Source organism: Paraburkholderia sp. EG286B, from assembly GCF_040965655.1.
In the GTDB taxonomy this organism is placed as follows: Bacteria; Pseudomonadota; Gammaproteobacteria; order Burkholderiales; family Burkholderiaceae; genus Paraburkholderia.
In genome coordinates this window covers 1-56,434 of record NZ_JBFRCF010000032.1, presented here as the reverse complement: position 1 = coordinate 56,434, position 56,434 = coordinate 1, and the positions used below count along the sequence as shown (strand labels likewise).

Genomic DNA, 56,434 nt, shown 5'->3' with positions numbered 1-56,434 from the left:
GCTCCTGATCCTGCTCGCGCGCCTCGTGCAGGGCTTCGCGGTGGGCGGCGAATTCGGCAGCGCGACGGCGTTCATGGTGGAGCACAGCCCCGCGAAGCGCGGCTACTACGCGAGCTGGCAGTTCGCGAGCCAGGGCGCGGCCGCGATTCTCGCGGCGTCGTTCGGCGGCGTGCTCGCATGGTGGCTGCCGCCCGAGCAGCTGCAGGCGTGGGGCTGGCGCGTGCCGTTCTTCTTCGGGCTCGTGCTCGGGCCCGTGGGCTGGTACATCCGCTCGCATCTGGACGAGACGCCCGAATTCGTCGCGAACCAGCAAGCGCGCAGCGAAGCGGATGCGCGCGCAACGAATGAGCCGGGGCTCGGGCGCCAATGGGTGAACCTGGTGCTCGCGGTGGGCATCGTTGCGCAGTCCACCGTCGGCGTGTACATCCTCCAGCTCTACATGCCGATGTACGCGGTGAAGCAGCTCCACATGGCGGCGGCAACCTCGTTCGGCGTGGTCGTGCTCAACGGCGGCCTGCAGTTCGCGCTTTCGCCGGTGATGGGCGCGCTCTCGGACCGCATCGGTCGCATCCGCATCATGCTGACCACCTCGATCCTGCTCGCGGCGCTCACGTATCCCATGTTCGCGCTGTTGCAGCGGCACCCCACGCTCGGCTGGCTGCTCGTGCTCCAGGGCGCGGCGGGCATCTTCAAGGCCGCCTATTCGGGCCCGATGCCCGCGTTGATGTCGGAGATCTTTCCCGTGCGCGTGCGCTCGGCGGGGCTTTCCATCGCGTATAGCCTTGGTGTGACGCTCTTCGGCGGCTTCGCACCGACGATTGCCGAAGTGCTGATTCACGCGACGGGCGATACGCTCGCGCCCGCGTATTACGTCTCGCTTGCCGCCGTGATCTCGGGCGTTTCGCTCGCGATCGTCGGCTGGCGGACGATGCGGCAGGCTTCGATGCGCACCACGCTCGCGAGCTGAAATTCGGAAGTCCGAACTGACCCGATTGTTCTTGCGCCCGCAGAATCGCTCCTTAAAACAGGGCGTGAATGCGGGCGCGGTGTTTTTGCACGACGTGTTCGCGACTTCGTGTGGACCTCGCTGAAGCGTCACGAAAGTGGTGATATAGTCGCCCCCTCACCGCCGTCCGGCGGGGCGAGCATTACGTTTTGTCAGGTTTCGGGAGAGTATATGGCAGTCGAATATCGTGGCTTTCGAGTCACTGTCGATGCGAAAGCAGACGCGACGGACACGCAATGGCTGTGCCGCGCGGTTATGGAAGGTGTCGACGCACAAGTGGAAACGGCCAGGCTGCCTTCCGTGGAGCTTGCCATTCCCAAGCTGAAGATCGATGTGCTGATGGCGCTCAGCGTGGTTGAGCAAACGGCGAAGCAGGCCGTCGACGAATGGTGGCACGCCAAGCAGCCGGAAATGGCCTGATGTTTCAGGCGCGGGCAACCCCGCTGCGGTTGCCGCGCCTCGCGCTCAACGCGCACTAACCCGATTGCGCGGCTTGCCTTCGCAAAACGCCGCAATGTTTTCGACGAGTTGATCCGCAAGCGCCTGCATGGCTTGATCGCTCGCCCACGCAACGTGGGGTGTGAGGATGAAAGCCGGATGCGAGACGACGGCCTGAAACGGATGATCGGCAGGCAACGGTTCCTGCGTCACGACATCGAAACCCGCGCCTGAAATCGCGCCGTTTTGCAGGGCGTCCACCAACGCCGCTTCGTTCACGAGTCCCCCACGTGCCGTGTTGATCAGCAAGGGCCGCCGCTTCATGCGCGCGAATGCCGTGGCGTCGATCAGATCCCGTGTTTCCACGGTGAGCGGACAGTGCAGCGTGATGATGTCGCTGTCTTCGAGCAGCGTTTCGAGCGGCACGTAGCCCGCTTTCGCGTCGTTGCGCGTTTTGCGCGCGGCGAACAGCACGCGCAGGCCCAGCGCGCGTCCCATTTGCGCAACGGCTTGTCCCAGTGCGCCGTCCCCGATGACGCCAAGCGTCGAACCCGCGAGATTGCGGATCGGAAAATCAAAGAAGCAGAACTGTCCCGCTTCGAGCCAGCGGCCCGCGCGCACGGCGTCGCGATACGCGGCCAGGCTGCGGCGCAGCGCGAATATCAATGCGAACGTATGCTCCGGCACGCTGTTGCCGGCGTAGTCGCGCACGTTGCTCACGACGATGCCGCGCGCCGCGCAGGCGTGCAGATCGACGTTGTCCGTGCCCGTGGCGGCGACGGCGACCATGCGCAGGCGGGGCGCGGCAGCCAGCGCTTCGGCGCCGATGCGCGCCTTGTTCGTGATGACGATGTCGGCGTTGCGAATGCGCGCGGCGACCTCCTCGGGCGCGGTGCGCTCGAAGGTTTCCAGGGTGTGGTCGAACGGCAGCGGACGAAGCCGCGTCTGGGGCGCGAGCGTCGCGCGATCGAGAAAAACGACGTGCATGATGTCTGGCCTGAGCGAAAGAGGGGCAGTACTTCCATTGTCGCGCACTGGGCGCCGGGCTGGCTTGCTCGATCCGCCAGCTGGGTTTCCGGTGAGGAAATTCGCAGCGACGCGGCGCCATAGGGGCTCGCGCAGCCTTTCCATTTGCTCAAGCCAGATTGAGCAAGCATCGATTATCAAAGGGTGCGGTCCGGTTCATCATGTCTCCCATAGTTAGTCGCAGACAGTCCGAAATAACCCCTTTCATGGGACGAGAGTAAGGAGCTTTGCATGGGATCAGAGTCAAGAGCTTTGCATGGGATCAGAATAAGCGCTAAAGCGCTACTCTGATCGACAGCTAAAGCGCTAACTCTGATCGACAGCTTTGCCCCACCTCTGGTCGACAGGAGACAGCCATGCCACGACCACTCGAAGGTATCCGCGTTCTGGAGCTCGGACAGCTCATCGCGGGTCCGTTTGCTGGGCGCATGCTCGCCGAATTCGGCGCGAGCGTCATCAAGGTAGAGCCGCCCGGCGTGGGCGATCCGTTGCGCAAGTGGCGCCTGCTGCACGACGGCACGTCGGTCTGGTGGGCTGCCCAGTCGCGCAACAAGGACTCCATCACGCTCGATCTGCGCACGCCCGAAGGGCAGGACGTGATTCGCCGTCTCGTCTCGGAAACCGATGTGCTGATCGAAAATTTCCGCCCTGGCACGCTCGAAGGCTGGGGCCTCGGCTGGGACGAACTCAGCGCGATCAATCCCGGGCTCATCATGCTGCGCGTCTCGGGCTACGGGCAGACCGGCCCGTATCGCGACCGGCCTGGTTTCGGCGTGGTCGCCGAAGCGATGGGCGGCCTGCGCCACCTGAGCGGGGAGCCCGAGCGCACGCCGGTGCGCGTGGGCATCTCGATCGGCGATTCGCTCTCCGCGCTGCATGGCGTGATCGGCATCCTGCTGGCGCTGCGGCACCGCGAGCAGCAGGGCGGACGGGGCCAGGTCGTGGACGTCGCGCTCTACGAGTCGGTCTTCAACATGATGGAAAGCCTGTTGCCCGAGTATTCGGTGTTCGGCGCCGTGCGCCAGCCGGCGGGCAGCAGCCTGCCCGGCATCGCACCGAGCAACGCCTACCGCTGCAGCGACGGCAAGTACGCGCTGATCGCAGGCAACGGCGACAGCATCTATCGCCGCCTGATGGAGCTGATCGGCCGCACGGACCTGGGCAACGATCCGGCGCTCGCGCAGAACGACGGACGCGTCGCGCAGGTCGAGCGCATCGACGCTGCGATCGGCGCATGGACCGCGCGACACACGCTCGACCAGGTGCTCGCGGCGCTCAACGAAGCGCGCATTCCGGCGGGCCGCATCTACGACGTCGCGGACATCGCGGCCGATCCGCATTACCACGCCCGCGGGATGATCGTGGACGACACCTTGCCCGACGGCACGGCGGTGCAGGTGCCGGGCGTGGTGCCCAAACTGTGCGGCACACCGGGCACGATCGAGCGCAGCGCGCCGACGCTCGGCGAGCATACCGACACGGTGCTGGAATCGATAGGCGTGGACGCCGCAACGCGCGAAGCATGGCGTGCGCGCGGCGTGATCTGAACGGAGAACGGCAAGATGACGACTGGAAATAAGGACAACTTCAAGGGCAAGGTGCTGTATCTGAACGAAGTCGCGACGCGCGACGGCTTTCAGAACGAAGCCGCCTTCATCGACACCGACGACAAGATCGCGCTGATCGACCGCCTGAGCGCCTGCGGCTACGCGAAGATCGAAGTGACCTCGTTCACGTCGCCCAAGGCGATTCCCGCATTGCGCGACGCCGAGGCGGTGATGCATGGCATCAAGCGCGTGCCGGGCGTCGTCTATACGGTGCTCGTGCCGAACGTGCGCGGCGCCGAACGCGCGCTGTCGTGCAACGTCAATGAAGTGAATCTCGTGATGTCGGTGAGCGAGACCCACAATCGCACCAATCTGCGCATGACGCGCGAGCAGTCGTTCACGCAGTTGCGCGACGTGATCGACGCGGTGCGCGGCACGGGCGTGGCGATCAATGTTTCGCTCTCCACAGCAATGGGCTGCCCGATGGAGGGCGACGTACCCGTGCAGGACGTGCTCGGCTGGATGCAGCGTTTCGCCGAACTGGGCGTGCAGGGCGTCACGCTTTGCGATACGACCGGCATGGCGCATCCCGCGCAGGTGCGGGCGTTGTGCGAAAGCGCTTCGCAGGCGTTCGGCTCGCTCGAACTCACGCTGCACTTCCACAATACGCGCGGCATGGCGCTTGCCAACACGCTTGCGGCGCTCGATGCGGGCATCGTGCGCTTCGACGCCTCGCTCGGCGGTCTGGGCGGTTGTCCGTACGCGCCGGGTGCGAGCGGCAACGTGTGCACGGAAGAACTCGTGCACATGCTCGAACTCGACGGCTACGACACCGGTGTCAATCTCGCCGCCGTGCTCGATGCCGCCGCGCTGTTGCCCGGCCTGATCGGCCACGACGTGCCCAGCCAGATTCTCAAGGCCGGCCGCCGTCTCGACCTGCATCCGGTGCCGGAACAGGCGCAAGGCATGCCCGTACAACGGGCGCTCGCATGACAAGGAGTGAGGCATGGCGTTGATCGACCACCTCGACCATCTGGTGCTGACCTGCGTGGACCCCGAGGCCACGAAGCACTTCTATACGGAAGTGTTGCAGATGCAACTGGAGACCTTCGGCGCGGGGCGGCTCGCGTTTCGCTTCGGCAACCAGAAGATCAATCTGCATGTGCGTGGCGCGGAATTCGAGCCCAAGGCGCATGTGCCGGTGCCGGGCGCGCTCGATCTGTGCTTCATCGCCGCGGTACCGCTCGATGCGGTGATCGCGCATCTCGCGCTGAAGCACTGGCCGATCGTCGAAGGTCCGGTCGAGCGCACCGGCGCGACGCAGAAGATCCGTTCTGTCTATGTGCGCGACCCGGATCTGAATCTCATCGAAATTTCCGAGCTGATCCAGGCCGGTTGATACCTCTCGCCAGTTTTCGCCGTTGAGCGGGGGGGGCGCCGGTTCGGCGGCGAGCGCCGGCCCGCGTGGCCGGCACGCGGACGTGCATCGCAGCACGTCCGCCTCTCCATCCCCCGATCCGCACTTCCTCCCAGGGCCGCGATGCAGGACAATCGTCTCTCGCGCCGGCTTTGCCCCATTCATCATGGTCAATCCACTTCACTTCGATCTGCAGTCGCTGCGGGTCTTTCTGCTCGTCGCGGAACATGGCAGCCTCACCAAGGCCGCCGAGCACGGGCAGCTCACGCTTTCGGCGGTCAGCAAGCGCATTGCCGAACTCGAAAGCGTGACCGACTGCGCCTTGTTCATCCGCCGCGCGCGCGGCGTGGATCTCACGCCCGCGGGGCATGCGCTGCTGGAGCACGCCACGCGCGTGGTCGATCAGGTCAATCGCATGGCCACGGAGATGAGCGATTACGCCGCCGGTGTGCGCGGGCACGTGCGCATGTGGGCGAATACGTCGGCGATCGTGCAGTTTTTGCCTGTCGATCTCGCCTCTTTCCTGAACGAGCATCCGGGCATCAAGGTCAGTCTCGAAGAGCGGCTGAGCCACGAAATCGTCGAAGCGCTGGGCGCAGGCAAGGCCGACCTCGGCGTGTTCGCCGACAATGTGCCCGCGCCCGGCATCGAGCGGCGGCTCTATCGCCGCGACGAACTCGTGCTGCTCGTGCCGCGCAGTCATCACTTTGCGCAACTCGAGGTGATCCGCTTCGCCGATACGCTCGATGAGGACTACGTGGGCCTGAGCGATGGCAGCTCGCTGCTCGCGCGCATGACGGACGCGGCATTTGCCATCGAGCGATCGCTGAAGCTGCGCATCCAGGCCTCGAACTTCGACGGCGTGTTCCGCATGATCGAAGCGGGACTGGGTATCGGCGTGCTGCCGCGCGACGCGGTGAGCGACGAGCGCGGCAAGGCCGGCGTCGTGAAGGTCAAGCTGGCGGACACGTGGGCGACGCGCACGCTCTGGATCGGCATGAAGGCGGATAGCGCGCCGAGCTCGGACATCGTGAGCCTGTTCGACTACATGTCGGCGCGCGCGGCGCAATGAAAATCGGGGCGGCCCCGCATGATGCGGCAGCCGCCCCGATGATCGAGGGACGCTCGAGGGATCGGGCGGTCAGACCGGATTGATCTCGTCCTGGCTGCGCCGCGTGGTGAGGGGCCCGAGCGCACGCAGGGTCACGGCGACGATGGCCAGCGCGGCGGAGATCACGCCGAACATCGCGATCGGGCCGTGCTGCGTGAGCACCGGCAACAGGATGAAGGGCAGGGCGCTGCTCATGATGCGCGAGAGCGAATAGGTGCTGCCGATCGCCGTCGAGCGCACGCTGGCGGGGAAAATTTCGGCCTGGTACACGTGGTAGGCGTTGCTGAACACATTCGACGCACAGGTCGTCAGCACGCCGAAGCAAACGATCAGCGCGGCCTGTCCCGAGTACGCGAAACCAAGACCAAAAATGCCGATGGAGATCAGCGAGGCGATCACGAGTGTGCGCCGCTCGATCCAGTTGAGCAGCGGCACGGAAAGCAGCGAGCCGATCGGGTAGCCGAGGAACGAGAGGGCGACGAACAGCGTGCTGCCCGTCACGTCGATGCCGCGGCTCTTCACGACGACGCCCGCGAGCGTGCCGAAGCCGTAGTAGCCGAAGGCCTGGAACAGGTGAAACACGACGAGCATGACATAGCGCTTGTCGTAGGGCGCGCGCCGCAGCACGGCAATGCGCTCCGAGAGGCGCAGCGGATGCTGGCGCGTTTGCGGCTCGGCGAAGCGTTTCGGCATCGGCGCGCCGGCGCTTTGCGCGAAGCGGCCCAGGGTGGCATAGGCTTCGTCGGTGCGGCCTTGCGCCAGCAGCCAGCGCGGGCTTTCCGGCAGGCGATGCTGCACGGCCAGCACGAACAGGGCGCCGAGGCTGCCGATGGCGAGAATGATGCGCCATCCCGCAATGCCGGCAGGATGGATCGGATTGAGCCAAACCGCGAGGAAGCCGACCAGCGGCACCGCGACGTACGAGGTGGTATAGGCCCACGCGGCCATCCGGCCGCGTTTCTCCTTCGGCAGGATCTCCGAAAGGAAACTATCGGCCACCGGATAGATCGCGCCGACGCCCACGCCGGTCAGAAAGCGGCACACCACCAGCATGGTGGCGTTCACGGAAAACGCGGCGAGCAGCGAGAACGCGCTGTACCACACGAGCGTGAACAGGAAGGCGCGCCGGCGGCCGATGCGGTCGGCGAGACTGCCGAGGAACAGCGAGCCGAAAAACATGCCGACGAAGGCCGAGGCCAGCAAGAGCTTGAACGCGAGGCTGTGCGCATCGAGCCCGTATTCGTTCTGCAGCGCGGAGCCGATCGAGCTGACGAGAAAGATCTCGTACATGTCGAAGAAGAGGCCGATGCCGATCACCCACACCACGAAGCGGTGCAGCGCGCCCACGGGCATGTCGTCCATGAAGCTGCTGAGCGTGACGCCCTGAGGGCTTGGCAACGGGGCTTCCGCGGTGAGCGGGCAGCGTGGCGCTTCGCCCGGCGCGCTGCCGCCCAGGTCGAGGGGATGGCTGTTCATGCTGTCTCCAGTATTGTCGATGCCGCGTCACGAGCCGCGGTCGGGGCGCAACTCCGTACGAACGGTACGGAACCGGCGTGATGGCAAGTGTGGGAGATTTTCGCGAGCGCGAAAATTGAGGAAGGGTGAAGCGTGCTTTCCCGTGGGGAAAGGCTAAGGCGGGGCGGCGCGTTCGAGCCGCGCTTTTGCGCCCGAAATGCGTCCAGCTTTGCGTTTGCGAGCGCGAGGCAGGCGCCGGGTCAGATCTGCAGCCGCTCGAGCACTTCAAGGAAGAGCAGCACGGCAATGAGGATGCCGATCCACCTGACCGTCAGTCTGAGGTTGAGGAGCGTCGGTCCCAGCGAGCTCACGGCTTCCGCGACGACCTTCGCCGCTCCCTGCGGGTCGCCGCTCGCCGCCGAGCCACGCAATGACGCCGTTGCAAAGTCGATCCGCAGGTGGGTGACATAGCCGGTCGCTATGTTCGGCCATTCGATCGTGTCGTCGCTTTCACTGGGACGGAGAAAGAGCCGGGGCTGGCGTGCCGGCTCGGCCGCGGGATCTTCGGACGTATAGAGGTGCCGCATTGCCAGACCCAGCTCTACCGCGCCAAGCTGGCCGTCGGAGATCGCCTTCGCGAGCACCTGCAGGCAGGCGGGGGGAATGTGGCACGCGAGCCACCATTGATCGGGCTCTCCGGTCTCGTCGTCGGCGGGATTGAAGCCCAGCCGGGCGGTGCCGAGCGCCACATCGGACATCGAGTTGCCCAGTTCGTCTTCGAGTGCGCGCAGGCCAAGCCGGTCGGCCGTGCTGACGTCGCGGGCTTCGAAGCTCACCTGAAGCATGCGCGTCGCCAGCTGGGGAAGGCCAATGATCGCAAGCTCCTGGCCGTCGAGATGCGCCACGCCGTGGAGCGACGTGGACAGGACCGGCTGCCGGTCCTGATCCAGCGGCTCGACGAGTTGCTGCGCCACCTGAAGCTGTTCCAGCTTCAACCACATCGACATGGTGGGGTAGTAGGTCCGCTTCGCGCTTTCCAGTTCGACGACTTCAAGAGCGTGATCTGTGCGTTCGACGAGATTCACCACCGCTCTCTTTTCCAGAAAATCCATGTCCCACTCCCGCCGCTAAGTCCGCCAAGTCCCTCGCCGGCATGAGACCAGGAGGTGAGTGCCGTCCGTCTGACTGCGTGATCGAGAAGCGTCCGCGGTATTCGCATTTTCGCGTGACGTGAATACGGGGGATTGTACCCATCGGAAAGTTCGCCGCTATATGCCACAGGGCACATAAGAACGACATTTCAATCCTCTGATGGATTCGAAGAACCACGTCGATCTGAAATGCTAATGAAAGCAATGGCGCTGCGCGAGCGGTCCGCTTCCATGCCGGAATCTCGGCATGACGGGTCGCTTGTGTGGGCCAGGACACACTCCATCGCCCGTCAGCAACGCGACCGCGCAACGCGATGGGTTTGCCCTACTGCAAGTGTAGGGAGGTGACCCATCGCAGGCTCCGCTGCCCATATCCAGAATCCACATACGGGTCAGTGTGACGATCGCATCAGCCCGCAACTGCAGTTGAGCGTGACGTTCAGCGCCTGACGCGCTGCTTGACCCCAAGGACGGAGGTCATATGTTCAGCATCCGCATGTGTCGCAATAGCGTGGCAGCCCTGCTGTGCATGATGTTTGCGATCCCCTCATTTTCCCAGTCGTTCATGGTTCAATGCCCGCCGACCACGCCCTCCCATCCGACGGCGCTGGCGGCGGGCGCCGGCGAACCGCCGTACACGGGACCGTCCTTCACGGGCCAGACCTCGGCATCGACGGGTGTCGTCAACGGCGCCATCAAGTGCCAGCAGATTTCGGGTGGCGACGGTTACGCGACGATGGCCAATGGCGTGCAGACCTATCTGTTCGCGTTCGGGCCGCTGTCCGGTCTCGCCGACATCAAGGCGGGCCTGCCCGGCACGCAGTTCGCCTCGGTGTTCAACACCGTCGGCGATCCGAGAACCGACCCGACCTACAACGGCGCGGTCGGTCTCACGCCCGATCCGGAATCGACGCCGCCCGGCCAGCTCACGGGCCATGTCGACCCGCGGCCGATCATGGACATCGGCGTGATGAACGGCAACGAGCCCGCGCCGATGATGGCGATCGACGAGGACGACGAGTTCTTCCTCACGCTCACGAACGTCGGCATGATCATGCGCCCCGACCTGTTCGAGAAGCACACGGTGCACTTCCACGGCTATCCGAATGCCTCGTCGTTCTATGACGGCGTGCCGGACGCTTCGGTCGCGATCAACATCGGCGCGAGCTTTACGTATTACTACCTCGCGCCGGATGCGGGTACCTACTTCTGGCACTGCCACATCACGCCGCCGGAGCACCTGCAGATGGGCATGGTCGGGCAGATCTTCGTGCGTCCGCGTCAGAACCGGGTCCCCGCAGGCCAGTCGCTCTACCAGTCGCTGGTGCTGCAGCAGCAGGATCTGCGCACGCGGTGCGGCACCGACATTCTGTGCACGACGCCGCTGCCGCCGCAAAACGGCGTGCTGCACGTGAACAATCTGAGCGGGACGCCCACGCTCTACGCGTACAACGACGGCGACGGCTCGACCGCCTACGACGTCGAGTACCCGGTGCAGATTCACGGCTTCGATCCGAACTTCCACTTCGTCGGCATGACGTTCAATCCGGAGCCCTTCACCGACATGAAAGACAAGTTCTTCATGCTCAATGGCCGCAGCTATCCGGACACCGTCAATCCGCATCCGCTTTCGACGCCGGCGTCGGACGGCGTGCCGCGCTTCTCGCAACCGCTGCCGTCGCTGATCAATATCCCCGTCGGCGGCAAGGTGCTGCTGCGCATCTCCGATCTCGACGTCACCGAATATCAGACGCTCGCCTCGCTCGGCATTCCGATGCACGTGGTCGCGGTCAATGCGCGGCTGCTGCGCGACATGGCCGGCAACGACATGACCTACTACACGAACTCGATCACGCTCGGCGGCGGGGAGTCGCTCGACCTGATCCTCGACGCCAGCGACACGACGAAGTATCAGTCCGGGCAGGTCTTCTACCTGTACACGCCGAATCTGGATCATCTGGCGAACGACCAGGAAAACTTCGGAGGCCTGATGACCGAGGTGCACATCTGCAGGTCGGTGGATCCGAAGACGAAGGTCTGCACGCTATGAAACGCTTCATGCACGCGATAAAGACGGTTCATGGCTGCCCAGCCATGGACCCGGCCAGGAAGTCCTGCACCTAGGAGAAGAGCCGTGGGACACATCACTTACCGCATAGGGATCGCGACCCTCGCGCGCCTCGGACGGCTTGCACGGTTCGGCGTGGCGGCGCTCGCGGCGCTCTTCTGCATGCAGGTGCATGCGGCTGCGCCTGGCATCACGGGCACGCATTTCGACCTGCGCGCCGAGGCGAGCCGCATCACCCAGCCGGACGGCAATAGCGTCTATTCGTGGGGCTACGGCTGCAACTCCGCGCCGGCCGGATTCTCGCCGCCCAACATTGCCGGTGCGAATTGCCCGACCATGCAGATTCCCGGCCCCACGCTGATCGTCAACCAGGGCGACATCGTCACGGTGACGCTCACCAACAATCTGCCGGCGGCGGCGGGCAATACGTCTATTCTCTTTCCCGGGTTCGACGTCTGCATGGGGACGATCGACCCGACGACGCGGCTCTGCTCCGGCACGCCGACGGGCGTGCAGGGCCTGCTCACGCGTGAGGCGTCCCACACCGTCACGGTCACCTACAGCTTCATCGCCGCCACACCGGGCACGCACGCTTACTACAGCGGCACGCAGGGCGATCTGCAGATCGAAATGGGCCTGTATGGCGCGGTCATCGTGCTGCCGACGTCGACGCCCGGCACGCTCGCCGTGCCGACCGGCTGCAACCCGATCCAGGGCACGCGCAAGCTGCTCGACGGCCAGCCAGACTTCCGCAATGCCGCGGCGGCCTACAACCACAGCGCGGCGTGCTACGACCGCGAGTATCTGTTTCAGTTCTCCGAAATGGATCCGCGCATTCACGCACAGGCGGAGCAGCAGGCCAGCAACGCCTGCACGAGTCCGACCGGCTGCATGACGGTCGAAACGGAGCCTTATCACCCGGCGTACTACATGGTGAACGGACGCTCGATGCCGGACGACATGGACCCGAACTACGCGGCGCAATATCCGAATCAGCCATACAACGGCAACCCGCACATGCACCCCGGCGAGCTGGTGCTGCTGCGGATCATCGGCACGGGCCGCTGGCAGCATCCGTTCCACGAGCACGGCAATCACGTGCGCGTGCTCGCGCGCGACGGCAACATGCTGCTCGCCAAGACGGACGCGACCAAGGTCGCCGGCCCGCTGCTGTTCACGACCACGACGACACCGGGCCTTGCGATGGACGGGATCTTCTACTGGACGGGCAAGGGGTTGAACTGGGACGTCTATGGGCACTATCCCGGCGACGGCAGCGTCTGCATCCCGGATGCAAACGGCTACTACACGCAGGATCCGACGGCGCCGAACTATTACGAGTGGTGCGCGGATCACAACAAGGCGCTCGAAACCCATCCGTTCGGCAAGGTGGGGAGCGGCGGCCCGGTGACGTTGCCCGACTCGCACGTGCTGACCAACGGCTTCTGGTACGGCGGCAGCCCCTATCTCGGCCCCGATGCGACCATGCGTGCAACCTCGCCCACGGGTACGACGCCGCCAAGCGGTACATCGGTGAATCCGCCGCAAACGGAAGCCGGCTTTGCATTCATGTGGCACTCGCACAATGAGCGCGAGATCACCACGAACAACATCTTTCCTGGCGGAATGATGATGATGATGCTCGTTGATCCGCAAGCGTTCCTGATCGACGAATCGAACTAGAGGCGGGGAGAACGGCGATGAGATCCACCACACTCAAGGCAAATCTGTTAGGTATGCTTAAGGCGTCGATTGCCGCTTCCGTATTGTTGAGCGCGAGCGGGATGGCATTCGCCCAGGCATCCGTCACGCTCACTGCGAAGGCCACCACGGCCGTGATGCCCGATGGGCAGGCGGTGCCGATGTGGGGTTACAGCTGCACAGCGGCCGGTGCGCCGGCCACGTGTACGGCGGCGAACCCCGGGGCAGGGGCGAACTGGTCGCCCGTCGTCATCACGGTGCCGCCAGGGCCGCTCACGATCAATCTCGCCAACAGCCTGCCCGGCGCCGTGCCGACCTCGCTCGTGATCGTCGGGCAGCTGGGCGGCGGTCTGGGCACGTCGGCGACGAGCATGCCGAGCCCGACGCACCCCACCCAGACCGCGACCACCTGGCCGACCGCCGCCGCCGCGCCCGGCGGTGCGACCTTCACGCCGCCGACGCAAACGGCCCGCGTGCAGTCGTTCGCGACCGAAGTGGCGCACGGCAGCACCACCGCGCTCACGTGGAGCAACCTGAACCCGGGCACCTACCTGATCGAGTCAGGCACGCACCCATCGATCCAGGGGCCGATGGGGCTGTATGGCGTGCTGGTGGTGAGAACGGCGGCCAACGGCACGACGCCCGCGCAGGCGTATCCGGGCATCAGCTACGACACCGACGTGCCGCTCGTGCTGAGCGAAATCGATCCGGTGCAGAACACCGCGGTCGCCGCCGCGGTCGCGACGCCGGGCTTCAGCGAAACCCTGTCCTGGTCCGGGCAGCCGGGCGGCTGCGGCGATTCGAAGTCGACTGCGTTCGGCACCTGCTATCCGCCCACGGTGAACTACGATCCGCGCTACTACCTGATCAACGGCGTCTCGTTCGACCGCACCAATCCGGGCGCTTCGACCTTCGCGGCGACGAGCGCCGCGACCACCGGGCCGGTGATGCTTCGCTTCGTCAACGCGGGGCTGCGCATGCACGTGCCGGCCGTGGTCGGCGCGCAAACGGGCGCCACGCCGGTCTCCGGCTTCGCGTTGATCGCCGAGGACGGCAACGTGCTGCCCGGCAATCCGCGGATTCAGTCGGAAGTGTTCATGGCGGCCGGCAAGACCTACGACGCGCTGGTCAACATGCCGGCGGCAGCCGCTTCCGCGCTGCCGGTGTTCGATCGCGAACTGAGCCTGTCGACGAACAACGCGCGTGACGGCGGCATGCAGGGTTACATCAGCGTGAACAACTCCACCGCGGCGTCCGCTGCCGCGGTGGCGAACGCTTCGGTCACCGGTTCCACCTATTTCTTCGTACCCGGCAAGACGCTGACCGTGTCCGACCCGGCGCGAGGCGTGGCGGCGAAGGACGCCAACGTCTATGGCGTGCAGGTGAAGACGCCACCGACTGGCGGCTCGCTCACGCTGAACCCGGACGGCACGTTCGTCTACACGCCGAGTCAAGGGACGACGGCCGACAGCTTCGTGTACCAGGCGAACGGCAATCCGAACGCCGCGGCGACGGTGACGCTCACCGCGTGCACGACGGGCAACGGATGTCAGTCCGGACCGCCCACGGCCGGTAACGCCGCCTATACGAGCAACATTGCCTCGCGGCTGCAGATCTCCGAGCCTGGTGTGCTCACTTACGCCAGCGATCCGAATGGCCTGCAGCTCACCGCGACGCTGGTCGGCACCCCGTCGGGCGGCTCCGTCACGCTGAATCCGGACGGCTCGTTCACGGCGAGCCCGGCAACAGCGCCAATGGGCAGCGCGGCATCCGCCAGCGTGACGTTCCAGTATCAGGCAGTGAATGCGCAGAACACCGCGAGCAACACGGCGACCGTGACGGTGACGTTCAAGGGCGGCAGCGGACTCGTCGTCAACGTGCTCGATGCGCCGAGCACGCAGCCGGGCAAGACGCCGGTGAAGATCAGCGACTACCGCTGGATCATCGAGGAAGATCGCACCTTCCAGATCGATCCGGCATGCCAGGTGAATTCGCCCACGCGTCCGGCTACGTGTCCGCCGCTGCCGGTGCCGAGCCTCGGCGCGAACTTCCATACGAGCTACATGCCGGTGGTGGCGGCGGGCTGTGTCGGCGTCGCCGCGTGCGAAGCGGGGCAGACGGTCTACGACCCGGTCAGCCAGACCCACCTGCCGGCGGTGTGCGACGTCGGCAACGGCGTGTGCCGGACCACGGCGGCGCAGCAGGTGCCGGTGGATCCGTCGCAGGTGGCGCTCGATCCGAAGAAGCGCTATTACATTTCGATCCTGCCGGGCAACGCGTACAACTCGTTCACGAACGGCGGCGGCGTTCCACAGCCGGTCGACCCGACCAACCCCTCAGGCGCGCAGCGGCAGTTCGACATTTCCAAAGACTGTCCGGGCGTCGCGAACTTCGCGCCGGGCACGGGCAAGTGCGGCAACGGCATGGGCGGCGCGCCGATCGCGGCCGGCCAGACGTCGGTCAACGTGTTGCTGGAGGAGTCGCCATTCCCGACAGCGAAGGTTTCCGTGTTCGTGTTCGAGGACGACGCGCCGCTGAACGGCGAAGTGGACGTGAGCGGCGGCACCGACACCTTCGGCTCGGCCCGCGAGCCGGGACTCGGCGGCTTCGAGATCAAGCTGTGGGACGACGCGGGCGGCAGCGGCCAGCCGACCGGACAGATGACCTACGACATGTTCAACATGCCGCTGTCCAACTCGCTGCAAGGCACGATCGATCCGGTCAGCGGGCTCAACGCGTGCCCGATTTCGACATCGACCGATGGCCTCGTCGGCATGATCCCGACCTGCCCGAAATACGAGTCGGATGGCAAGACGCTGTCGCCGCTCGTCGGACAGGCCATCATCGCGAACCTGATGCCGGGTAGGTACGGCGTCATCGCGACGCCCGCTGCTGACCGCATCGCGCGAGGCGAGGAGTGGCTGCAGACGAACACGCTGGACGGCGAGAAGGCCCACGACTCGTTCATCAAGATCGGCGGCCCGGCGTACTTCCAGGAATTCGGCCCGGCGGGCTTCCACGTGTCGATCGGCTTTGCGAATCCGAAGATCATCAACGCGCGGCTGCCTTTGCTGTGCGCCACCTCGAGCTGCAACAACGGGCTCAAGGGGCGGGTGACGAACCTGCACTACAGCCGTCCGCCTGACGAGCACCTGTATGGCAGCCAGTCGCGCAAGCCGTTGAGCTTCACGCAATGCTACGTGAGCGTGGGCGATCCGGACGGTGAAGACTACGCGTTCACCAAGTGCAACGCGGACGGCACGTTCAGTTTCACGGGCCTGCCTGCCGGCATAACCCGAATCACCGTGTTCGACCAGTGGAACGACCAGATCGTCGACGGGCTCGCATCGGCCGTGACGCTCGGCGGCGGCACGGTGACCGACGCGGGCGATATCGCGGTGCTTCAGTGGCAAACGAATCTCTATACGCGGACGTTCCTCGACACGAACGGCAACGGCGTGGGAGATCCGAGCAAGCCGGGCCTCGCGCTGCTGCCGACCAACATCCGTTTCCGCGACGGCAGTTATTCGGATTTCAACGTCACCGACGGGAACGGCTATGCGTCGTTCAACGAAGAGTTCCCGCTGTTCAACTGGTATGTCGTCGATACCGACCTGACGCGCTTCAAGCAGACGGGCGTGCACGTCGTCTATGACGCGGGCGGTCCGCCCGACGGCACGCCGGGCGGCGGCACATCGACCATTGCCGCGAACTTCGCGAACACGCAGGAATCGGTGCATCTGCCGACGAACCTGCGGGTGCCGGGCGCGGTGTACTGCAACGACGCGGACTGCAACGACCGTTCGGGCTCGAATCCCTCGACCGGCCGCGTCGATCCGCCGTGGGTGACCACAATGGGCTGGCAGGGCTTCTCGGGACAGAACTCGTTCATCGAGTTCGGCAAGACGCAGTACGGGGCGAACGAGAACGGCGGGATCCGTGGCGAAGTCGTCTACGCTTCGACGCGCCCGTTCGACGATCCCACCTTGCTGGTTCACACGAAGTGGACGCCCGACGTGCCGAACGTCACGGTGAACCTGTACCAGGAAGGCGTGGCGGCGGACGGCTCGACGAGCCTGAAGCTCGTCGACACGACGAAGACAGCGAGCTGGGATGACTGGGCCCAGGGCTTCCGTTCGGACGGCGTGCCGAACATGAACTGTCCGGGCCAGAGCACCACCGATCCGTACTTCTACACGCTGCGGAACACGCCGAACTGGCTCGACCCGCAGCAGCGTGCGCTGCCGAATAATGCGCAGTTCAAGTGCTATGACGGCATGCACGTGTTCAACCAGGTACAACCGGCGCCATTCGACGGGATGTATCAGTTCCCGAGCGTGACGGGCCGCGATCCGCATAGCGGCCTGCCGACCGGCACCAACTGCACGATCTGCAGCGCGAATCCGACGAAGGACGGCACGCAGATGCTGCCGCCCGGCAAGTATGTGGTCGAGATCATCGTGCCGCCGGGCTACGAACTGGTGAAGGAGGAGGACAAGAACATCCTGATCGGCGACAACTATATCGCGCCGGTCACCCAGCAGTTCGGCGGGATCGGCGACGTCTTCATTCTGCCCGACCAGGCGGCGATGAATTCCACCTACAACCGGAACAACGCGCAGAACATGACCTCGAATCTCGGTTCGACCCCGCACGCCGAAGGCGACACCGGGTCCATCGAACGCTTCTGGCCGTGCGTCGGCGAGCTGCGGATCGTGCCGGACTATATCAGCCTGTTCCCGGGCTCGCAGGAAGTCTCGCCGTTTGCGGGGGCTTCGAGGAACCTGTGCGACCGCAAGGAGGTGGAGCTCACCGACCAGAGCGCGGTGCAGGCGAAGTTCTGGATCTTCAGCTCGACGCACGTTGCTGCCCACTACACCGGCTTCATGCTGGACGACTTCTCGTCGGAGTTCGACCCGTATTCGCCGCAGTTCGGCGAGAAGTTCGCAGTGCCAAACGTGCCGGTGTCATTCAAGGACTTCGCGGGCAACGAAATCTCGCGCACCTATTCGGATCAGTGGGGCATCTTCAACGGGCTGACCTACTCGACCTGGCAAGTCAACCCGCCGAACCCGACGGGCTACGCGCCAACGATGATGGTCGCCTGCATGAACGATCCGTACATGCCCGACCCGGCGCATTCCGGCCAGACCATCAAGGACCCGCTCTATAACCCGGCATACAGCCAGTTCTGCTACGAGATTCCGTTCATGCCCGGACAGACGCAGTACATGGACACGCCGGTCGTGCCCGTCTCGGCCTTCGCGGACGGCTATAACCAGGTCGACTGTGCCTATCCGGATGGCACGCCGGGCATTGCCTCGGTGACCGGCGACGCGATTGCGGGCAATACGTCCGCGGGCAGCAACGGCGGCGCGGGCCCGTGGGTCAGCTCACCGCTGAAGACGCTGACGATCACCTCGGTCGGCACGCAGCAGGTGCCGAACCACGCCTACACGGGTCCGAGTGCCACCGGCGCGCCGTTCAACCAGAAGTTCATCACGCGCAACTACGGTTTCGGCCAGCAACGGGGCGTCGTGACGATCGCGGGCATCCCGGCGCCGGTGACATCGTGGAGCGACGCGAAGATCACCGTGGTCGTGCCGCCTCTGCTCGGTCCCGATGCGGCCTGCACGATCCAGCAGCGCGGCGTGACGACGCCGACCCAGTGCGGCCAGCTCGTCGTCACCGCAGCCAGCGGCAAGCGCTCGATCGATGCGGTCACCGTGACGATCGGCGGCAAGGCGCCCACCTTCGTGGGTGGCGAGAACACCGCGGGCAATGCGATCCAGACCGCGATCGACCATGCCGCTCCGGGCGACATGATCGTCGTCGGTCCGGGCACCTACAAGGAGATGCTGCTCATGTGGAAGCCGGTGCGGCTGCAGGGCGTGGGTGCAACGTCCGTGACCGTGGACGCGAACCCGCATCCGTCGGGCAAGCTCGACCCGTGGCGCAGGCAGGTAGGGTGCCTGTTCGGCGACGCGCTGAACGGCGGCCTGATCTCGGCGAGCAACCCGTACGATCCGACCGGCGCATATAGTTGCCTCGCCTCGATGCAGCGCAAGATCGACGGGATCCCGTTCGAGCCGACGTCCGGCTGGGATTTCAACCTCAACGGCAACCTCGCGGAGACGCTGATCGAGCCGACGCTGATGGGCGCGTACGAAGGCGCGGCCATTACCGTGCTCGGCAAGGGCGTGAAGGACGTGCTGGTGGGCGGTGTGCTGACCCAGGACCAGAACTGCCTGGCGAACGGCATCTGCACGCCGCTCACCAACAGCGCCGCGGACTGCAATACCTATCAGAGCAACTTCCTGTGCAACCCGTCGCGCATCGACGGCATGTCGTTCACGAACAGCTCGCAAGGCGGCGGCGGTATCTACCTGCATGGCTGGAACCACTACACGGAGGTATCGAACAATCGCGTCTTCTCCAACGCGGGAACGCTCACGGGCGGCATCATCGTCGGCCAGGTCGAAGTGCCCGACGGCAACATCGCGGCGAACAACGCGACCCAGCTGCCGTTCGAGTACAACGTCCACGTGAACGTGCACAACAACCAGGTCACGTCGAACGCTTCGTATGGCGACGAAATCAATTCGACCACGCCGTCTTCGGCCGGAGGGGTGACGTTCTGCTCGGGCGCCGACTACTACAAGTTCAACTACAACTGGGTATGCGGCAATATCAGCAGCGGTGACGGCGGCGGTGTCGCGCACTTCGGCTTCAGCTACAACGGCGACCTGTCGCACAACTGGATCCTGTTCAATCAGAGCAACAACCCGACGCTGCCGACGTACGGCGGCGGGCTGATCGTCCAGGGTGTGCCGCCCGACGGCACTTTCTGCGAGAACGCGGCCACCGACGTCGACTGCGCGCCGCAGCTCTCGGACGGCGCGGGCCCGGACATCACGATCGACGGCAACCTGATCGTCGGCAACACGGCGGAAAGCGGCAAGGGCGGCGGCTTGCGCCTGCAGAACGTCAACGGCACCGACGTGCAACGGAGTCCGAACGACAGCTCCCGGTGGTATCGCGTGAAGGTGACGAACAACATCATCGCGAACAACGTGGCGGGCTGGGCGGGCGGCGGCGTGTCGCTGCAGGATGCCGTGGCGGTGAGCTTCATCAATAACACGGTCATCTCCAACGACACGACGGCGACGGCCGGTGTGCTGTTCAACACGGCCGCCGCGACCCAGGCCAATGTCGGGCCGCCGAACTGCACGACCTCGGGTTCGGAAACGACGTGCCAGCCGACCACGACGTCGCAGTACGAGCCGGCCGGGCTCGAGACCGCGCGCCACACGCAGAACCTGGTGGCGGCATTCACCCGGCCGAACGTGAAGTGCCCGGCAGGCCACCCGGACTGCACAACGTTCTCGAACCCGGTGCTCACGAATGACCTGTTCTGGCAGAACCGCACGTTCTACATCACGGTGGGAGGACTGGATCCGGGCATCGCCGGGCTGCAGAACGTGGTCACGCTGAATCCGTCGCTGAATCAGGCCGGGCACGCCACGGGCTATTGCGATCCGAAGGCGGTCTACTGGGACATCGGCGCGTTCGGCGACACCGGCGCCGCCAACCATGGTTCCGGTCTGACGATGAACCCGCGGTACTCGATCCTGACCGACGCCGGCGACTATCCGAACGCGAACAACAGCGGCTCGAATCCGGGTGTCGTGCATCAGTACTGCAACGGTGCGCGTGTGCCGCCGGAGGCGGGTGGCATCGGCATCACGGTGCCCCCGGGCATTGCGGACACGGTGCTGCCGAATCCGTTGTTCAGCCTGCTGCCGTCGGCGACGCCGGACGAGGGCAACAACTGGATCAACATGTCGTACGGTCCGCTGTCGCTGTTCAACGAGGCGAGCACGGGCACGCAACTCAACACGCTGCTCGGCAACTACACGATTCCGGGGACCTCGCCGGCGGTCAACCATGCCACGGCAGCGGGTGCGCCGAATCGCGACATCTTCGGCACGCCGCGGCCGCAGCTGGGTGGCTACGACATCGGAGCCGTCGAGTTCGTGAGGCCCGGCGTGTTCGCCTCGCAGCCGTATCCGCTCGCGCTTGGCGTCAACGATCCGGTGACGCTGCTCGGATTGCTGCAGGGGATCTTGCCGAACGCCGCGAACGCCGGAGGGCTGCCCGGCACCGGAGGCGCACAGGGCAACCAGGGCAATCAGGGCCAGCCTGCGCTGCCGGTGGGCACGCCGCCCGCAGTCACGACGCCGGCGGGTCTGAAGACACTGGGAGCGTTGCCATGAGCCAGCGTCGCGACCGGTCGCCGCGGGCCGTGCTGCTGGCCGGCAGTATCTGCCTCGCCGCCGCCTCGCTTCAGCCGGCGGTGGGCGAGGCCGGTGCGAGCGCGGCGGCGAAGCAGTCGCCGTACTCGCCGGCGAGCCTGCCGCAGCGCGCGAAGGGCTACTACGAAATGATGCAGGGCATCGACCACCTGAGCGTGCGCCGCACGGCGTCGGGCAACCTGATCCGCTTCAGCTATCGCGTGACGGACCCGGTGGCCGCGCGGCCGCTCGGCGAAAAGACCGCGACGGCCGTGATGTTCGGGCGCACGAGCCATGCGTTGCTCGAAATCCCGGTAATGGACAAGGTCGGCGCGCTGCGCCAGAGCGGTCCGCTGGAAACCGGTCAGGAGTACTGGATGGTGTTCTCGAACAAGGGCGGTCTGATCAAGGCCGGGGAGCGCGTCGACGTATTCGTGGGGTCGTTCCACATCGACGGGCTGATAGTCGAATGATGGCGCACGCGCTTTTCGTGCGCAGATGAAGAGGAGATAACTCATGAACCGCTTTCTTTCGCTGGCGATCCGGACCGCGTCGGCAGTGACGCTCGTGGCAAGCGCTCCCATGGCGTTCGCGGGGTCTTCTGCGGCGAGCGCCCAGACCGCAGGGGCGGCGCACATGGGCGCGGCGCAGATCGTCGAGCGCAACGTCGCGGCGCGCGGCGGCCTGCAGGCGTGGCACGCGGTCAACGCGATGACGATGTCGGGGCAGCTCGAAGCGGGCGGCACGAAGAACACGAAGCTGCCTTTCACGATGACGCTCAAGCGCCCGCGCAAGAGCCGCATCGAGGTCCGCTTCAACGACCAGACGGCATTCCAGGTCTATGACGGCGCGCAGGGCTGGAAGGTCAGGCCGTTCCTCGGCCGCAACGAAGTGGAGCCCTACACGCCCGCGGAGGCCAGGGCGGCCGCATCGTGGGCCGAACTGGACGGTCCGCTCATGGACTATGCGGCGAAGGGCACGCGCATCGACGTGCTCGGCATGGAAATGGTCGAGGGCCACCGCGCGTATGTGCTCAAGTTGACGATGAAAGACGGCACGTCGCGCCGCGTATGGATCGATGCGGCCAGCTTTCTCGAACTGAAGGTCGACGGCGATGCGCGCAAGCTCGACGGCAAGATGCACAACGTCGCCATCTTCTATCGCGATTACCGCAAGGAGGGCGGCCTCGTCATGCCGCATACGATCGAAACGGTGGTCGTCGGCGCGAGAGGGACGCACAAGCTGACCATCGATAAGGTCGCGCTGAATCCGCAGGCAGACGACGCGCTCTTTGCCAAGCCGCAGCTCACGGTGTCGAAAGTCACGCACCCCACACCGGTCGTCAGCGCGAACCCGGGCCCGAGCCCGCGTCCGGCGACGAGTGCGAGCCCAACTGCCAATGCCGGCGCGCATCCGGGCCCGCGCCAGAACTCAAGCCACTAGCCGCTGGGTGCCCCCATGAGGTTGACGGCCATGAAACCAGTCGCAGCTTGGGTGCTCGCCGGCAGCGTTGCGGCGGTCGTGTTCGCGGGCGAGCAGATCCCCGCGCATGATCTGAGTGCCGATGAGATCGTCGAGAAGAACGTCGAGGCGAGAGGCGGCCTCGACGCGTGGCGCAAAGTCCAGACCATGATCTGGTCCGGCCACGTGGATAGCGCCAATGCGCCTGCGCCGGATCTGCCGTTCGTCCTCGCCATGAAACGCCCCAACAAGACACGCTTCGAGGTCACCGTGTACAACCAGAAGTCCGTGCGGGTATTCGACGGCAAACAAGGCTGGAAACTGGGCCCCAACGGCATGGGCAGCGCGACGCCGCGACCGTACTCGATGGACGAGGCGACCTCCGCGCGCGACGAGCAGGTGATCGACGGGCTCCTGATCGACCATGCAGCGAAGGGCGTCACCGTCACCCTCGAGGGCAAGGATCAGGTGGGCGGGCGCGATGCGTATCGTCTTGCCGCGAAGCTGCCTTCCGGTGTGATCCGCCACGTGTGGATCGACGCTCAAACGTTTCTCGACGTGCAGGTCGACCACCAGGTGCGCACGCCGCGTGGCCAGACGGTCGTCGTGGAGGTGAGTTACAGCGACTTCAGGAGCGTCGAGGGGCTGCAGATACCGCTCGAGATCGAGAGCGGGGCAGCGACATCCGACAAAAAGGACAAGCTGACGATCGACAAGGTGTCGCTCAATCCGGCGCTGGACGATGGCATCTTCACGAGGCCAGCGCCGCCGCAGATGCACCGCAAATCGGTTTCGATCGACGTCGATGCCTCGCCGGCGCTGCCTGGCGCCGGACATCCGTCGCCCTGATCATGAAGCGCGCGGCAAGCAGGCCGGGAGGCCGCGCACGGGCACCGTCGCGGGCGACGCGATGGTTGGCTCCATGCGCGTTGCTCGTCGCGCTGATCGTGCCTGTGCGCGAGGCGCGTTGCGCGCCTGCCGCCGAGCCGGTCGCGACGGCGAGTGCCGGGCAGGCCATCTATCAGCAGGGCGTACTGGGTTCGGGCGCAGCGCTCGAGGCGATGCACGACGGGGGTGTGCACCTGCAAGGCGCAGCCGCAGCCTGTATGAACTGTCATCGCCGCAGTGGGCTGGGTTCGAGGGAAGGCAACAGCAGCATCCCGCCGATCAGCTGGCGCTACCTCGTCGAGCCACGCACTCAAACGCCGGAGGATGGCGACTTGCCGTACGTTCCCGGAATGCGCGCCGAACGTGAACCGTACACGGAGGCGACGGTCGCGCGAGCCATACGCGAAGGCATCGACTCCGAAGGCAAGCCGCTCAGCAGCCTGATGCCGCAGTACGCGCTGAACGACGCCGACATGCAGGCGCTGATCGGCTATCTGAAACAGCTCGATCGGCGCAGGCCCACGGGCGTCACCGATACCGTGCTGCACTTCGCGACGATCATCACCCCCGATGCGGACCCGGTGAAACGCACGGGCATGCTCGATGTCCTCACGCATTATTTCGCCGACAAAAACGTCTTTCCGCTCGGCGCGGTGCCGCCGTTGCGTTCGTCGCGCAAGATGATGTTCATGGTGAATCGGCGCTGGGAACTGCACGTGTGGGAGCTCAAAGGTCCGCCGGACACGTGGCGCGGGCAACTCACGCAGTTTCTGGCCCGGCAGCCCGTGTTCGCCGTGCTGTCGGGTCTCGGTGGCAAGAACTGGGCGCCGATTCACGACTTCTGCGAAGAGGAGGCCGTGCCGTGCCTCTTTCCCAATGTCGAGGTGCCAATCGAAAACGATCGCGACTTCTATTCCGTGTACTTCTCGAAGGGCGTGCTGCTCGAGTCGGAGCTGATCGGGGCGCGCATCGTCGATGAAGCCGGCGCGCCGCCCGTGCTGGAGACGAAAGAGGTAAAGGCGACGACGCGCGTCTGGCAGGTCTACCGCACGGGAGACAACGGCGAACGCGGCGCGCAGTCGCTCGCTACGGCATTGGCGGCGCACGGCATCGCGGTCTCGAACCACGCGCTCGCCCCCGGCGAGGGCGTTGCCGGTGCGCTGCGTGGCATACCGCGCTCGGACGTGCTCGTGCTGTGGCTGCGTCCGCCCGATATTGCAGCGCTCGCGCGAATCCCTCCAGCGACGCATACGGTGTTCATGTCGGGCCTCATGGGCGGCCTGGATAGCACCCCCCTGCCGGCGAGCTGGCGTGGCGTCACGCGCCTTGCGTACCCGTTCGATTTGCCGGAAGGGCGGCGCGTGCGCGTCGACTACGCGTTCGGCTGGTTCTCGATCAGACAGATACCGATGGTGGCGCCCCAGGTGCAGGCGGACACCTACCTTGCCTGCGGTCTGCTCGCCGAGACCCTGAGCCATATGGTCGATGCGTTCGTGAGGGACTATCTGGTGGAGCGGATTCAGGACATGCTCGAACGCCGCATCCTGACGGGCTACTATCCGCGCCTGACGCTGGCGCCGGGGCAGACGTTCGCATCCAAGGGCGGCTATATCGTCCGCTTTGCCGGGCCGGACCACATCAAGCTCGTCGCCGACGGGGACTGGATCGTGCCGTGAGATCGATGGCGTATTGCGGGAGCGTGTCGTGCATCTGCACACTTTCGACGGAAAGCGGGAATAGCCCAAATGCGACGCGTCTATTTTTTGCTGCCCAACGCACAGCGCGCGCGAGCGGTCGCCAGCGAACTGCTGTTGCATCAGGTCGAGTGGCGGCATATGCATGTCATCGCCAACGAGAATGTGTCGCTCGACGCCTTGCCGCAGGCATCGCTCGCGCAACGCAGCGATCTGCTCGCTTCGCTGGCGCGAGGCGCGGCAGTGGGCTGTGCGATCGGGCTGGTGGTGGCGCTGATTGCGCTTGTCTGTCCGCCCGAAGACGTCCGGATCGCCGGCGGCACGGTGGCGATCCTCGCACTTTCAGGCGCAGGTTTCGGCGCCGCGGTAGCGGCGATGGTCGGCGTCGAGATGCGCAATACGCGCTTGAAACGCTTCGAAGAAGCGATCCTCCGCGGCGAGCTTTTGATGATGATCGACGTCCCGAAGGAGCGCGTGGAAGAGATCGAGGACATGATCGAGCTTCACCATGCACTGGCGCACGGCGAGGGATCGGACAAGACCATTGCCTTGTTTCGGTGACGTGTGCCCGCACGCGGTAGACAACGGAGGGAGAGCGTAGGACGCAGCACCCCTGCAAGGGTTCGCGTTCTACGTCGCAGAGGGCGTCCGGCCGACTGAACTGGTCCCCCAGTCGGCCGGTTCGCTATGCAGGCCGTCGGGTGGCGCGCAAGCCGGCGATCAACTGGCCGCGAGAAGCTGCTTGTAGCGCGCCAGCACGCGCGGCACGTACAGACGTGTTTCCGGCAGCGACGGCACGCGATAGCCGGCGCGAATCACCGCGTTCTCACCGGCGTTGTAGGCGGCCAGCGTGAGTTCTACATCGTCCTTGAACAGATCGAGAAGGAAGCGCAGATAGCGGGCGCCGGCCAGCACGTTGTCTCGTGGATTGAACATGTCGCCCTGCGAGAATCGCGCAGCGGTTTCCGGCATCAACTGCATCAGTCCCAGCGCGCCCTTGTCCGAAACCGCCTTCGGGTTGTATCCCGACTCGATGTCGATCACCGCGCGAAGCAGTTCGGGTCGAACGCGAAAGGAGCGGCTCGCTTCGTCGATCACGTCCGCGTACAACGGGGAGTCGGCGCCGCCCGGTGACTTGCGCGACCGGCGCCTCGCGCCTGGTTCGCCCGGCGGTTCGCCCGCGACGATCACCTTCAATCCTGGCTTGCCGCGCACATTCGTCAGAACGATGGCGCCGTTGGTGTCGACCGTGCCAAAAATTTGCGCGCACGCCGTTCCCGGCAACACCGCACCGAGCATCGCGAATGCGGCAATGATCGCGTTTCCGAAGCGGGATGACGGTTGGCAATGCATCGTTGTTTTCTCCTGCACCTGAATTGTGGTGGAAGAAAAAACGGCTCGGCAATGGGGCACCTCCCTACACTTTGTGACGCGAGAGAGCGGCCAAAAAGCCCATTGCAAAAACTTAACATTAGAAACAAACGGTAATAGACGGTAATCAACGGCGGCCAATCGGCCGTCATGCGCAGTGCCTTATTTCTTCTCACTGGATGCAAATATCATCGGTTAATTTTCACCCAATGATAAAAAAGAACGGGTTTCCTGCTAGCCATTGTGATGGCTAATCTTCTGGAGATTTCAAAAGAGTTCGAATTTGAAACATTTTTCGGCGCTTGATGCACTGCCGAAATGCCTCGAACAGTGGAGATGCGCGCCGTTGCTCGCTCTGCGCGAAGTGGCGTGAACCTTGCGAAGGGCAGGCGCACACACAGTAATCCAAAAATAACATAAGGCTAACAGTTAGGAATTCGAATGTAAATAGTGAAAGCTTTGTGGAAGGGAAGAATTTCGTCAAATCGTTAATGCGGTTATGACGGCCCAGGGCACGGGCACGGGAGACAAGACGTGTATACCAAATGTCGCGTTGTAATCGCAGAGGATCACGATCTGCTGCGAAATGGTCTACGTTCGATGCTGTGTGCGCAAGCCGACTACGACGTCGTCGGCGAAGCGCGCGACGGCAAGGAAGCCTGCCAGCAGGCGATGACGCTCGCCCCTCATCTGATCCTGATGGATCTGTCGATGCGGGGGATGAACGGCATCGACGCCAGCGCGACAATCAAACGGCGCTCGCCGGGCATCCGGATCATCGCGCTCACGGTGCATCAAAGCGAGGAGTACGTGCGGGAAGCGCTGCGTGCCGGCGTCGACGGCTACGTGCTGAAGGACGTCTCGTTCGAAGAGTTGCTGGTCGCGATGCACTCGGTCATGCAGGGCAAAAAGCATCTGAGTGCGGACGTCTATGGGTATATGGTCGACTCGTTCGTCAGCGGCCGCGAAGCGCCCGCACCGAAGCATGCCTGGGACGTGCTGACGGCGCGCGAGCGCAGCGTGCTGAAGCTGATCGCGGAAGGGCGCACCAACCGGCAGGTCGGACAATATCTGAACCTGAGTCCGAAGACGATCGAGAAGTATCGCGCGAGCATGATGCACAAGCTTCATATCGCCAACCTGACCGAACTGGTGCTCGTTGCGATGAGCATGGGTTTGCTGACCTCGCTCGCCGCCAAATGCGCCGAGCCGGACGTGAGCGACGAGCATTTGCCGGAACGCACCGATCCGGCGCCGGGCTCGGGGCCAAGCGGCGAAGAGCCCGAATACCGGCTGGGCGAGACGGGAACCTGAATGCGGCGAGGGCGGCGCTAGCGCGTCCAGGTCGCGCAGACGAGCGTCCCGGTCGCCGCGGACGACTCGATCGAAAACGCGCCGCCGTGCGTTTCTACGCGGTGCTGCATGCCGATGAGCCCCAATCCTGTTGTATACGCTTCGTCCGTGGCGAACGGATGGTTCTCGTAGCCAATGCCGTTGTCCCGAATCGTCAGCACCAGACGCACCGCATCGCCGCGCAGGCTGAGGGAGATCTCGGTTGCCTCGGCATGCTTGACGGCGTTGTTCAGCGCCTCCTGAGCGACTCTGAACATGTCTGCTTTCAGATGCTCGGGCACGTCCTTGTCGGCGACATCGCAGTCGAACACGACCGACATCGCCTCCGTGCCGCGTTCGATGCGCCGGCACAGCGAACCCAATGCCGCGGGAAGCCCCAGTTTGTCGAGCATGAGCGGCCTCAGTTCGCCGCATATCTGCCGCACGTCGCCGATCGTTTCGCGGATCCTGAATACGGTCGAATCCAGCAGCTGCACCGCATCGTCGACCTGCCCGCGACGGATGCGCATCAGCGCGTCCTCGGTCATCAGCTTGACGAGGGTGAGCGCCTGGCCGAGGCCGTCGTGCAACTCCGAAGCGAGACGCTGGCGTTCTTTCTGCTGACCGATCATCAGATACGTCTGGCATAACCGCTCGCTCGCGTCGAGCCGCTCGGCGGGGTCGGCAGCCCCGGGTTCGATGATCAGCGGTTCTTCGAAAAGCGTCAGCAAGACGCCCGAATCCATCGCCTTCGTGGGCACCCATTGCTGATGCAGTGCAAGCCGCGTCGGGTGACCGGTCCGGCCGGTGAGCACGGCGCTGAAGGAATGAAACTCGCGAACTACGCTGGCGGACAATTCGTCTGCCAACGCGGCATGAGCGTCGTCGGGCGCAAGGTCGACGAGGCCCTTGCCGGCGAGTTCGGCGCTCGAATAGCCGAGCAGTGCGGCCGCGCTGCGGTTGGCCGACACGAAGGTCCCATCGGGCGTGACAATCGCGAGCGCCGCGCCACGTGCGTCGGTGACGACGCCGGCGTCGGGTTGGCTGGCGCAGGCCGCACTACGAAGTTTGCGCATTGCGTCGATCAGATCGAGCAATCTTACCTGCGGTCCCCCTGGCTGAATCGCATCCATTGGAGCTCCCCGATGCGTCGACATAATCCGATCGTAAGAATACCGGGATTTTAGGCCGTGAGCGATGTGAGCGGCAACGGGGAATATGGGGGCTCGTAGTGTGGGGACTCCCCCATTGCAGGGTGCGGGTTTTCCATCAAGCGGGCATACCCTACCGTCGTTTGGGGTCCCTCCACCCATGACGCTCACTGGCAAATTCATGACACTGGGCTCGCAGGGGAGTGAAAGCGCCGCGACCTGCGCATCGCGAGAAGCGACCTTTCTCCTCATTTCTGGAGACCAGTATGAACAGGACTGCAAAGTTAAGGCTCGGGGCGCTGGCGGGCATCGCACTCGCGGCAACCGCGGCATGGAGCGCGCCGGCCGACGACGCCGCTGCCGATCCTCACATGCATCATCACATGATGGCGGGCATGACGACGCGCACGACCGAGCAATACACGCTGCCTTCGGTCGACCTCGTGCGCGACGACGGCAAGACCGTTTCGCTCGTCGACGAGTTGAACGATGGCCGTCCGGTGATCGTGACCTTCATCTATACGACCTGCACGACGATCTGCCCGATGACCAGCCAGACGCTCGAGCAATTTCAGAACGATCTGGGCAGCGACCGGGACAAGGTCCATATCGTCTCGATCTCGATCGATCCGGAAGAGGACACGCCTGCGCGTCTGAAGGCCTATGCGGCCAGGTTCGAAGCCGGCCCCGAGTGGCAGCACTATACCGGCACGGTCGAGGCGAGCATCGCGGCGCAGCGCGCGTTCAACGTCTATCGGGGCGACAAGATGAATCACACGCCGGTCGCCTTCCTGCGCGCCGCGCCGGGCAAGCCCTGGCTGCGCATCGACGGCTTCGCCACGCCGTCGGAGCTGCTCGCCGCCTATCACGATGTCGTCGCTTCCAACTAGGTCTGCAGCGTCCCGCAAGGAGCGACGAAATTGGAAAAAAGACATCGTGTGCTGATTGCCGAGGACCAGCATTTATTGCGCAGCGGCCTTTGCCGCATGGTTTCCGAACTGGACGACTACTGCATCGTCGGCGAGGCGGCCGGCGGGCTCGAAGCCCATCGCCTCGCGAGAGAGACGCTGCCCGACCTGATCCTGATGGATCTGACGATGCCCGGCGGCAGCGGCTTCGAAGCGATCGCCGCGATCAAGCGCGAGTTTCAGCGCGTCCGGATCATCGTCCTTACCGTGCACTGGAGCGAAGACCACGTGCGGGAGGCGTTCGCCGCGGGCGCCGACGGCTACGTGGTCAAAGACGCGTCGTTCGATCAACTGGTGCGGGAAATGCGCTTCGTGATGCAGGGCAAGCCCGCGGCCGGCGGGAACCGGATCAGCGGCGGGGCGCACGGATCGCAGGAGGACTTCGCCCACAAGGCGCAGCTCTGGAACGCGTTGACGGGCCGCGAACGCACGGTGTTGCGGCTCGTGGTGGAAGGGCACACCAACCGTCAGGTCGGCGAGTGCCTGAGTCTCAGCCCCAAGACCATCGAAAAGCATCGCGCGAACCTGATGCGCAAGCTCGGCATCAGGAACCTGAACGGCCTCGTGCGCATTGCGATCGACATGGGCGTGCTGTCGTTGCCCGACGACGAGCATGTGTGAAATCCCTCCAGACGGGATCGTGCAACTGGAGGGTCTTTACCCATGTCTTTGGACGGCACTCCCTACTTCTTGCCCGTATCGACCTGAACAAGAATGCATGCAACGGCTTCAGCGGCGCTGAAGCGGTGAGTCGATACAGGGGGGAGCCGTGCATAGCGAATCGACCTCTATCCAACGCGGTGTGCGGATGCCCGAGTCAGCGGCGCCGCGGCGTTGCGCCGGTTTTGCGGCACCGGCACGCACGTATGCGCGCCGCGGCTTCACGCTGCTCGAACTGCTCGTCGTGATGGTCATCATCGGCTTGCTGGCCGGTCTCGTTGCGCCCCGATATTTCGAACAGGTCGGCAAGTCGAACGTCAAGATCGCGCGAGCGCAGATCGTGTCGCTCGGCCAGGCGCTCGATCAATACCGGCTCGACGTCGGCGCCTATCCGACGACCGAAGAAGGCCTGGAGGCGCTGGTGGAGAAGCCGCAGAATGCCACGCGCTGGAGCGGGCCGTATCTGCAGAAGGCGGTGCCCGTGGACCCGTGGGATCGCGCATACCAGTATCGTTCGCCGGGCGACCACGGCGACTACGACCTGTATTCGCTCGGCAAGAACGGACGCGGTGACGGCACGGGCGAGAACGTCACGATCTCGTCGTGGTAGGGACGCGCGGCGCGGGTGAGTTGTCTGCAAGGAGAGTCGACGTGAAGTACGTGCTGCGTGTCTTCGATACGAATGGCTCGGTCCAGACGCTTCGCCTCGACAGCGAAACGCCCGCGGCGGCCACGGCACTCGCGCGTTCCCGCGGTCTGCGCGTCGTCTCGGTGCGCGCCGAGGGCGGCCGGCGGCGGCAACGTGCGAACCGGCTGGGGCTTCCCGGCGGCCGGTTCAACGTCGAACTCTTTGCGCGCGAGCTCGCCGCGCTGCTCGATGCGGGCGTGGGTGTCGTCGACGCGTTGCGCACGCTTGGCGGCAACGAGCGCCGCGAGGCGTCGGCGCAAGTGTATCGCGACCTCCTGCGCCAGCTCGAGGAAGGGCACTCGCTGTCCGCGGCGCTCGAGCACGCAAGCCATATCTTCCCGCTGGTGCTGGTGGCGTGCGTGAAGGCGAGCGAGCAGACCGGCGGCCTCGCCGACAGCCTCACACGCTATTCGCGCAACAGCGCGACGCTCCACGAACTGCGTGCACGCGTGGTGTCCGCGGCGATCTATCCGACGGTCCTGCTGTTCGTCGGCGCGGCGGTCGTCCTGTTCCTGCTCGGTTTCGTGGTGCCGCGCTTCGCGAGCCTGCTCGAACACAGCGGGCGCGAGCTGCCGCTGCTGTCGCGCATGCTGATGGCCTGGGGCGGGTTGGTGCACGCGCACGGGTCCGGGCTGTCCGTGAGCGTCGCGGTGCTGGCCGTGGCGACGGGCTTCGCATTGCGCCGCCCGTTCGTGCGCAACTGGATCGCCGACCGCATGCTGGCGCTGCCCGGTATCGGGCAACACTTCCGCGTGTTTCGCCAGTCGCAGTTCTATCGCACGACGGCCATGCTCGTCGACGGCGGCATTCCCGCCGTGAAGGCCTTCGACCTCGCGCAGGGCCTGGTCGGACGAGCGGACCAGACGGCGCTCGCGGGTGCACTGCACCAGGTGCGCAACGGCGCGAAGGTTTCGGACGCGTTTCAGGAGGCGGGGCTCGCCAACGCGATCGCGTACCGCCTGTTGACGGTCGCGGAGAAGACGGGTGGTCTCGGCCCCGTGCTCGACCGCATCGCGGCGTTCCAGGAGGCGCAGGTGTCGCGCACGATCGATCTGATTTCGCGCTTGATCGAGCCCGCCATGATGATCTTCATCGGCGTGGTGATAGGCGGGATCGTGGTGCTGATGTACATGCCGATTTTCGAAATTGCCTCGAGCATTCAGTAGACCGAATTGGGGAAGCACGTGGATACCCTCATCGCCCAGCCGGATGGCACACCAGCCGAAGCGCGCGCAGACCTGCGCGACGCACTGAGAGCGCTCGGCGAGCGGCATGGTTCCGGCATTCGCGCGCTCGAGGAGTTGATGGCGCAAACCTCGCTCAGCGCGGAAGAACTGCGCGTGCAACTGGCCGCGCTGTTCCGCATGAAGTCGATCGCCATGCGCGAGCTGAATCGGCTCGAACCGGACTTCGAAGTGATTTCGTTCGTCGAAGCGGCGACCCGCCTGTGCGTCTGCTTCCACGATCCCGATGCCAGCCACGCGCGGCTGTTCGCGATTGCCGATCCGCTCGATGCGCGCACGCGCGGCTGGGTCGAGCACCGGATGCGCGCGCAGCCGGGCGTGCCGTATAGCTGGGCGCTCGCGAGCGCGGGAGACATCAACGCGTATCTGACCGTGCGCGAAAAGGACGTGCGCGCGATGGACTCGCTCGCGTTCGACGACCCGGTCCAGAACACGGTCGATCCAGCCTCGCTGGCGTTGACGCTGCAGGGCATCAGCAGCGACGACAGTCCTGTGGTCAGACTGCTCAACTCGACGATCTACGACGCGCTCAAGATGATGGCGAGCGACATTCACCTCGAATGCCGCGCGAACGGGCTGATGATCAAGTGCCGCGTGGACGGCGTGCTCGCCGTGGTCGGCCGTGCCGAGGGCCGCGATGTCGCGGACCAGGTGCTCTCGCGCGTGAAGGTGATCTCCGAGCTCGACATCGCCGAGCGGCGCGTGCCGCAGGATGGCCGTTTCAAGGCGCAGTACGCGGGGCGTGAAATCGACTTCCGCGTGTCGATCATGCCGAACCAGTTCGGCGAGGACGCGGTGCTGCGGATTCTCGACCGCTATCAGCTTTCGCAGTCGGCGGGCGGCCTGACGCTCGAGGCGCTCGGCTTTCAGGAGGCCGATACGCGCTTTATGCGCAAGCTCGCGTCGATGCCGTACGGCATGCTGCTCGTCACGGGGCCGACCGGCAGCGGCAAGACGACGACGCTCTACGCGATCCTCACGGAAATCAACAACGGTCTCGAGAAGATCGTGACGATCGAGGATCCGGTCGAATACCAGCTGGGCGAAATCCTGCAGATCCCGGTCAACGAGGCGAAAGGGCTCACGTTCGCCCGCGGGCTGCGCTCGATTCTGCGGCACGACCCGGACAAGATCATGGTCGGGGAAATCCGCGATCCGGAAACGGCGCAGATCGCCGTGCAGGCCGCATTGACCGGGCACCAGGTGTTCACGACCGTGCACGCGAACAACGTGTTCGACGTGATCGGCCGTTTCACCAACATGGAGGTCGATCCGTACAGCTTCGTCTCCGCGCTCAATGGCGTGGTGGCGCAGCGCCTGTTGCGGCAATGCTGCCCGGACTGCGTGACCGAAGACCGGGTGGATACCGAAACGCTCATCCGCTCAGGCATCGACCCGGACGCGGCGGGCGGCTACCTCTTTCGCCGCGGCGCCGGCTGTGGTGCATGCCGTGGCAGCGGCTATCGCGGACGGCGTGCGATCGCCGAGGCGCTGCGCATGAACGACGAGCTGCGGCAACTGCTGTCGGAGCGCGCGCCGCTCGGTCACATCAAGGCCGCAGCGATGCGCTACGGCATGCAGACACTGCGCGTCGCCGCGATCGAACTGGTGAAGCGCGGCGAAACGACTCTCGAGGAGATCAATCGTGTCACGATGGTCGAATAGTCCGGTTGCGATCGGAGTCGGCACACGCGAGATCGTCGTCGGCGTACGCGCGCCCGGACTCTGGCGTGCGCGCAAGCACCTGCCGCCTGCGGAGCCGGCCAGCTTCACGATCCCTGATGACCAGTACGGCACAGAGACGGGCTTGCTCGACGCGCTGCGCGCGGCGCTCGTCGCCACGCCCGGCGCCGATGCCGGTGATGCGGATGAACCGGCGCGCCGCGAGGCGAAGCCGGCGACGCGCAACGCACACGTGGTGCTGGACGACTTCTGGGGCATCCACGCGATATTGCGCGGCGACTTTCGCACGCTGCGAGCGCGCGAGCTCGAAGAAGTCGCGCTGGCCCATTTCACCGACACCTATGGGGTCGACGGCGCAACGCTGCTGGTGCGCTTCTGCGTGCAGCAGGGCGGACGCGCGCTGTTCGCGAGCGCCATGTCCCGCGCGCTTCATGACGGCATTCATGAAGTCGGTGCGTCCGGACAGGTGCGGATTGCGCGCCTGAAACTGGGTCTGCCCGAAATGCTCAATTGCATCGACGTGGCGGCGGGCGGCGACGCACTGCTGATGTTCGTCGCCGAGGAGTTGATGCAGGCCGTCATGATCGAGCGGCGCGGCTGGGCCGCCTACGATGCGCAGCGCCTGTTTCCCGGCGATGCGGCCAATGCGTCCCGGCTTGCCGAACTGGCCGAGCAGCTGTTCGAACGCTCGGCGACGCGAGCGGGCCTCAAGCGGGAGGACTGCACGATCTATCTGTTCGGCAACGACACCGACTTGGCGCCGTTCGAGGCGCGTTTTGCGGCCGCGATACGGCCGGCCCAGCCGGCGACGGACAACTCGCCCGCGCGCCGGCTGATGGAGTATGCGCAATGAACCAGGTCCTCGACATCGACTTCGGCAGGCGGCGCGCACGCAGTGGGACGAGCGGCCTGATCCTGCTGTGCGTCGCGGCTCTGCTGCTGCTCGGATGCGGTGCGCGGCTCTGGCGTGCGTATGCCGAGAACGATCGCGTGCAGGCGCAACTCGACGCCGTGCGGCACCGGACGTTCGCGCAGCGACACGCGGTAACGCCGCCGCTCACACCGGCTGCCAGGCAGGCGGAAAAGCAGAGCCTGTCGATCCTGCGCGAACTGACCGTACCGTGGCAGGACCTCTTTTCGATCGTGGAAGATTATCCGGACCATGACGTCGCGCTGATCGGCATCGACCAGAACCCCGCGCAGAGCCAGATTCGTATCACCGCCGAAGCGAAGAATACCGACGCGATGATCGCGTACCTGAAGTATCTGCAGACGAGCGTGCTGCTGCGCGAAGCGGTGCTCAACGACCATCTGGTCGAGAACAACGTGCCGGGCAAGCCGGTTCGTTTCCAGATCACCGCCGTCTGGAGGAAGTCATGAATGCGGATCTGTTGCGCGACCGGCTGCTGACACTGCGATTCGAGCTGCGGCGTCTGTTCGGCCTGGCTGGATTAATCGGTATCCTGATGATTGGTGCCGCGGCCCTCATGTGTGCCGAGATTGCCAGCGTGGAAGCCGATACGAAGGAGATGCAGACCCCGGGCCATGTCGTCGAGGCGGCAAAGACGCGCCATGCAGTCGGCAAGCACGATGCGGAGGCCGACGCAGTAGCGCTCGCGGCCTTGCCAGAACTGTTCCCGCACTTTTCGCAAAGTGCGGATGATATCGCGTCCATATTCGAGCAGGCGCGCGGCAGCAACCTGACACTCGGGTCTGCCGAGTACCAGGTGAGCACGGATGCGGGCGCGCGCTACACGCGCTATCAGGTGATGCTGCCGGTCAAGGATCAGTACAGCGCGATCCGGCATTTTCTCGCCTTGGTGCTCAACAACGTGCCGAATGCAGCGCTGCGGGAAATCCACGTGGAACGTCCCGCGGTGGACGGCAATATTCTCGATGCGCGGGTGCGCTTCGAACTCATTTACCGGAGCGCCCAGCCATGAAACCCGCTCTGCCCATGCGTGTGCTGCTGGTGATTTGCGCAATCGCGGCCGCCGGGGCAGGGTATCGCGTGCTGGTCGCGGCACGCCAGATGCCGGCGCAGGCCGCCGCGCTCGACAGTCCGCATCGCAACGACACGCACGCGCGGCCGGATGCCAGGCGCCACACGCACGCGTCCGAGGCGGCCGCGAAGGCTGCGGGACCGGCGACCGCGTCTGCGGCGCAGGCCTCGGCGACGTCGGCGGCCCATGCGAAGCTCGTCTCGTTGCGCGCGCCGCTTTCCCTCGAATCGGCCCACGATCCCTTTACGGCGTCTTCGTGGCTTCCGCCGCCGCCCGTCGAAGTGCCGGCCGCGCCGGTGCAGCCCCCGCCGCCCACCGCGCCTCCCGTGCCGTTCGCCTACGTGGGGCAACTCGATGCCAAGGCGGCGAAGCCGCAGGTCTTTCTCAGCAACGGAGACCAGTTGCTGATCGTGTCGCCGGGCGACCTGATCGACAACCAGTACCGCGTCGAGTCGGTGTCGGAGTCCGACGTCGTGCTGACCTATTTGCCGCTGCACGAAAGACAGGTGGTCGCCATTCCACGAGAGGACAAGTAAATGAAAACCTCACGCACTCGGGGTGCGGGCCGCGACTCAGGCAGCGGCCCGGCAACACGCCTCGCGCCAGTCATCCGGTTCCCTGTTCCGTGCCCGGACGCGATGCGGGTCGCAAGACGACGCGCGCTTGCCGTCGCCGTGTCCGTGCTCGCCTTTAGCGGCTGCATGCACGTCCCGAACGTTCATGACGATCCGACCGACGCCCAGGCGAAGGTCGACTATCTGAACCAGCGCAACGCCCAGGTCAACACGCTGCTCGACCAGGCCGATCAGTACCGCAAGAATTATCAGTTCGACGAAGCGATCCGCAATCTCTTCCAGGCGTACGACATCGATCCGACCAACGAGCGCATCCGCAAGATCGGCTTGCAGATCGATCAGGACCGCAAGGACCTGGCCATCCTGCAGGAGGCCGAACGCATGATGAAGCGCGGCGCGTATGCGCAGGCGGCCGAGCGGGTGCACCGCGTGCTGGTGGAGAACCCCACCAACACCCTCGCGCAGCAGATGCAGACCGAGCTCAACGCCAAACTCAGTCAGCAGCGGGCGGATCGCGATGACAAGCTGGCGGCTTCGTCGATCATGCAGAAGCCCGTGACGCTGCAGTTTCGCGACGCGAACGTGCGCATGGTGTTCGAAGCGCTGTCGCGCACTACGGGATTGAACGTGATCTTCGACCGCGACGTCCGCGCCGATCTGAAGACGACGATCTTCGTGACGAACGCGTCGGTGCAGGACACGGTCGACATGATCCTGATGCAGAATCAGCTCGACAAGAAGCAGCTCAACGCGAACACGCTGTTCATTTATCCCGCCACGCCCGCCAAGCAGCTCGAATATCAGGAACTCAAGGTCCGCACGTTCCAGTTGTCGAACGTCGACGCCAAGCAGATCCAGCAGTTGCTCAAGAGCATTCTGAAGGTCAAGGAAGTCGTGATCGACGAGCGTGCGAATACCGTGACGGTTCGCGGCACACCCGACACGATCAAGGTGGCCGAGGAGATGATCGCCGCGCAGGATTTGCCGGATCCCGAGGTGATGATGGAAGTCGAGGTGCTGGAAGTGTCGCACGAGCGCCTCACCGATCTGGGTATCGACTGGCCCAACTCGTTCACGATGTCGACCCCGAGCACCGCGACGACATGGGGCCTGCTGCATCATCTGACGATCAATGAACTGAATGTCAGCAGCCTCTCGGCCACGGCGAACTTCAAGCTCACCGATACCGACGCGAACCTGCTTGCGAGCCCGCGCATCAGGACGCGCAACAACGAGAAGGCGCGCATCATGATTGGCGATAAGGTGCCGGTGATTTCGAGCTCCAGCACGCCGAGCACGAGCGGCCCGTCTTATACGCAAATGATTCAGTACCTCGACGTCGGCATCAAGCTCGAGGTGCAGCCACGCGTCTATCGCGATGGCGACGTCGGCATCCAGCTGAATCTCGAAGTCAGCAACATCACGAATACGATTTCGAGCAGCAATTCGAACGGCCTGAATTCGCTCGCCTATCAGATCGGAACGCGCAGCGCCTCGACGAGTCTGCGCCTGCGTGATGGCGAAACCCAGATTCTCGGCGGCCTCATCTCGGACGAAGACCGCAGGAATGCCAACAAGGTGCCCGGTCTTGGCCAGTTGCCGGTGCTGGGGAGGCTGTTCTCCAACCACCAGGGCGACCACGTCAAGACGGAGATCGTGTTGCAGATCACACCGCACATCGTCCGGCCGCAGCTTGCCGCCGATGCGGATACGCAGGAGTTGTGGTCGGGCACCGACGTCAACGTGCACGCCGACCAACTGCGGCTGGACCCCGTCGTGGCGAACGCGGCAACGTCCATGGCGCCTGCGGCGAAGCCGATGCCGGGCATGGTCGGCGGCGGCACGGTTGGCGGCGCGTCGTCGCGAGGCGGCGCCGAGGCGTACCCCGCGCTGCCGTCGCCATCGAACGGCGCGTTCGGACAGATGGCGCCGCCGCCGCGCACGACGCCGCCACCCGAACCATATGGCGGACGCTTCTCGCGAACGCCCACGCCGCAAGCGGCTCCCGCGCCGCAGTCCGGCCAGGGCGCGGCGCCCGCACCAGCCGAACCAACGGCCGCGGAGCAGACGGGCGGCGAAGCGGCGGCCGCCGCGGCACCGCCGCCCGCGCCGCCGCCCGCAGCGCCTGCGCCCCCCGCACCGCCGCCGATGCTGACGATGCCGCCCGGCACCATGCCGAGCGATAACCCGCTTCGCCCGGTCGAGGGGGGGTACTGAGCCGTGGCTACCGGAACGAGCACGATGCGTTTGCGCGCCGCACGTCATCTCGATCAGCGTGGATTTACGCTGATCGAGATGGTGATCACGCTCGCGCTCGTCGGCATTCTCGCGCTTGCCATCATGCCGTTTTCGGAACTGATGGTGCAGCGCCAAAAGGAACTGCAGCTGAGCGACGCATTGCGCGAGATCCGTACCGCGCTCGACGCCTACAAGGAGGCGAGCGATACCGGTCTCATCGACAAGGATGCCGAAGCGTCCGGCTATCCGCCGACGTTGAGCGTGCTCGTGACGGGCGTGAAGAACGCGAGAGACCCGAAAGGCGGACTGCTGATGTTCCTGCGTCACGTGCCGCGCGATCCTTTCTTTAGCGGCGACCCGGACACGCTCGCCGAGGATACGTGGAGCGTGCGGTCGTATGGCGAGCCGCCGGATCCGGCGGCGGGTGGCGACCCGGGCATGAGCAGCGAACAGGCTGGCAAGGACGTATTCGACGTGTCGTCGAAATCCGATCGCGTCGGCATTAACGGCATCCCGTACAAACAATGGTGACGATGCATCATGAAACCCGCTCGCACGCACAAGGCCCGCGGCTTCACGCTGATCGAACTCGTCGTCGTGATGGCCATCATCGGCCTGCTTCTGACCATCGCGGTGCCGCGCTACATGCACAGCATCGAACGCGGCAAGGAGCAGGTCAGGCAGCAGAATGTCGCCGTGATGCGCAATGCGATCGATCAGTACTACGGAGACAACGGTCAGTATCCTGAGACGCTCGACGAACTGGTGGCGAAGCATTACTTGCGCGCCGTCCCGGTCGATCCGGTCAATGGCGACGACAAATGGGCGGTGATCGCTTCGCCGGACGAAAACAAGCCGGGCGTCTACGACGTGGCGCCGGCGAGTGCGCCTCAGGGAGCACCGCCGCGCGCGGATGGGAGCCCCAAATGAGCCGCGCGGCCGGCACGCCGCGCGTCGCCTCGCGCGCGAAAGCGCGGGCGCGGCGACGCTCGCGGCCGCGTGCCGCGCGTGCGGGTGGGCTCGTGCTGCTGACGCTCCTGATTGCGCTGATGCTGATGTCGATTGCGTTGGCGGGGGCGCTCGACGTGTGGTCGCTGCAACGCCGCCGCGAGCAGGAGAAGCAACTGCTGTTCGCCGGCAACCAGTACCGGCTCGCGATCCTGCGGTACTACCGCGTCGGCCGGGCTTATCCGGCATCGGTCGATGAACTGCTCGACGACAGACGGTTTCCCAAGCCCTTGCATCATCTGCGTTTTGCCTATCCGGATCCGGTCACGGGCAAGAACGACTGGGTGCCGATGCTGCAGGGCGATCGCTTCTACGGCGTCTTCAGCCCGTCAGAGGAGGCCACGATCAAGCGCGCGGGATTTCCGCGGCAATACGAGGATTTCGAGGGCGCGGAGACCTATGACGGGTGGAAGTTCCTGTTTCTGGCCCCGGGCCTGCGAACCACACAGAGCAATGCTGGCGGCCTCGCCGCGCCCAGCAAATCGACCAGCTTTCCTGCGCTGTCTGGCTTCGATGGCGGCTTCCTGCCGGGGCAGCGGGTGCCCGGGTCACGGTAGCCGCCCTCGACACTTGAAGGCTTTACCTTTGCAAATGATGATCGGTTAAAGCGAATCGATCCATGAAGCCACGGCGGCGTTCACGTCGTCCGGGCGGTCCTGCATGATCCAGTGACCCGCGTCGGACCAGGCTTGCACTCTCGATTTTGGGTGGGAGAACCACGCCTGCATGCTATCGGCCTGGACTGGGTCGACACACAGGTGATAGAAGGGGACGGGCAAGCCAGCGCAGAATCTCGCGCTCGCGTCCCCGATGCCGATCTGATCGTCGCCGAAGAACAAAGGGGCGAAGGACTCGCGAATGACGTGTAGCGGCATGGCTTGCAGCCGGCTCGCGTGCCGACGCTTGTGAGCCGGATCGGTCGCGGGCCCGTAGACGCGCTCGAACAACGCGGCGACGACGGCGCGAGGATCGCCGGCGTTCAGTTCATGCGCCGTTTTCTCGAAGACTTCAGCGGCATCGCCCGAAAATCCGAGTGCGCCGTCAACGGAGACGACGGCGCTGACCAGATCGGGCCGGCGTGCCGCGAGACGCGCTGCGATCTGGCCGCCCATCGAATGTCCCACGACGATGAAGCGCTCGTTCGGGTAGCGCGTCGCAATCAGCGTCTCGATGTCGGTAACATAGTCGTTCGGCGAATAAGCGCCGGACGGCGGAACCTCGGACGCGCCGTGCCCGCGCAGGTCGACGGCGACGACGTGATACCTGCTCGCGAAGAAGGGCAATTGCCCGCTCCAATCCTGGGAGTCGCAGGTCCAGCCGTGCAAAAACATCACGTTCGTTCCTGTGCCGCGGTCTGTGAAAGAGAGTCGTGCCGTGGATGCGTTCGTTGGGATGGCGAAATCGGCTGCGTCGAGTAATGCCGAGCTGCTCGGGCCTGCTTCCATTCTCTATTCTCCGTGGTGATCGAGCAGCGCCATTCAGGCTCCGGACTCGAACCAATCTGCGTGATACTCATGGTATACGTTGGAGATCTACGGTCAATTACGCACCGCGAAGTGCGTAGATATACAGGAGGATATCTGCATGGCTTGCGAGGTTGACGCGGTATTCTTTGCGGACTGTGCCGCGCGTTCGTTTTTCGATCAGGTGGCCAACAAGTGGTCGGTGATGATCCTGACGCTGCTCACGGAGAGGCCGACACGGTTCAATGAAATCAAGCGGCGCCTGGAGGGCGTCACGCACAAGGCGCTCACGCAGGCACTGCGGCGTCTCGAACGCAATGGTCTGATTGCGCGCGAAGTGATCAATGCTTCGCCGGTGGCGGTCGAATATTCGATTACCGAATTGGGGCGCACGCTGCAAGTGCCGTTTGGTGCCGTCTATGACTGGTCGATCAAGCATCTGGACGAGATTGAGCACGCCCGGGATGCCTATGATCAACGGGAAGGTCAGTGAAGTCGATTCAACAGGATGCCTAAGAATCCGCGAAATGCGGTTCGCGCCCGACACATTCCACCAGAAACCCCATCACGGCCTTGACGGCCGGCGTGCGACGGAGGTCGGGATAGGTCACGAGCCAAAGTGGCGTTGCCGGCGGCGCCGCTCCGCCGCCGACCCTGACCAGTGCCGTGTCGCCATCGCCGATCATCGTCGGCAGGAGCGCGACGCCCACACCGTTGCGAGCCGCCGCCTGCTGGCCGATCACATCGCCTGTTTCGAATACGATGGGGCGCCCGTCGAGATAGGCGCGCAGCCAGCGCTGATGACTCACATGGTCCAGTGACGCGTCATAGGCGATGAACTCCCATTGCCCTGCGGGGCGCGAGGCGTAGTCATGGCTGGCATACAAGCCGAAGCGGATCGCTCCGATCCGCCGTGTGACCAGACTGGCCTCCCTGGGTTCGACCATGCGGATGGCAATGTCGGCGACGCCGCGATCCAGTGGTGCGATGCCGGCGGCGCCTTCCATGACGATCTTCACCGTTGGGTTGGCTTCGCGAAACGCGCGCATGTGCTGCGCGATGCAATGGCTGCCGAGAGTCGGCGGCACGCTGATGCGCACCGTCCCGGACAACGAGGCGGAAGCGCGCAATGCGTAGGCCTCGATCGCCAGCGCGCCTTCGGCCATCGGTGCGGCCAGCGCGGCGATCGCCTTGCCGTCCTCGGTCAGGCGAACGCTGCGAGGCAGGCGATAAACGAGCTTCAACCCGAGTGCCGTCTCCAGTGACGCGACTCGCCGCCCGATGGTCGCGTGTTCGACCGACAGCGCGCCCGCGGCGCCGGAGAGCGTCCCCACGCGCGCGAGCACGACAAAGTAGCGTAGATCCTGCCAGTCGAACATGGCGATTCCCAGACAGAGTGTGTGAGAAAAGAGGGAATTCTCTTCTGAATGGGCCCAGTTTAAGCTCGTTGGTCAAGGACGTCAGAAGGGGCGTTCATGGACTCAGGAGATTCGCTATGCATTACGAACTAACTACGCTGTCGTCCCACATTCTGAAGCTTCCCCAGGTGATCGAAAATGCGCAGGCGTGGCTCGATCGTCCGGTGGCCACGGGCCGCAGGCTCGGGATCTGGACCTCGGAAAACGGCCGGCTCGGAAGTGTGCGCGTGCTGCGCGGCTTCGCCGATGCGGAAGAACTGGCGGAGGAACGATACCGCGAGTTGCACCATCCCGATCCGTTCGGGGCCGCCAGCAGCGCCTGTACTTTCGAGAGCGAGAGCTACGCCGGTTTTCCGTTTCTCCCGGCCGTCGAGCCGGGAGTGTTCGGCAAGTACTACGAGTTCCGCACCTACTGGCTGAAGCCAGGCGGACTGACGCCGACCCTCGAGGCATGGGAGGCGGCAATGCCCGAGCGTTCAAAACGGTCGCCGCTGACGCTCAACATGTATGCGCTCGATGGCGCGCCGCGCATCACGCACATCTGGCCTTGGAACAGCCTCGACGAGCGCATCGCGATTCGCGCTAAATCGTATGCCGACGGCATCTGGCCGCCGAAGGGCGGACCGGAGCAATTCCACGAAGCGACTTCCACGATCTGGATTCCGACCGTCGACTCGCCGCTTCGTTGACTTCGTCCGGTAGCTTGCCGATCGCGCACTGCCGCGTGTTCGGTTTGCGAGTCAATTGCGCACGCAGCGAAATCCCGCATAAACATACTGATAACGCGGCTGAAACCAGTTGCGGAACGTCGGCCGCAGCATGCATTGGGCCGTGCGCGGCGAGCCGCCTTTCATTGCGTAGTGCTGACCGTCGAAGAAGTTGGCCGAATACCCTTCATAGAACGGGAACGCCTTGAAGCCCGGCAGCGGGCCAAAGAGCGTGGAGGTCCATTCCCAGCCATTGCCGTACAGGCCTTCCACGCCCCACGTGCTGGCGCTGTCCGGCGTGGCGTCGACGGCCACGGGGTTCCAGTCGCGGAAATCGAAGTTGTCGCTGCGGCCGGGCAGCGCGCCGTGCGCCGCGCGCTGCCACTGCGCCTCGCTCGGCAGCGCCATGCCGCGCCAGCGCGCAAAGGCGCTGGCCTCGGCGTGGCTCACGTACACGGGCCACGCAAGCGGCAATGCGATGTCTTCGAACATCGTGCGCAGCGTCCAGCCTTCGGGGCCGCGCGACCAGAACACGGGGTGCGCCACGCGTGCGCTTTCCTTCCAGGCCCAGTCTGCGTCGTTCCAGAGTTCGCGCCTGTCGTAGCCGCCGTCCTCGATGAATTCGAGAAACGCGCCGTTCGTGACCATGTAGCGGTCGATCTCGAAGGCCGGCACGTCGACCTGCTGCTCGCCGAACTCGTTGTCCCAGCCGAACAGGCCACGCTCGGCGGTCATGCCGAGTTCCGTGCGGCCCGCGGGCACCTGCACCGTTCCGGCCTTGACCGTACGGAGCGGGTCGGCGCGCGCGCCCGCAGCGGCGGGCGCCTGCTTTTGCTCGAACGGCAGCTGGTGGAGCATGTAGGCGAGCGTTTCGACGTGCATGAGCCGATGTTCGATCGCGACGTTCAGCAACTGCCCCGGCGTGTCGTGATTCGAGGCGCCGGGCGGCAGGTCGAGCGTGGAGAGCTGCGCGTCGATGCGGCTGCGTGCGTCGCGTCCGTAGGCCAGGACTTCGGCGAGGTCGGGCCAGTCGGCGCGCACGTCGGTCGGCAGGCCGCCATCGACAGGATCGATGCCGAACGCGAACAGCTGGTCGAGGCGCGCATCGGCGGAGGGCAGGTCGAACAGGCGCTTGTCGAAGAGGTTACGGTCAAATGCTTCCAGATGACCGATATAGAACACGATGCGGTGGCGCTCGCGAATGGGCCGCTCGTACAGAAACTCGGGTTTGACGACGTTGAAGAGCGCGTCGCTGGCGCCGCGCGCCGCTTCGAGGCGGGCCGCGAGCGTGGGGGATTGCGGGAGATGCATTTCGGCCATTCTCCTTGCGTGGGCGTAGTACGAAACTTTAACCCTGCGCAGGAGTTGTGCCAACGGCGTTGCCGCGCCAGCGAGGTGCGGCGCCGGCACCCCTGGGCAGGCCGCCCGCCCGGGGTTTGGCGCGAATTACAGATGCCGCAGACCTTCGATATCGATGATACGGATCAGCTTGCCCTGAGCGTCGATCAGGCCGCGCTTTTGAAATCTCGACAGGGTGCGGCTCACCGTTTCGAGCGTCATGCCGAGATAGCTGCCCATGTCCTCGCGCGTCATGCGCAGGTTGAACTCCGCATGCGAATAGCCGCGCTGGCCGTTGCGTTCGGAAACGTCGAGCAGGAACGCGGCGACGCGTTCGTCGGCGGAGAGCGAGCCGAGCACCATCATTTGCGACGATTCGCGGATCAGCTGCTCGCTCATGAGGCGGTGCAGCCGGTCCTGCATGGCGCCGGTTTCGCGGCACAAATGCTTGAGGGCCGAGTAGGGGATGAGGCAGACCGAGCTGTCTTCGAGCGCCACGGCGCTGCAGGTGTGGAAGCCGGTGCTGATGCCGTCGAGGCCGAGCGGGTCGCCGGCCAGACGCAGGCCGGTGACCTGCTCGCGGCCGTCGCGGTGCGCCATGACCGTCTTGAGCGAGCCGGAGCGCGCGACGTAGAGGTTGTCGAATGTGTCGCCGGCGCGATACAGGGCTTCGCCGCGCCGCACACTGCGCGCGGAGCAGATCAAGGCTTCGAGCTTGGGCAGGTCGTCGAGCGTGAGGCCCTGGGGCATGCACAGATGCCGCATGGCGCACACCGAACAGCGCGTGGACGTGCGCGGCGCCGTCGTCAGGGGCGTGCGATTGCTGCGGCGCACGGTGGTTTGAGACGTGACGGTATGGTTCAGCATGGACAATGCTCCTTTGATTTCTGTCCAGGCATTGTCTACCGGGGTCGAATCTCAGATTAGTGGCAAAGCGACGCGCATTTAAGATGAATCGTTTTGAGGCTTGTCACAAGCCGCTCACGCGGCGTCTGACGGCGCGCAAGCGACTTTCCAATAACGCGCAAAACAGCCTGCCCCCAGTGCGACTACTGCCCGGCATTTCCGGCGGCCGACGGGATCAGGAGGACGGGCAGCGTGGACTGCCGCACGCACCGTTCGGCAACGCTGCCGAGGATGAGGCGCTGGAAGCCCCGGCGGCCGTGCGTGCCCATCACGATCAGGTCGGCGCCCGCGGTCTTCGCGGCGTTGAGCACGAGCGTCGGCACGTCGTCGAGCGAGGAGGCTTCGCCCGTGACCATGGCGCCTTGCACGCCACGCTCGCCCATCGCCTTGTCCATTTCTTCCGCGAGTTCGTTGCCCTGCGCGATCATCTGGTTGCGCAGGATCGACGGGTCGTAGCCGGGCGCGTCGAAATACATGGGCGTGTTCTCGATCACGTAATACGGCTGCAGCGTCGCGCCCGTTGCCTTGGCCAGGTCGAGCGCGGCTTCGAAGGCGCGGCGCGAGGTGGCGCTGCCGTCGACGGCGACAAGGATGCGTGTGTACATAAGACCTCCTCTTTGCGTGGGATCGAGAATCGCGCGGCCCCGGGCGATGCTGCGACGAGGCGGGCGCGGCGTGTCGTGACTGGCGAGAAGCTTAATGGATCGCAGGTCAACGCGCAGCCGGACTGTATGAAATGTGGAAGGTGCAGGAAGGAAGATCAAGTGGGTTGCGTCGGAATACCACAGCGCCGCCTGGTTTCGTTTGCTATGTCGTTATGTTGCACGCGCACCGGCATACCGCTATCGTTGCCTCTTTTTCGCTCCGCGCAGTCTTCCCCTCCCGTGAAACCTTCCTCCGCTCACCTGCCGTTTCGCGACGCGCTGCTGGCCATGCTCGGCATCGGCCTCGTCAACATGCTCGTCGCACTCGATCAAACCGTCGTCAGCACCGCTTTGCCCTCGATCGTCGCCGAACTGCACGGTTTCGAGTTCTACGCGTGGATCGCGAGCGCCTACCTGCTGGCCTCGGTCGTGACGGTGCCCGTGTTCGGCCGGCTCGGCGACTACTTTGGCCGCAAGCGCTTCGTGATCGCCGCGGTGATCGTGTTCACGGTGGCCTCGGTGCTGTGTGGCCTTGCGACCGACATGCGTTTTCTGGCGGCGGCGCGCGCGCTGCAGGGCGTTGGCGGCGGGATGATGGTGGGCACGGCGTTCGCCTCGATTCCCGATCTCTTCCCCGACCCGCGCGCGCGGGTGCGCTGGCAGGTCGTCATGGCGGCCGCCTACGGCATCGGCACGGCGGCGGGGCCTTCGCTGGGCGGCTGGCTCAGCGAGCACTTTGGCTGGCGCTCGACCTTTCTCGTCAATCTGCCGGTGGGCGCGCTTGCACTTTATTTCATCTGGGCGCATCTGCCGCGCTACCAGCCGGCGCGTACCGGCGAGGTGCGCATCGACTGGACGGGCGCCGCGCTCGTCGCACTGGTGCTGGGCGGCTTCCAGACCCTGATCGAGGCGGTGCCCAAAAGCGGCCTGACGGCCGGCAACGGCGTGCTCGCGCTGGCGGTACTCGCCGGCGCGGCGGCGCTGCTGGCCTGCGAGCGCCGCGCGACGCACCCGATCATCCCGCTCGACCTGTTTCGCGACCCGCAGCTCGTCACGTTGTTCACGCTCTCGACGCTTTCGGGCTTCGTGATGTTCTCGCTGATCTTTTTCGCGCCGCTCCTGCTGCAGGGCGGTTTCGGGCTGTCGCCCCAGGAGGCGGGCCTGCTCGCCACGCCGATCGCCGCCTGTATCGCGCTAGGCAGCCTGATCAACACGCGCATCGTGATCCGGCTGCGCAAGCCCACGACGATTCTCACCGTCGGCTTCAGCCTGCTGGTCGCGGCTTCCGCCGGTCTTGCCTTCGCATCCCGGCACACGGCTCACCTCTGGCTCGAGCTGGCGATGTCGGCGGTCGGTATCGGGCTCGGCTTCATCCTGAACAACCTGAATATCTTCGGCCAGGAGATTGCCGGGCGGGAGCGTTTCGGCATCACGACCGCCTTGCTGCAATCCACGCGCATGGTGGGCGGCATGCTCGGCACCAGCGTCGTGGCGACCATCGTCAACCATCGCTATGCGGCCGGAGTGGGGGACGCGCTGGCGGTGATCGGCGCGCCGCTGCAACAGCGCTGGCAACCCCAGCTCGCCGATCCGCGCGTGCTGATCGACCCGTCGCTGCGCGAGGGTCTCGTTGCGCAGATGAAGGCGGCGAGCCTCGACGGCGCGGCGCTGATCGATGCGGTGCGCCACGTACTGGTCGACGCGATCCATCTGGGGATCGGCCTGACGGGCTGCGCGGCGCTCGTGGCGGCCCTGTGCGTGGGGAGGATTTCCCACATCCGCTTTAGCCGCAGCGCCTCGGCGGCGCCGAAAAGTGCGGAAGTGCGCGCCGACGAGGTCAAGGCCGATTAGGGGCGACCGCGTTCGGGTGTAGGCAGTCTGCGCAGGTTTTCGGGTTAGATTTGTCTGACAAAAACAACACATGCCTGGCTGAGCGAGCACGGCCGCGGCGCCCAGCCAGCGCGTATCTGTCCCTGCGCGGCGTCGCCCTCAGGCGGCGTGGGCCATCGCCCCGAACAGCGCGTGGTGCGTTTGCTGGCTCATCGCGATTTCCAGCGCGACGGCATTTTCCACGCCAATGCGCATCGGCGCGCCGAGCCGCGTCAGCTCGATGCCCGTGCGGCGCAGCAGGCGCTCCATTGGCGTCGTGGTCACCGTCACATAGCTGTTGATGCCCGCCCGGTCGGCGAACGAGACGACCGCGCGCATCGCGCTCATGGTCACATCGGCGAAGCCGAATGCCTGGTCGTTGCCCGACTCGATGGCGAAGCGGCTCAGTTCCCAGATGTTGCGGGACGTAGGCGCAGCCTTGCCCTGCAGCAGTTGCGGGAAGGTGTCGCGCAGCATGTTGGGGCCTTCGGTGGGCATCAGGCGCCAGCAGCCGCGCACGTGGCCCGCGCCGTCCTGAATCAGCATGTAATGGGGCCCGAGCGCGTCGTAGCCGTCGATTTCCATCCCCGCAATGGTGGGAATGTCCCAGCCCAGGCGGTCGCGGAACACGCGCGCGCGCAGCCGGTACATCTCGTTGATGTCCTCGTTGTCGAAGTCCTGTCTCAGTCCGATCCGTATCGCAGCTTGCATGACAACTCTCCCGATTTGTGTGGAGGCGCGGCAGTACGGTTCGAAAGCTATGCGTTATGAATATAAAAAAACACCTATCTAGATAGGTAGGTGCGCAGATGGGGCCTCTTAAGGAGAATCACTTCCGCGGCAGTCACTCATCAGGCATATCTGACAGCGAGAGTCATCATGGAACTTATGGGCAATCAATGGCACTCGGGTGCGAATACCATGTCGTCCCCCGGGGATCTGTCCTCGGTCGTCGACCGCGTCCTGATCATTGCGTATCGGAAGAAGAAGAAAGAAAGCCAGCGCCGCTTCTGGGCGCGTTTCGGCGTGACGCAGTCGCGCGGCAGCCGGTTCGAGTCGGGCGCGGAGATTCCGCCGCCGGTGTCGATTCTGCTCGGGCTGTATTTCAACAAGACAATTTCGGACGGCGACCTTGGCCGTGCCGAGCGCGTGTTGCGCGGCGAAGCACCGATGGTGCTTAGCCCGGGTCAATAAGACCCATCTGGGTCGCAATCACGGCTGCCGCTCGCCGTGAGTTCACGCCGAACTTCCCGCGAATGTTCTTCATGTGGAAGTTCACGACGGCCTCAGAACAATTCAGGATGTGAGAAATTTCCCAGGTGGACTTGCCTAGCGCAGTCCACTTGAGGCATTCCTTTTCCCGAGGCGTGAGCTTGGGTATCAGCGACTGAACGTGGTCGTTCAGGTGCCGCTGGCTCGTGTCCAGCACGAGATCGCGCAGCAGGACGAGATTCGGCAACGCGCGGTTCACGTCGTCCCAGAACTTGTCCGTGGGATTCGCGTCGTTGACGAAGCAGAGCATGCCGATTTCCTGGCGCGGGCCATGGATCGGCAGGGTGATGCCTGCGCGCAGGCCGTACGAGCGGGCCTCCTCATACATCGATTGTTGCTGCTCGGTCGCGAACAACTCCGGCGACCAGATGAGCGGCGCCGAACGCGTGGTGCAATGCGACACGGTCGGGTCGAAGTAGGCCATGCCGTGGTCGTTGTACGTCTGCCGCCAGGCGGCCGAGTAGTTCGTGCGGATGAACGCATCCTCGAGCCTCATGCCCGGGCGCGGCAAGATAGCCAGCATGAGCTGGCTGAATCCCCACGAGCTGGCGAGCTTCGCCACCGCGTCGAACCACGCTGCCTCTTCGGGCGCGTCGAGCACGGGCGACATCTGCTCAATAAAATGTAGAGGCACGTTCAACACTCTCCATCAGCGCTGGGCGAGATCGCGGGGCAAGCCCTCAGACACTCGCTCCTCGCTTCTTATGATGTAAGAATTTATCACTAAATTCCTATCTGATCCCCCCTCGTCTGCAATCCTCCCGCTTTGCTGGGGTCATTTCTGTCAGATTTCGGTGACATCGGAGAGAATTCTGCGTCTCCTGAACAAGCGCGCCTGCACGAAAAAAGTGCATTGCGCCGGAGCCGAAATAAAGCCAGACGGCATTTCGAAAGCGGCAAAAGCGTGCAACTCGCCGGGATAATGCTGGCGATTTATCGGCTTTCATTAATTTTCAGGCTTTTCATTTCGAGTTTTAACTGCACTCGACTGGATACTGTCCGTATCCGCCATTGCTGCGATATCGCCTGGATAATCGCAAACGATTCGCCGCATGGTGAGCGGCGAACCGTTGTTCAGGGCTTGCGCTGCAACTCGATCACGCGTGTCGGTCGCAGGTGGTTGACCGCGAAGTGCAGGCGCCCCGGGCTGCGGCGCACGCCTGCTTCGCGCGCGGCGTTGCGCTGCCACTCGGCGTCTTCGGGCTCTTCGGGCGCACTCATGCCGAGGTCGACGGCCTCGTAGCCGGACTCCAGCGCGATCGGCAGCCGGTGCACGCCCTTGCGGCTGTCGAAACCCGCCAGGCCGTCATCGGCTTCGGCCACGCTGTTGACGAGCGTCGCGTTGCTGGTCGTCACCTCGTCGGGGCCGATCCAGCCTTCGCCCGCGAGGCGCGCCGCCTCGCGGTTCTTGCCGTCGGTGTCGACCGAACTGTCGTGCGTGCGGTCGTTGTGGAGTTCGGCGCTGCGCGGCCGCGACGGCGACGCGCTCACATCTCCCACCTTCGCTGTTTGCATGTCGTCGGGACGATTCATGATGCTTCCTCCTTGGAAGATCTGGGTGCCTGCGTTCAGCAGGCCATTCCGCAAGCGCTGTTCCGCTGCAGCGCCGCACCCTTGAATCGGGGTGAAAAGCTAGCCGGTTCGCCAGGAGAACGCCTCCAGCGATGTTGCATTTTTTTCGTTGGTTTGGGCTTTTTCCCAGGAGTATGATCCTCTTTCAACGAGTTGGCGCGCTTTCGATTAATGGGCCGGGCGAGGGCTCATGCTGTGGCTTTGCCGCACGATCCTGAATGCACGCGCCAAATAAAATGGACGAGGCAGTCAGGGGCGGGTGACACACATGCACTTCGACGCTGCATTTACGCATCGTGGCTATTTGCTGAATTGCGCACCGGCGCGTGCCGGTGACGGCACGTATCAACCGTATGTGGTGATTTCGCGCTCGAGCGACGGCGAACTCGTTGCCAACCGATTTTTCCCTGCCGAATTGCGCTTTTCCGATGAGGCGGCCGCCATCGCCCATGCGCGCGACTGGGCCGTGCGCTGGATCGACGCGAGCACGGTCACGCTCTGAACGCGCGCGCCCCGCGGGCCTGGCCCGGCTCCGCGGACGCTTCGGCGAACTCCGGCAAAACGCGGTAATCTCTGGGGTCGATACACTCACTCCCGCACGGCCCCTGCGTCCGCTGCCGCATCACCATGTCCAAAGCTGCTTCCCCCGACTGGGGTCTCGAACAGATCGTCGCCGACCTGCGTGCGTCGCGTGAAGAGCGGCACCGCACGCGCCATCCACTCGGTATCCGCGAACTGCCGTCACGCGACGCGGTCGTCAACATCGTGGCCGGCCTGCGCGCCGCGCTCTTTCCCACGCATTACGGCGCGCCCGACCTGACCGACGAGAGCATCGACTACTACGTGGGCCATACGCTCGACAGCACCTTGCGGCTGCTCGCCGAGCAGATTCGCCGCGCGCTGCGCTTCCTGCCGGAAAGCTCGCAGGCGAGCGACGACGAACTGCGCGCGCGCGCATTCGAGGTGGCACGCGAGTTCGGCCGGCAACTGCCCGATATTCGCGCGCTGCTCGTGAGCGACATTCAGGCGGCGTTCACGGGCGACCCGGCCGCGCAGCACATCACCGAGATCCTGCTGTGCTACCCGGGCGTGTGGGCCATGACGCATCATCGGCTCGCGCATGCGCTGCACCGTCTCGGCGTGCCGCTGCTCGCGCGCTTCATCAACGAGATCGCGCATTCGGCAACGGGCATCGACATTCACCCGGGCGCGCAGATCGGTTCGAGCTTCTTCATCGACCACGGCACGGGCGTCGTGATCGGCGAGACGGCGATCATCGGCGAGCGCGTGCGTGTATATCAGGCCGTCACGCTCGGTGCGAAGAGCTTCGCGGCCGACCTCGACGGTACGCTCGTGAAGGGCAATGCGCGCCATCCGATCGTCGAGGACGACGTGGTGATCTACGCCGGCGCGACGATCCTCGGCCGCGTGACGATCGGGCGCGGCTCGGTGATTGGCGGGAACGTGTGGCTCACGCATAGCGTGCCGCCGGGCAGCAGTGTGCGCCAGGGCAAGATTCGCGAGATCGAGCGGGGCGACGAAAGTCCGCTCAAGTGAGGAGGGGAACGGGACACGCCGTCCCGTTCTTTGTCTGTGCGCTCCGATCAAGTATTCGAGACGCTCATCGCGCTCGGATTGCCGACGATCGCGAGAAACTCGCGGCGCGTGGAAGGATCGGTGCGGAACGTGCCGAGCATGCGCGACGTCACCATCGCCACACCGGCCTTGTGCACGCCGCGCGTAGACATGCATTGATGCGCCGCTTCGAGTATCACGCCCACGCCCTTGGGCTGGAGGATTTCATTGAGCGTGTCGGCGATCTGTGCGGTCATCTTCTCCTGGATCTGCAGACGCTTCGCGAACGCGTCGACGAGACGCGCGAGCTTCGAGATGCCCACCACGCGATGCTCGGGCAAATACGCCACGTGCGCGCGCCCGATGATCGGCACCATGTGATGCTCGCAGTAGCTCTCGAAGCGGATGTCCTTCAACACGATCATTTCGTCGTAGCCGTCCACCTCAGAGAAGGTGCGTGACAGGATTTCGCGCGGATCGACCTCATAGCCCGCGAAGAATTCCTCATAGGCGCGCACGACGCGGCCCGGCGTATCGAGCAGCCCTTCGCGAGCGGGATCGTCACCGGCCCAGCGCAACAGCACGCGTACCGCGTCCTCGGCTTCGGCGCGTGACGGGCGCGCGACGGTCGTGCTCGCTGCGCTCTTGCGTTGCTTCGCGGCTTGGGTCGTACCTTGCTTCGCGCTTTGCTTCGATTTCCCGGCCTTTTTTTCTTCGCTCATGCATGGGCTCCTGTCAGGTGGGAGTACGCCGCTTTGGCGTGCACCACGAGCGCCCATTGTTTCATGTTTTGCCGTGCTTGGCGCGAGGGGTCATTTGGGCCATTCGTCCATGGCGTCGTTGAACAGTTCCGCCACGATGCTGCGCAGCCATTCGCCACGCGGCGCATTGTGATACTTGCGATGCCAGTGCTGCTTGAGATCGAAACGCGGCAACTGCAGCGGCGGCTCGACGAGCGTGATCGATGCATGCTCGGACACATAGGCGAAGCCGATGGCATGCGGCACGGTCGCGATGAGATCGGAGCGCGTGAGAATGAACGGCAGGCTCATGAAGTGAGGCGTTTCGAGCACGGCGCGGCGGCGCATGCGCCTTTTCTCCAGATACTGCTCCAGCACTTCCTGGCTGCGTCCCTCGGCGCGCACGACGGCATGGCCCATGGCGAGAAACTGCTCGATCGTCATGGCTTTGCCCGCGAGCGGATGTCCGCTGCGCATCATGCAGATGAAGCGGTGCGTGAAGAGGCGCTGTTGGAAAAAGTTGTTGCCGCCGAGGTCGGGGAAGTAACCGACCGCGAGATCGATGTCGCCCGATTCGAGACCGCGCTCGACCTGGCCAGGCGGCAGCGACACCGAACGCAGGTTCGCGTTGGGCGCGCGTTCGGCGAACACCTGCAGGAGACGCGGTAGAAACACGATCTCGCCGACGTCGGAAAGCGCGATGGAGAACGTATGCGTGCTCGTGGCGGGATCGAAGTCCTGCGCCTGCAGCATGCCTTTCTCGATGCGCACCAGCGCGTCGCGCGCGGCGGGAATCAGGCCGAGCGCGCGCGGCGTGGGCTCCATGCCGCGCGAGGTGCGCACGAAGAGCGGGTCGCCGAAGAACTCGCGCAGCTTGCCGAGCGCAGTGCTCACGCGCGGCTGGCTGACGCCGAGCCGTTCGGCGGCGCGGCTCACGTTGCGCGTCTCCTCCATGGCCACGAGAAAGGGGATGAGATTCAGATCGAGGTCTTGCATGGAGGCGAGGGCGGCGGCGCCGACTATGTCGAATTCGGATAAAGACTAGTCGACGAATCGGAATTCCGGATATTGGGGTATGTGCCCACAGGCGCGCCCGGCCTGAAGGACGGCCCGCGCGTGCGATCCGGCGCGCACCGTCGCCGGCATGAAGTAGATTGCCTGTGTGGGTAGACCCGCCTTGACAAGCGCTTGAATCCACTCCGATAATGCGCTGGACGTTCGCTAAACGAATCAGTGTTCGTATATAGAACTTTTTCGCGATCGAGTGACGTGGACCTTCCGCGATGCGCATCGCTTTCAGGAACAGGCATGATCAACAAGATTTTCGACTCGCTTCAAGCCGCCGTGGCCGATGTGCATGACGGCGCCACGGTGATGATCGGCGGCTTCGGCACGGCCGGTATGCCCGCCGAACTGATCGACGCGCTCATCGAGCAGGGCGCGCGCGACCTCACCATCGTCAACAACAACGCGGGCAACGGCGACATCGGTCTTGCCGCGCTGCTCAACGCGAAGCGTGTGCGCAAGATCATTTGCTCGTTCCCGCGCCAGACCGACTCGTATGTGTTCGACGCGCTCTATCGCGCCGGCGAAATCGAGCTCGAACTCGTGCCGCAAGGCAATCTGGCCGAGCGCATCCGCGCCGCCGGCGCCGGCATTGGCGGCTTCTTCACGCCCACGGGCTACGGCACGAAGCTGGCCGAAGGCAAGGAAACGCGCCTGATCGACGGCCGTCACTATGTGCTCGAAGCGCCGCTGCACGCCGACTTCGCGCTCATCAAGGCGTACAAGGGCGATCGCTGGGGCAACCTCGTCTATCGCAAGACCGCGCGCAACTTCGGCCCGATCATGGCGAGCGCGGCGAAGGTCGCCATCGCGCAGGTTTCGGAGGTCGTCGCACTCGGTCAGCTCGATCCGGAAAACATCGTGACGCCCGGCATTTTCGTGCAACGCGTCGTGGCAGTGCCGCAAGCGGCGCATCAAGCGCACGCCGACCAAAGCGGCCAGGCAGCCTGAAGGAACGGAGAGAGGCAATGAAACGACTGAATCGCGATGAAATGGCCAAGCGCGTGGCCGCGGACATTCCCGAAGGCGCGTATGTGAATCTCGGCATCGGCGTACCCACGCTGGTGGCCAATCACCTCGATCCGAGCAAGGAAATCTTCCTGCACAGCGAGAACGGCCTGCTCGGCATGGGCCCGGCGCCCGCGCCCGGCGAAGAAGACGACGAGCTCATCAACGCGGGCAAGCAGCACGTCACGCTGCTCACCGGCGGCGCCTTCTTCCACCACGCCGACTCGTTCGCGATGATGCGCGGCGGCCACCTCGACTACTGCGTGCTCGGCGCGTTCCAGGTGTCGGTCAATGGCGACCTCGCGAACTGGCACACCGGCGCGCCCGACGCGATTCCGGCCGTGGGCGGCGCGATGGACCTCGCACTCGGCGCCAAGCAGGTGTTCGTGATGATGGAACTGCTCACCAAGCAAGGCGAAAGCAAGCTCGTGAGCGAATGCTCGTACCCGGTGACGGGCGTGGGCTGCGTGGGCCGCATCTATACCGACCTCGCGGCGTTCGACGTCACGCCCGAAGGCCTCGCCGTGCGCGAGATCTATTCGGACATCGATTTCGACGCGCTGCAGAAGCTCGCCGGCGTGCCGCTGATCGACGCGACGCAAAACCGTCGCGCAGCGTAAACTGTCTGTAGACGTGCGCATCGTTCGCATGTGAGTGGCGGGGGGGGGCCACCGAGAAG

Annotated in this window: 51 protein-coding genes (1 of these 51 cut by a window edge); 36 read left to right on the top strand and 15 right to left on the bottom strand. The window is 64.9% G+C overall.

Going from position 1 to position 56,434, the window contains the following annotated elements; translation table 11 throughout:
- Positions 1–967: the 3' portion of an MFS transporter gene (locus AB4Y42_RS38635; protein WP_368697207.1), read on the top strand. 362 nt of this gene lie to the left of the window's left edge; 967 of the gene's 1,329 nt are visible here — the last part of the coding sequence; its start codon lies beyond the left edge, outside the window; its stop codon occupies positions 965–967.
- Positions 968–1,177: 210 nt separating this feature from the next.
- The gene (locus tag AB4Y42_RS38630; protein ID WP_368697206.1) at positions 1,178–1,426 is read left to right on the top strand and encodes a hypothetical protein; all 249 of its coding nucleotides are present in this window, start codon (positions 1,178–1,180) and stop codon (positions 1,424–1,426) included.
- Between the two features lie 45 nt (positions 1,427–1,471).
- Here AB4Y42_RS38630 and AB4Y42_RS38625 read toward each other — a convergent pair whose 3' ends face one another.
- Positions 1,472–2,431 (bottom strand): D-2-hydroxyacid dehydrogenase, encoded by a 960-nt coding sequence (locus AB4Y42_RS38625; protein ID WP_368697205.1) that lies wholly within the window; start codon positions 2,429–2,431, stop codon positions 1,472–1,474.
- 395 nt (positions 2,432–2,826) lie between these two features.
- Here AB4Y42_RS38625 and AB4Y42_RS38620 point away from each other — a divergent pair, with 395 nt between their 5' ends.
- From AB4Y42_RS38620 to AB4Y42_RS38605, 4 genes are all read left to right on the top strand, one after another.
- Positions 2,827–4,017 (top strand): CaiB/BaiF CoA transferase family protein, encoded by a 1,191-nt coding sequence (locus AB4Y42_RS38620; RefSeq protein ID WP_368697204.1) that lies wholly within the window; start codon positions 2,827–2,829, stop codon positions 4,015–4,017.
- A gap of 15 nt (positions 4,018–4,032) precedes the next feature.
- Complete coding sequence (locus AB4Y42_RS38615; RefSeq protein ID WP_368697203.1) at positions 4,033–5,010, top strand: hydroxymethylglutaryl-CoA lyase; 978 nt, start codon at positions 4,033–4,035, stop codon at positions 5,008–5,010.
- 13 nt (positions 5,011–5,023) lie between these two features.
- Complete coding sequence (locus AB4Y42_RS38610; protein ID WP_368697202.1) at positions 5,024–5,416, top strand: VOC family protein; 393 nt, start codon at positions 5,024–5,026, stop codon at positions 5,414–5,416.
- A gap of 184 nt (positions 5,417–5,600) precedes the next feature.
- Complete coding sequence (locus AB4Y42_RS38605) at positions 5,601–6,506, top strand: LysR family transcriptional regulator (RefSeq protein ID WP_368697201.1); 906 nt, start codon at positions 5,601–5,603, stop codon at positions 6,504–6,506.
- Between the two features lie 69 nt (positions 6,507–6,575).
- Here AB4Y42_RS38605 and AB4Y42_RS38600 read toward each other — a convergent pair whose 3' ends face one another.
- Both AB4Y42_RS38600 and AB4Y42_RS38595 read right to left on the bottom strand, forming a co-directional pair.
- Positions 6,576–8,021, bottom strand: coding sequence for an MFS transporter (locus AB4Y42_RS38600; RefSeq protein WP_368697200.1), 1,446 nt, complete (start codon positions 8,019–8,021; stop codon positions 6,576–6,578).
- A gap of 239 nt (positions 8,022–8,260) precedes the next feature.
- The gene (locus AB4Y42_RS38595; protein WP_368692422.1) at positions 8,261–9,112 is read right to left on the bottom strand and encodes a hypothetical protein; all 852 of its coding nucleotides are present in this window, start codon (positions 9,110–9,112) and stop codon (positions 8,261–8,263) included.
- 520 nt (positions 9,113–9,632) lie between these two features.
- On the opposite strand from AB4Y42_RS38595, the gene AB4Y42_RS38590 reads away from it, so the two are divergent.
- From AB4Y42_RS38590 to AB4Y42_RS38555, 8 genes are all read left to right on the top strand, one after another.
- Positions 9,633–11,201: a multicopper oxidase domain-containing protein gene (locus AB4Y42_RS38590; protein ID WP_368697199.1), complete on the top strand. Its 1,569-nt coding sequence runs from the start codon at positions 9,633–9,635 to the stop codon at positions 11,199–11,201.
- A 180-nt stretch (positions 11,202–11,381) separates the two neighbouring features.
- Complete coding sequence (locus AB4Y42_RS38585; RefSeq protein ID WP_368692456.1) at positions 11,382–12,902, top strand: multicopper oxidase domain-containing protein; 1,521 nt, start codon at positions 11,382–11,384, stop codon at positions 12,900–12,902.
- Positions 12,903–12,919: 17 nt separating this feature from the next.
- Positions 12,920–21,196, top strand: coding sequence for an Ig-like domain-containing protein (locus AB4Y42_RS38580; RefSeq protein WP_368697198.1), 8,277 nt, complete (start codon positions 12,920–12,922; stop codon positions 21,194–21,196).
- A complete protein-coding gene (locus AB4Y42_RS38575; protein ID WP_368692425.1) occupies positions 21,193–21,687 on the top strand; it encodes a hypothetical protein in 495 nt (164 codons plus the stop codon). Before AB4Y42_RS38580 ends, AB4Y42_RS38575 begins: the two co-directional genes overlap by 4 nt.
- A 43-nt stretch (positions 21,688–21,730) precedes the next feature.
- The gene (locus AB4Y42_RS38570; RefSeq protein WP_368697197.1) at positions 21,731–22,657 is read left to right on the top strand and encodes an outer membrane lipoprotein-sorting protein; all 927 of its coding nucleotides are present in this window, start codon (positions 21,731–21,733) and stop codon (positions 22,655–22,657) included.
- A gap of 30 nt (positions 22,658–22,687) precedes the next feature.
- Positions 22,688–23,524 (top strand): hypothetical protein, encoded by an 837-nt coding sequence (locus tag AB4Y42_RS38565; RefSeq protein WP_368697196.1) that lies wholly within the window; start codon positions 22,688–22,690, stop codon positions 23,522–23,524.
- A gap of 2 nt (positions 23,525–23,526) precedes the next feature.
- Positions 23,527–25,239 (top strand): c-type cytochrome, encoded by a 1,713-nt coding sequence (locus tag AB4Y42_RS38560; protein WP_368697195.1) that lies wholly within the window; start codon positions 23,527–23,529, stop codon positions 25,237–25,239.
- A 69-nt stretch (positions 25,240–25,308) separates the two neighbouring features.
- On the top strand, positions 25,309–25,818 hold the full coding sequence (locus tag AB4Y42_RS38555; protein ID WP_368697194.1) for a DUF1269 domain-containing protein: 510 nt from the start codon (positions 25,309–25,311) through the stop codon (positions 25,816–25,818).
- A 159-nt stretch (positions 25,819–25,977) separates the two neighbouring features.
- On the opposite strand, the gene AB4Y42_RS38550 is transcribed toward AB4Y42_RS38555, so the two are convergent.
- Complete coding sequence (locus AB4Y42_RS38550; protein ID WP_368697213.1) at positions 25,978–26,556, bottom strand: lytic transglycosylase domain-containing protein; 579 nt, start codon at positions 26,554–26,556, stop codon at positions 25,978–25,980.
- A 606-nt stretch (positions 26,557–27,162) separates the two neighbouring features.
- Here AB4Y42_RS38550 and AB4Y42_RS38545 point away from each other — a divergent pair.
- Positions 27,163–27,942, top strand: coding sequence for a response regulator (locus tag AB4Y42_RS38545; RefSeq protein WP_368697193.1), 780 nt, complete (start codon positions 27,163–27,165; stop codon positions 27,940–27,942).
- 17 nt (positions 27,943–27,959) lie between these two features.
- Here the strand turns inward: AB4Y42_RS38545 and AB4Y42_RS38540 are convergent, their stop codons facing one another.
- Positions 27,960–29,294 carry an ATP-binding protein gene (locus AB4Y42_RS38540; protein ID WP_368692431.1) on the bottom strand — a complete coding sequence of 445 codons (1,335 nt, stop codon included), beginning with the start codon at positions 29,292–29,294 and terminating at the stop codon, positions 27,960–27,962.
- A gap of 83 nt (positions 29,295–29,377) precedes the next feature.
- On the opposite strand from AB4Y42_RS38540, the gene AB4Y42_RS38535 reads away from it, so the two are divergent.
- The 13 genes from AB4Y42_RS38535 to AB4Y42_RS38475 all read left to right on the top strand — a co-directional run bounded on the left by AB4Y42_RS38535 (position 29,378) and on the right by AB4Y42_RS38475 (position 40,735).
- Positions 29,378–30,001: an SCO family protein gene (locus tag AB4Y42_RS38535; RefSeq protein ID WP_368697192.1), complete on the top strand. Its 624-nt coding sequence runs from the start codon at positions 29,378–29,380 to the stop codon at positions 29,999–30,001.
- A 30-nt stretch (positions 30,002–30,031) separates the two neighbouring features.
- Complete coding sequence (locus AB4Y42_RS38530; protein WP_368697191.1) at positions 30,032–30,700, top strand: response regulator; 669 nt, start codon at positions 30,032–30,034, stop codon at positions 30,698–30,700.
- 187 nt (positions 30,701–30,887) lie between these two features.
- Positions 30,888–31,349, top strand: a complete 462-nt coding sequence (gspG, locus tag AB4Y42_RS38525; protein ID WP_368692434.1) for a type II secretion system major pseudopilin GspG — start codon at positions 30,888–30,890, stop codon at positions 31,347–31,349.
- Positions 31,350–31,390: 41 nt separating this feature from the next.
- Positions 31,391–32,593, top strand: a complete 1,203-nt coding sequence (locus AB4Y42_RS38520) for a type II secretion system F family protein (protein ID WP_368692435.1) — start codon at positions 31,391–31,393, stop codon at positions 32,591–32,593.
- Between the two features lie 18 nt (positions 32,594–32,611).
- Entirely contained in the window at positions 32,612–34,336 is a 1,725-nt protein-coding gene (locus tag AB4Y42_RS38515) for a GspE/PulE family protein (protein WP_368697190.1), read from the top strand.
- The gene (locus AB4Y42_RS38510; RefSeq protein ID WP_368697189.1) at positions 34,317–35,207 is read left to right on the top strand and encodes a hypothetical protein; all 891 of its coding nucleotides are present in this window, start codon (positions 34,317–34,319) and stop codon (positions 35,205–35,207) included. The genes AB4Y42_RS38515 and AB4Y42_RS38510 overlap by 20 nt, the downstream gene beginning before the upstream one ends.
- Positions 35,204–35,734 carry a hypothetical protein gene (locus AB4Y42_RS38505; protein WP_368697188.1) on the top strand — a complete coding sequence of 177 codons (531 nt, stop codon included), beginning with the start codon at positions 35,204–35,206 and terminating at the stop codon, positions 35,732–35,734. The genes AB4Y42_RS38510 and AB4Y42_RS38505 overlap by 4 nt, the downstream gene beginning before the upstream one ends.
- Complete coding sequence (locus AB4Y42_RS38500; protein ID WP_368692439.1) at positions 35,731–36,297, top strand: hypothetical protein; 567 nt, start codon at positions 35,731–35,733, stop codon at positions 36,295–36,297. Before AB4Y42_RS38505 ends, AB4Y42_RS38500 begins: the two co-directional genes overlap by 4 nt.
- Complete coding sequence (locus tag AB4Y42_RS38495) at positions 36,294–36,893, top strand: hypothetical protein (RefSeq protein WP_368697187.1); 600 nt, start codon at positions 36,294–36,296, stop codon at positions 36,891–36,893. Before AB4Y42_RS38500 ends, AB4Y42_RS38495 begins: the two co-directional genes overlap by 4 nt.
- Complete coding sequence (locus AB4Y42_RS38490; RefSeq protein WP_368697186.1) at positions 36,894–39,149, top strand: secretin N-terminal domain-containing protein; 2,256 nt, start codon at positions 36,894–36,896, stop codon at positions 39,147–39,149. It abuts the gene before it with no gap.
- A 24-nt stretch (positions 39,150–39,173) separates the two neighbouring features.
- Entirely contained in the window at positions 39,174–39,701 is a 528-nt protein-coding gene (locus AB4Y42_RS38485) for a type II secretion system protein (protein ID WP_368692458.1), read from the top strand.
- A gap of 9 nt (positions 39,702–39,710) precedes the next feature.
- On the top strand, positions 39,711–40,100 hold the full coding sequence (locus tag AB4Y42_RS38480) for a type II secretion system protein (RefSeq protein ID WP_342924710.1): 390 nt from the start codon (positions 39,711–39,713) through the stop codon (positions 40,098–40,100).
- On the top strand, positions 40,097–40,735 hold the full coding sequence (locus AB4Y42_RS38475; protein ID WP_368697185.1) for a type II secretion system protein: 639 nt from the start codon (positions 40,097–40,099) through the stop codon (positions 40,733–40,735). The genes AB4Y42_RS38480 and AB4Y42_RS38475 overlap by 4 nt, the downstream gene beginning before the upstream one ends.
- A gap of 45 nt (positions 40,736–40,780) precedes the next feature.
- Here the strand turns inward: AB4Y42_RS38475 and AB4Y42_RS38470 are convergent, their stop codons facing one another.
- Positions 40,781–41,623 (bottom strand): alpha/beta fold hydrolase, encoded by an 843-nt coding sequence (locus tag AB4Y42_RS38470; protein WP_368697184.1) that lies wholly within the window; start codon positions 41,621–41,623, stop codon positions 40,781–40,783.
- Positions 41,624–41,762: 139 nt separating this feature from the next.
- Between AB4Y42_RS38470 and AB4Y42_RS38465 the strand changes: the two genes are divergently transcribed.
- Entirely contained in the window at positions 41,763–42,134 is a 372-nt protein-coding gene (locus AB4Y42_RS38465; protein WP_368692445.1) for a winged helix-turn-helix transcriptional regulator, read from the top strand.
- A gap of 19 nt (positions 42,135–42,153) precedes the next feature.
- On the opposite strand, the gene AB4Y42_RS38460 is transcribed toward AB4Y42_RS38465, so the two are convergent.
- Complete coding sequence (locus AB4Y42_RS38460) at positions 42,154–43,020, bottom strand: LysR family transcriptional regulator (RefSeq protein ID WP_368697183.1); 867 nt, start codon at positions 43,018–43,020, stop codon at positions 42,154–42,156.
- Positions 43,021–43,136: 116 nt separating this feature from the next.
- Here AB4Y42_RS38460 and AB4Y42_RS38455 point away from each other — a divergent pair, with 116 nt between their 5' ends.
- Positions 43,137–43,748, top strand: a complete 612-nt coding sequence (locus AB4Y42_RS38455; protein WP_368697182.1) for an NIPSNAP family protein — start codon at positions 43,137–43,139, stop codon at positions 43,746–43,748.
- 51 nt (positions 43,749–43,799) lie between these two features.
- Here AB4Y42_RS38455 and AB4Y42_RS38450 read toward each other — a convergent pair whose 3' ends face one another.
- The 3 genes from AB4Y42_RS38450 to AB4Y42_RS38440 all read right to left on the bottom strand — a co-directional run bounded on the left by AB4Y42_RS38450 (position 43,800) and on the right by AB4Y42_RS38440 (position 46,615).
- Entirely contained in the window at positions 43,800–45,077 is a 1,278-nt protein-coding gene (locus tag AB4Y42_RS38450) for an SUMF1/EgtB/PvdO family nonheme iron enzyme (protein ID WP_368697181.1), read from the bottom strand.
- A 135-nt stretch (positions 45,078–45,212) separates the two neighbouring features.
- Positions 45,213–45,971, bottom strand: coding sequence for a helix-turn-helix domain-containing protein (locus tag AB4Y42_RS38445; protein WP_368692449.1), 759 nt, complete (start codon positions 45,969–45,971; stop codon positions 45,213–45,215).
- 182 nt (positions 45,972–46,153) lie between these two features.
- Positions 46,154–46,615 carry a universal stress protein gene (locus AB4Y42_RS38440; RefSeq protein ID WP_368692450.1) on the bottom strand — a complete coding sequence of 154 codons (462 nt, stop codon included), beginning with the start codon at positions 46,613–46,615 and terminating at the stop codon, positions 46,154–46,156.
- 327 nt (positions 46,616–46,942) lie between these two features.
- Here AB4Y42_RS38440 and AB4Y42_RS38435 point away from each other — a divergent pair, with 327 nt between their 5' ends.
- A complete protein-coding gene (locus AB4Y42_RS38435) occupies positions 46,943–48,505 on the top strand; it encodes an MFS transporter (protein ID WP_368697212.1) in 1,563 nt (520 codons plus the stop codon).
- 138 nt (positions 48,506–48,643) lie between these two features.
- Here the strand turns inward: AB4Y42_RS38435 and AB4Y42_RS38430 are convergent, their stop codons facing one another.
- Positions 48,644–49,234, bottom strand: coding sequence for an acyl-homoserine-lactone synthase (locus AB4Y42_RS38430; RefSeq protein ID WP_133184734.1), 591 nt, complete (start codon positions 49,232–49,234; stop codon positions 48,644–48,646).
- Between the two features lie 210 nt (positions 49,235–49,444).
- Between AB4Y42_RS38430 and AB4Y42_RS38425 the strand changes: the two genes are divergently transcribed.
- Positions 49,445–49,717, top strand: a complete 273-nt coding sequence (locus AB4Y42_RS38425; RefSeq protein ID WP_233885339.1) for a helix-turn-helix transcriptional regulator — start codon at positions 49,445–49,447, stop codon at positions 49,715–49,717.
- Here AB4Y42_RS38425 and AB4Y42_RS38420 read toward each other — a convergent pair.
- Both AB4Y42_RS38420 and AB4Y42_RS38415 read right to left on the bottom strand, forming a co-directional pair.
- On the bottom strand, positions 49,701–50,405 hold the full coding sequence (locus AB4Y42_RS38420) for a LuxR family transcriptional regulator (RefSeq protein WP_028206371.1): 705 nt from the start codon (positions 50,403–50,405) through the stop codon (positions 49,701–49,703). The genes AB4Y42_RS38425 and AB4Y42_RS38420 overlap by 17 nt on opposite strands.
- A gap of 464 nt (positions 50,406–50,869) precedes the next feature.
- Positions 50,870–51,310: a DUF3005 domain-containing protein gene (locus AB4Y42_RS38415; protein ID WP_342924729.1), complete on the bottom strand. Its 441-nt coding sequence runs from the start codon at positions 51,308–51,310 to the stop codon at positions 50,870–50,872.
- Between the two features lie 325 nt (positions 51,311–51,635).
- Between AB4Y42_RS38415 and AB4Y42_RS38410 the strand changes: the two genes are divergently transcribed.
- Positions 51,636–51,869: a hypothetical protein gene (locus AB4Y42_RS38410; RefSeq protein ID WP_028206369.1), complete on the top strand. Its 234-nt coding sequence runs from the start codon at positions 51,636–51,638 to the stop codon at positions 51,867–51,869.
- A gap of 125 nt (positions 51,870–51,994) precedes the next feature.
- The gene (epsC, locus tag AB4Y42_RS38405; RefSeq protein WP_368692451.1) at positions 51,995–52,924 is read left to right on the top strand and encodes a serine O-acetyltransferase EpsC; all 930 of its coding nucleotides are present in this window, start codon (positions 51,995–51,997) and stop codon (positions 52,922–52,924) included.
- A 47-nt stretch (positions 52,925–52,971) separates the two neighbouring features.
- Here the strand turns inward: epsC and folE are convergent, their stop codons facing one another.
- Positions 52,972–53,664 carry a GTP cyclohydrolase I FolE gene (gene folE, locus AB4Y42_RS38400; protein ID WP_368692452.1) on the bottom strand — a complete coding sequence of 231 codons (693 nt, stop codon included), beginning with the start codon at positions 53,662–53,664 and terminating at the stop codon, positions 52,972–52,974.
- A 90-nt stretch (positions 53,665–53,754) separates the two neighbouring features.
- Positions 53,755–54,678 (bottom strand): LysR family transcriptional regulator, encoded by a 924-nt coding sequence (locus AB4Y42_RS38395; protein ID WP_368697180.1) that lies wholly within the window; start codon positions 54,676–54,678, stop codon positions 53,755–53,757.
- Positions 54,679–54,990: 312 nt separating this feature from the next.
- Between AB4Y42_RS38395 and AB4Y42_RS38390 the strand changes: the two genes are divergently transcribed.
- Together AB4Y42_RS38390 and AB4Y42_RS38385 are read left to right on the top strand one after the other, a co-directional pair.
- Complete coding sequence (locus AB4Y42_RS38390; protein WP_368697179.1) at positions 54,991–55,698, top strand: 3-oxoacid CoA-transferase subunit A; 708 nt, start codon at positions 54,991–54,993, stop codon at positions 55,696–55,698.
- 17 nt (positions 55,699–55,715) lie between these two features.
- Entirely contained in the window at positions 55,716–56,375 is a 660-nt protein-coding gene (locus AB4Y42_RS38385; RefSeq protein WP_042260188.1) for a 3-oxoacid CoA-transferase subunit B, read from the top strand.
- Positions 56,376–56,434: the final 59 nt, after the last annotated feature.

What these genes read in the sequence shown, in the direction of transcription:
- AB4Y42_RS38585 (WP_368692456.1), top strand. Translation starts at nt 11,382, where the DNA reads ATGCAGGTGCATGCGGCTGCGCCTGGCATCACGGGCACGCATTTCGAC.
- folE (WP_368692452.1), bottom strand. Translation starts at nt 53,664, where the DNA reads ATGAGCGAAGAAAAAAAGGCCGGGAAATCGAAGCAAAGCGCGAAGCAA.
- AB4Y42_RS38470 (WP_368697184.1), bottom strand. Translation starts at nt 41,623, where the DNA reads ATGGAAGCAGGCCCGAGCAGCTCGGCATTACTCGACGCAGCCGATTTC.
- AB4Y42_RS38590 (WP_368697199.1), top strand. Translation starts at nt 9,633, where the DNA reads ATGTTCAGCATCCGCATGTGTCGCAATAGCGTGGCAGCCCTGCTGTGC.
- AB4Y42_RS38460 (WP_368697183.1), bottom strand. Translation starts at nt 43,020, where the DNA reads ATGTTCGACTGGCAGGATCTACGCTACTTTGTCGTGCTCGCGCGCGTG.
- AB4Y42_RS38475 (WP_368697185.1), top strand. Translation starts at nt 40,097, where the DNA reads ATGAGCCGCGCGGCCGGCACGCCGCGCGTCGCCTCGCGCGCGAAAGCG.
- AB4Y42_RS38420 (WP_028206371.1), bottom strand. Translation starts at nt 50,405, where the DNA reads ATGTCGCCCGTGCTCGACGCGCCCGAAGAGGCAGCGTGGTTCGACGCG.
- AB4Y42_RS38550 (WP_368697213.1), bottom strand. Translation starts at nt 26,556, where the DNA reads ATGCTCGGTGCGGTGTTGCCGGGAACGGCGTGCGCGCAAATTTTTGGC.
- AB4Y42_RS38560 (WP_368697195.1), top strand. Translation starts at nt 23,527, where the DNA reads ATGAAGCGCGCGGCAAGCAGGCCGGGAGGCCGCGCACGGGCACCGTCG.
- AB4Y42_RS38480 (WP_342924710.1), top strand. Translation starts at nt 39,711, where the DNA reads ATGAAACCCGCTCGCACGCACAAGGCCCGCGGCTTCACGCTGATCGAA.
- AB4Y42_RS38505 (WP_368697188.1), top strand. Translation starts at nt 35,204, where the DNA reads ATGAACCAGGTCCTCGACATCGACTTCGGCAGGCGGCGCGCACGCAGT.
- AB4Y42_RS38485 (WP_368692458.1), top strand. Translation starts at nt 39,174, where the DNA reads ATGCGTTTGCGCGCCGCACGTCATCTCGATCAGCGTGGATTTACGCTG.
- AB4Y42_RS38440 (WP_368692450.1), bottom strand. Translation starts at nt 46,615, where the DNA reads ATGTACACACGCATCCTTGTCGCCGTCGACGGCAGCGCCACCTCGCGC.
- AB4Y42_RS38540 (WP_368692431.1), bottom strand. Translation starts at nt 29,294, where the DNA reads ATGAATTTGCCAGTGAGCGTCATGGGTGGAGGGACCCCAAACGACGGT.
- AB4Y42_RS38565 (WP_368697196.1), top strand. Translation starts at nt 22,688, where the DNA reads ATGAAACCAGTCGCAGCTTGGGTGCTCGCCGGCAGCGTTGCGGCGGTC.
- AB4Y42_RS38500 (WP_368692439.1), top strand. Translation starts at nt 35,731, where the DNA reads ATGAATGCGGATCTGTTGCGCGACCGGCTGCTGACACTGCGATTCGAG.
- AB4Y42_RS38490 (WP_368697186.1), top strand. Translation starts at nt 36,894, where the DNA reads ATGAAAACCTCACGCACTCGGGGTGCGGGCCGCGACTCAGGCAGCGGC.
- gspG (WP_368692434.1), top strand. Translation starts at nt 30,888, where the DNA reads ATGCCCGAGTCAGCGGCGCCGCGGCGTTGCGCCGGTTTTGCGGCACCG.
- AB4Y42_RS38410 (WP_028206369.1), top strand. Translation starts at nt 51,636, where the DNA reads ATGCACTTCGACGCTGCATTTACGCATCGTGGCTATTTGCTGAATTGC.
- AB4Y42_RS38625 (WP_368697205.1), bottom strand. Translation starts at nt 2,431, where the DNA reads ATGCACGTCGTTTTTCTCGATCGCGCGACGCTCGCGCCCCAGACGCGG.
- AB4Y42_RS38615 (WP_368697203.1), top strand. Translation starts at nt 4,033, where the DNA reads ATGACGACTGGAAATAAGGACAACTTCAAGGGCAAGGTGCTGTATCTG.
- AB4Y42_RS38570 (WP_368697197.1), top strand. Translation starts at nt 21,731, where the DNA reads ATGAACCGCTTTCTTTCGCTGGCGATCCGGACCGCGTCGGCAGTGACG.
- AB4Y42_RS38430 (WP_133184734.1), bottom strand. Translation starts at nt 49,234, where the DNA reads ATGCAAGCTGCGATACGGATCGGACTGAGACAGGACTTCGACAACGAG.
- AB4Y42_RS38600 (WP_368697200.1), bottom strand. Translation starts at nt 8,021, where the DNA reads ATGAACAGCCATCCCCTCGACCTGGGCGGCAGCGCGCCGGGCGAAGCG.
- AB4Y42_RS38415 (WP_342924729.1), bottom strand. Translation starts at nt 51,310, where the DNA reads ATGCAAACAGCGAAGGTGGGAGATGTGAGCGCGTCGCCGTCGCGGCCG.
- AB4Y42_RS38535 (WP_368697192.1), top strand. Translation starts at nt 29,378, where the DNA reads ATGAACAGGACTGCAAAGTTAAGGCTCGGGGCGCTGGCGGGCATCGCA.
- AB4Y42_RS38580 (WP_368697198.1), top strand. Translation starts at nt 12,920, where the DNA reads ATGAGATCCACCACACTCAAGGCAAATCTGTTAGGTATGCTTAAGGCG.
- AB4Y42_RS38620 (WP_368697204.1), top strand. Translation starts at nt 2,827, where the DNA reads ATGCCACGACCACTCGAAGGTATCCGCGTTCTGGAGCTCGGACAGCTC.
- AB4Y42_RS38390 (WP_368697179.1), top strand. Translation starts at nt 54,991, where the DNA reads ATGATCAACAAGATTTTCGACTCGCTTCAAGCCGCCGTGGCCGATGTG.
- AB4Y42_RS38555 (WP_368697194.1), top strand. Translation starts at nt 25,309, where the DNA reads ATGCGACGCGTCTATTTTTTGCTGCCCAACGCACAGCGCGCGCGAGCG.
- AB4Y42_RS38595 (WP_368692422.1), bottom strand. Translation starts at nt 9,112, where the DNA reads ATGGATTTTCTGGAAAAGAGAGCGGTGGTGAATCTCGTCGAACGCACA.
- AB4Y42_RS38465 (WP_368692445.1), top strand. Translation starts at nt 41,763, where the DNA reads ATGGCTTGCGAGGTTGACGCGGTATTCTTTGCGGACTGTGCCGCGCGT.
- AB4Y42_RS38450 (WP_368697181.1), bottom strand. Translation starts at nt 45,077, where the DNA reads ATGCATCTCCCGCAATCCCCCACGCTCGCGGCCCGCCTCGAAGCGGCG.
- AB4Y42_RS38495 (WP_368697187.1), top strand. Translation starts at nt 36,294, where the DNA reads ATGAAACCCGCTCTGCCCATGCGTGTGCTGCTGGTGATTTGCGCAATC.
- AB4Y42_RS38395 (WP_368697180.1), bottom strand. Translation starts at nt 54,678, where the DNA reads ATGCAAGACCTCGATCTGAATCTCATCCCCTTTCTCGTGGCCATGGAG.
- AB4Y42_RS38610 (WP_368697202.1), top strand. Translation starts at nt 5,024, where the DNA reads ATGGCGTTGATCGACCACCTCGACCATCTGGTGCTGACCTGCGTGGAC.
- AB4Y42_RS38425 (WP_233885339.1), top strand. Translation starts at nt 49,445, where the DNA reads ATGTCGTCCCCCGGGGATCTGTCCTCGGTCGTCGACCGCGTCCTGATC.
- AB4Y42_RS38385 (WP_042260188.1), top strand. Translation starts at nt 55,716, where the DNA reads ATGAAACGACTGAATCGCGATGAAATGGCCAAGCGCGTGGCCGCGGAC.
- AB4Y42_RS38575 (WP_368692425.1), top strand. Translation starts at nt 21,193, where the DNA reads ATGAGCCAGCGTCGCGACCGGTCGCCGCGGGCCGTGCTGCTGGCCGGC.
- AB4Y42_RS38455 (WP_368697182.1), top strand. Translation starts at nt 43,137, where the DNA reads ATGCATTACGAACTAACTACGCTGTCGTCCCACATTCTGAAGCTTCCC.
- AB4Y42_RS38605 (WP_368697201.1), top strand. Translation starts at nt 5,601, where the DNA reads ATGGTCAATCCACTTCACTTCGATCTGCAGTCGCTGCGGGTCTTTCTG.
- epsC (WP_368692451.1), top strand. Translation starts at nt 51,995, where the DNA reads ATGTCCAAAGCTGCTTCCCCCGACTGGGGTCTCGAACAGATCGTCGCC.
- AB4Y42_RS38445 (WP_368692449.1), bottom strand. Translation starts at nt 45,971, where the DNA reads ATGCTGAACCATACCGTCACGTCTCAAACCACCGTGCGCCGCAGCAAT.
- AB4Y42_RS38435 (WP_368697212.1), top strand. Translation starts at nt 46,943, where the DNA reads ATGCTCGGCATCGGCCTCGTCAACATGCTCGTCGCACTCGATCAAACC.
- AB4Y42_RS38630 (WP_368697206.1), top strand. Translation starts at nt 1,178, where the DNA reads ATGGCAGTCGAATATCGTGGCTTTCGAGTCACTGTCGATGCGAAAGCA.